Annotated in this window: 47 protein-coding genes and 1 tRNA gene (1 of these 48 cut by a window edge); 24 read left to right on the top strand and 24 right to left on the bottom strand. The window is 71.5% G+C overall.

Annotated features, from left to right (window positions below; genetic code table 11):
- Positions 1–12: 12 nt before the first annotated feature.
- Both WAT24_RS08915 and WAT24_RS08910 read left to right on the top strand, forming a co-directional pair.
- The gene (locus WAT24_RS08915) at positions 13–1,008 is read left to right on the top strand and encodes an aldose 1-epimerase (protein WP_336807495.1); all 996 of its coding nucleotides are present in this window, start codon (positions 13–15) and stop codon (positions 1,006–1,008) included.
- Positions 1,005–1,955: a pyridoxal-phosphate dependent enzyme gene (locus WAT24_RS08910; RefSeq protein WP_336807494.1), complete on the top strand. Its 951-nt coding sequence runs from the start codon at positions 1,005–1,007 to the stop codon at positions 1,953–1,955. Before WAT24_RS08915 ends, WAT24_RS08910 begins: the two co-directional genes overlap by 4 nt.
- Positions 1,956–2,019: 64 nt before the next feature.
- On the opposite strand, the gene WAT24_RS08905 is transcribed toward WAT24_RS08910, so the two are convergent.
- Positions 2,020–2,907, bottom strand: a complete 888-nt coding sequence (locus tag WAT24_RS08905; RefSeq protein ID WP_336807493.1) for a DMT family transporter — start codon at positions 2,905–2,907, stop codon at positions 2,020–2,022.
- Between the two features lie 79 nt (positions 2,908–2,986).
- Between WAT24_RS08905 and WAT24_RS08900 the strand changes: the two genes are divergently transcribed.
- The 4 genes from WAT24_RS08900 to WAT24_RS08885 all read left to right on the top strand — a co-directional run bounded on the left by WAT24_RS08900 (position 2,987) and on the right by WAT24_RS08885 (position 6,494).
- The gene (locus WAT24_RS08900) at positions 2,987–3,541 is read left to right on the top strand and encodes a DNA-3-methyladenine glycosylase I (protein WP_345786362.1); all 555 of its coding nucleotides are present in this window, start codon (positions 2,987–2,989) and stop codon (positions 3,539–3,541) included.
- Between the two features lie 255 nt (positions 3,542–3,796).
- Positions 3,797–4,531 (top strand): hypothetical protein, encoded by a 735-nt coding sequence (locus WAT24_RS08895; protein WP_336807492.1) that lies wholly within the window; start codon positions 3,797–3,799, stop codon positions 4,529–4,531.
- A gap of 59 nt (positions 4,532–4,590) precedes the next feature.
- On the top strand, positions 4,591–5,409 hold the full coding sequence (locus WAT24_RS08890) for a transporter (protein ID WP_336807491.1): 819 nt from the start codon (positions 4,591–4,593) through the stop codon (positions 5,407–5,409).
- 182 nt (positions 5,410–5,591) lie between these two features.
- Positions 5,592–6,494 carry a DUF72 domain-containing protein gene (locus WAT24_RS08885; RefSeq protein ID WP_336807490.1) on the top strand — a complete coding sequence of 301 codons (903 nt, stop codon included), beginning with the start codon at positions 5,592–5,594 and terminating at the stop codon, positions 6,492–6,494.
- Between the two features lie 12 nt (positions 6,495–6,506).
- Here the strand turns inward: WAT24_RS08885 and treF are convergent, their stop codons facing one another.
- The 7 genes from treF to bioB form a co-directional block, all read right to left on the bottom strand.
- Positions 6,507–8,099 (bottom strand): alpha,alpha-trehalase TreF, encoded by a 1,593-nt coding sequence (treF, locus tag WAT24_RS08880; protein ID WP_336807489.1) that lies wholly within the window; start codon positions 8,097–8,099, stop codon positions 6,507–6,509.
- Positions 8,096–8,866, bottom strand: a complete 771-nt coding sequence (locus WAT24_RS08875; protein WP_336807488.1) for an SDR family NAD(P)-dependent oxidoreductase — start codon at positions 8,864–8,866, stop codon at positions 8,096–8,098. Before WAT24_RS08875 ends, treF begins: the two co-directional genes overlap by 4 nt.
- 80 nt (positions 8,867–8,946) lie before the next feature.
- Positions 8,947–9,825: a malonyl-ACP O-methyltransferase BioC gene (gene bioC, locus WAT24_RS08870; protein ID WP_336807487.1), complete on the bottom strand. Its 879-nt coding sequence runs from the start codon at positions 9,823–9,825 to the stop codon at positions 8,947–8,949.
- Positions 9,822–10,601, bottom strand: coding sequence for a pimeloyl-ACP methyl ester esterase BioH (gene bioH / locus WAT24_RS08865; RefSeq protein WP_336807486.1), 780 nt, complete (start codon positions 10,599–10,601; stop codon positions 9,822–9,824). The genes bioC and bioH overlap by 4 nt, the downstream gene beginning before the upstream one ends.
- Positions 10,598–11,350: a sulfurtransferase gene (locus WAT24_RS08860; RefSeq protein ID WP_336807485.1), complete on the bottom strand. Its 753-nt coding sequence runs from the start codon at positions 11,348–11,350 to the stop codon at positions 10,598–10,600. The genes bioH and WAT24_RS08860 overlap by 4 nt, the downstream gene beginning before the upstream one ends.
- Positions 11,351–11,378: 28 nt before the next feature.
- Positions 11,379–12,644: an 8-amino-7-oxononanoate synthase gene (gene bioF / locus WAT24_RS08855; RefSeq protein WP_336807484.1), complete on the bottom strand. Its 1,266-nt coding sequence runs from the start codon at positions 12,642–12,644 to the stop codon at positions 11,379–11,381.
- A 41-nt stretch (positions 12,645–12,685) separates the two neighbouring features.
- The gene (bioB, locus tag WAT24_RS08850; protein ID WP_336807483.1) at positions 12,686–13,687 is read right to left on the bottom strand and encodes a biotin synthase BioB; all 1,002 of its coding nucleotides are present in this window, start codon (positions 13,685–13,687) and stop codon (positions 12,686–12,688) included.
- 138 nt (positions 13,688–13,825) lie between these two features.
- On the opposite strand from bioB, the gene WAT24_RS08845 reads away from it, so the two are divergent.
- Positions 13,826–14,032 (top strand): hypothetical protein, encoded by a 207-nt coding sequence (locus WAT24_RS08845; protein WP_336807482.1) that lies wholly within the window; start codon positions 13,826–13,828, stop codon positions 14,030–14,032.
- A gap of 10 nt (positions 14,033–14,042) precedes the next feature.
- Positions 14,043–14,771, top strand: a complete 729-nt coding sequence (locus WAT24_RS08840) for a ComF family protein (protein WP_336807481.1) — start codon at positions 14,043–14,045, stop codon at positions 14,769–14,771.
- Between the two features lie 91 nt (positions 14,772–14,862).
- On the opposite strand, the gene ubiA is transcribed toward WAT24_RS08840, so the two are convergent.
- Complete coding sequence (gene ubiA, locus WAT24_RS08835; RefSeq protein ID WP_336807519.1) at positions 14,863–15,792, bottom strand: 4-hydroxybenzoate octaprenyltransferase; 930 nt, start codon at positions 15,790–15,792, stop codon at positions 14,863–14,865.
- A 158-nt stretch (positions 15,793–15,950) separates the two neighbouring features.
- Positions 15,951–16,124 carry a hypothetical protein gene (locus tag WAT24_RS08830; RefSeq protein WP_336807480.1) on the bottom strand — a complete coding sequence of 58 codons (174 nt, stop codon included), beginning with the start codon at positions 16,122–16,124 and terminating at the stop codon, positions 15,951–15,953.
- A 223-nt stretch (positions 16,125–16,347) separates the two neighbouring features.
- Here WAT24_RS08830 and WAT24_RS08825 point away from each other — a divergent pair, with 223 nt between their 5' ends.
- Complete coding sequence (locus WAT24_RS08825) at positions 16,348–17,406, top strand: GGDEF domain-containing protein (RefSeq protein WP_336807479.1); 1,059 nt, start codon at positions 16,348–16,350, stop codon at positions 17,404–17,406.
- 24 nt (positions 17,407–17,430) lie between these two features.
- On the opposite strand, the gene thrC is transcribed toward WAT24_RS08825, so the two are convergent.
- From thrC to WAT24_RS08790, 7 genes are all read right to left on the bottom strand, one after another.
- Positions 17,431–18,735: a threonine synthase gene (thrC, locus tag WAT24_RS08820; protein ID WP_336807478.1), complete on the bottom strand. Its 1,305-nt coding sequence runs from the start codon at positions 18,733–18,735 to the stop codon at positions 17,431–17,433.
- Positions 18,732–19,661: a homoserine kinase gene (locus WAT24_RS08815; RefSeq protein WP_336807477.1), complete on the bottom strand. Its 930-nt coding sequence runs from the start codon at positions 19,659–19,661 to the stop codon at positions 18,732–18,734. The genes thrC and WAT24_RS08815 overlap by 4 nt, the downstream gene beginning before the upstream one ends.
- A gap of 75 nt (positions 19,662–19,736) precedes the next feature.
- Entirely contained in the window at positions 19,737–21,764 is a 2,028-nt protein-coding gene (locus tag WAT24_RS08810) for a bifunctional 2',3'-cyclic-nucleotide 2'-phosphodiesterase/3'-nucleotidase (RefSeq protein WP_336807476.1), read from the bottom strand.
- Between the two features lie 148 nt (positions 21,765–21,912).
- Positions 21,913–23,070, bottom strand: a complete 1,158-nt coding sequence (gene nagA, locus WAT24_RS08805) for an N-acetylglucosamine-6-phosphate deacetylase (RefSeq protein WP_336807475.1) — start codon at positions 23,068–23,070, stop codon at positions 21,913–21,915.
- Complete coding sequence (locus WAT24_RS08800; protein ID WP_336807474.1) at positions 23,070–24,104, bottom strand: SIS domain-containing protein; 1,035 nt, start codon at positions 24,102–24,104, stop codon at positions 23,070–23,072. Before WAT24_RS08800 ends, nagA begins: the two co-directional genes overlap by 1 nt.
- Positions 24,105–24,449: 345 nt before the next feature.
- Positions 24,450–25,481 (bottom strand): LacI family DNA-binding transcriptional regulator, encoded by a 1,032-nt coding sequence (locus tag WAT24_RS08795; RefSeq protein ID WP_336807473.1) that lies wholly within the window; start codon positions 25,479–25,481, stop codon positions 24,450–24,452.
- A 65-nt stretch (positions 25,482–25,546) separates the two neighbouring features.
- Entirely contained in the window at positions 25,547–26,848 is a 1,302-nt protein-coding gene (locus tag WAT24_RS08790; protein ID WP_336807472.1) for a sugar MFS transporter, read from the bottom strand.
- Between the two features lie 400 nt (positions 26,849–27,248).
- Here WAT24_RS08790 and WAT24_RS08785 point away from each other — a divergent pair, with 400 nt between their 5' ends.
- From WAT24_RS08785 to WAT24_RS08730, 12 genes are all read left to right on the top strand, one after another.
- Positions 27,249–28,280, top strand: a complete 1,032-nt coding sequence (locus WAT24_RS08785; RefSeq protein ID WP_336807471.1) for a glucokinase — start codon at positions 27,249–27,251, stop codon at positions 28,278–28,280.
- Between the two features lie 92 nt (positions 28,281–28,372).
- Positions 28,373–31,087, top strand: a complete 2,715-nt coding sequence (locus WAT24_RS08780) for a TonB-dependent receptor (protein WP_336807470.1) — start codon at positions 28,373–28,375, stop codon at positions 31,085–31,087.
- Between the two features lie 219 nt (positions 31,088–31,306).
- The gene (locus WAT24_RS08775) at positions 31,307–33,583 is read left to right on the top strand and encodes a beta-N-acetylhexosaminidase (protein ID WP_336807469.1); all 2,277 of its coding nucleotides are present in this window, start codon (positions 31,307–31,309) and stop codon (positions 33,581–33,583) included.
- Between the two features lie 26 nt (positions 33,584–33,609).
- Positions 33,610–34,731: an acyltransferase family protein gene (locus WAT24_RS08770; protein WP_336807518.1), complete on the top strand. Its 1,122-nt coding sequence runs from the start codon at positions 33,610–33,612 to the stop codon at positions 34,729–34,731.
- 55 nt (positions 34,732–34,786) lie between these two features.
- The gene (locus WAT24_RS08765; RefSeq protein WP_336807468.1) at positions 34,787–35,827 is read left to right on the top strand and encodes a glycerophosphodiester phosphodiesterase; all 1,041 of its coding nucleotides are present in this window, start codon (positions 34,787–34,789) and stop codon (positions 35,825–35,827) included.
- A gap of 234 nt (positions 35,828–36,061) precedes the next feature.
- The gene (locus tag WAT24_RS08760; RefSeq protein WP_336807467.1) at positions 36,062–39,121 is read left to right on the top strand and encodes a TonB-dependent receptor; all 3,060 of its coding nucleotides are present in this window, start codon (positions 36,062–36,064) and stop codon (positions 39,119–39,121) included.
- A 146-nt stretch (positions 39,122–39,267) separates the two neighbouring features.
- Entirely contained in the window at positions 39,268–40,512 is a 1,245-nt protein-coding gene (locus WAT24_RS08755) for a sterol desaturase family protein (protein ID WP_336807466.1), read from the top strand.
- 109 nt (positions 40,513–40,621) lie between these two features.
- Positions 40,622–42,112, top strand: coding sequence for an amino acid permease (locus WAT24_RS08750; protein WP_336807465.1), 1,491 nt, complete (start codon positions 40,622–40,624; stop codon positions 42,110–42,112).
- A gap of 167 nt (positions 42,113–42,279) precedes the next feature.
- Positions 42,280–44,184 (top strand): M61 family metallopeptidase, encoded by a 1,905-nt coding sequence (locus WAT24_RS08745; protein ID WP_336807464.1) that lies wholly within the window; start codon positions 42,280–42,282, stop codon positions 44,182–44,184.
- Positions 44,185–44,317: 133 nt separating this feature from the next.
- Positions 44,318–46,216, top strand: coding sequence for a M61 family metallopeptidase (locus WAT24_RS08740; protein WP_336807463.1), 1,899 nt, complete (start codon positions 44,318–44,320; stop codon positions 46,214–46,216).
- Positions 46,217–46,456: 240 nt separating this feature from the next.
- A tRNA-Arg gene (locus WAT24_RS08735) sits at positions 46,457–46,533 on the top strand.
- Positions 46,534–46,635: 102 nt separating this feature from the next.
- The gene (locus tag WAT24_RS08730) at positions 46,636–47,382 is read left to right on the top strand and encodes a UDP-2,3-diacylglucosamine diphosphatase (RefSeq protein ID WP_336807462.1); all 747 of its coding nucleotides are present in this window, start codon (positions 46,636–46,638) and stop codon (positions 47,380–47,382) included.
- Here the strand turns inward: WAT24_RS08730 and WAT24_RS08725 are convergent.
- From WAT24_RS08725 to ompR, 3 genes are all read right to left on the bottom strand, one after another.
- A complete protein-coding gene (locus WAT24_RS08725; protein ID WP_336807461.1) occupies positions 47,345–49,519 on the bottom strand; it encodes an ATP-binding protein in 2,175 nt (724 codons plus the stop codon). The genes WAT24_RS08730 and WAT24_RS08725 overlap by 38 nt on opposite strands.
- Positions 49,520–49,596: 77 nt before the next feature.
- The gene (locus tag WAT24_RS08720; protein ID WP_336807460.1) at positions 49,597–50,883 is read right to left on the bottom strand and encodes an ATP-binding protein; all 1,287 of its coding nucleotides are present in this window, start codon (positions 50,881–50,883) and stop codon (positions 49,597–49,599) included.
- Positions 50,880–51,596 carry an osmolarity response regulator transcription factor OmpR gene (gene ompR / locus WAT24_RS08715; protein WP_336807459.1) on the bottom strand — a complete coding sequence of 239 codons (717 nt, stop codon included), beginning with the start codon at positions 51,594–51,596 and terminating at the stop codon, positions 50,880–50,882. The genes WAT24_RS08720 and ompR overlap by 4 nt, the downstream gene beginning before the upstream one ends.
- Before the next feature lie 187 nt (positions 51,597–51,783).
- Here ompR and WAT24_RS08710 point away from each other — a divergent pair, with 187 nt between their 5' ends.
- Positions 51,784–52,464 (top strand): hypothetical protein, encoded by a 681-nt coding sequence (locus WAT24_RS08710; protein ID WP_336807458.1) that lies wholly within the window; start codon positions 51,784–51,786, stop codon positions 52,462–52,464.
- A 3-nt stretch (positions 52,465–52,467) separates the two neighbouring features.
- Positions 52,468–53,430 carry an alpha/beta hydrolase family protein gene (locus WAT24_RS08705; protein ID WP_336807457.1) on the top strand — a complete coding sequence of 321 codons (963 nt, stop codon included), beginning with the start codon at positions 52,468–52,470 and terminating at the stop codon, positions 53,428–53,430.
- A 3-nt stretch (positions 53,431–53,433) separates the two neighbouring features.
- Here WAT24_RS08705 and WAT24_RS08700 read toward each other — a convergent pair whose 3' ends face one another.
- Complete coding sequence (locus WAT24_RS08700; protein WP_336807456.1) at positions 53,434–53,982, bottom strand: DUF488 domain-containing protein; 549 nt, start codon at positions 53,980–53,982, stop codon at positions 53,434–53,436.
- 147 nt (positions 53,983–54,129) lie between these two features.
- On the opposite strand from WAT24_RS08700, the gene WAT24_RS08695 reads away from it, so the two are divergent.
- Complete coding sequence (locus tag WAT24_RS08695; protein WP_336807455.1) at positions 54,130–54,576, top strand: PA2169 family four-helix-bundle protein; 447 nt, start codon at positions 54,130–54,132, stop codon at positions 54,574–54,576.
- 45 nt (positions 54,577–54,621) lie between these two features.
- Here the strand turns inward: WAT24_RS08695 and WAT24_RS08690 are convergent, their stop codons facing one another.
- The 3 genes from WAT24_RS08690 to WAT24_RS08680 all read right to left on the bottom strand — a co-directional run.
- Positions 54,622–55,212, bottom strand: coding sequence for a hypothetical protein (locus tag WAT24_RS08690; protein ID WP_336807454.1), 591 nt, complete (start codon positions 55,210–55,212; stop codon positions 54,622–54,624).
- A 105-nt stretch (positions 55,213–55,317) separates the two neighbouring features.
- Positions 55,318–56,142 (bottom strand): NADPH-dependent 7-cyano-7-deazaguanine reductase QueF, encoded by an 825-nt coding sequence (gene queF / locus WAT24_RS08685; RefSeq protein WP_336807453.1) that lies wholly within the window; start codon positions 56,140–56,142, stop codon positions 55,318–55,320.
- A 134-nt stretch (positions 56,143–56,276) separates the two neighbouring features.
- Positions 56,277–57,096: the 3' portion of an aldo/keto reductase gene (locus tag WAT24_RS08680; RefSeq protein ID WP_336807452.1), read on the bottom strand. 173 nt of this gene lie beyond the right edge of the window; 820 of the gene's 993 nt are visible here — the last part of the coding sequence; the start codon falls outside the window, past its right edge — the gene reads right to left on this strand; its stop codon occupies positions 56,277–56,279.

Raw genomic sequence — 57,096 nt, 5'->3', positions numbered from 1 at the left:
CCCGGACCAAAGATGGGTGCTTTCGACGTCGCCATCGAGTGGCTGGACAGGCAGCCGATCGCGGTATTGAACGATGCCGAGCGTGGTCGCCGCGTGCGCATCGCGCGACGTGGCGCCTGTGTGCTCGGCCTGGAGGTGCGGCTGGGCGGACGCTGGATCGACCTGGCCGACGGCCATCGCGATGCCGCCGAGCTGGCGGCCCGGCCGGGCTCGCGTTTCGCGCTGCTGGCGCCGTTCGCCAATCGCATCGCCGAGGCGCGCTACCGGTTCGACGGCGTCGACCACGACCTCGCGCCCGGCGCCACCGGCAGCGCGCGCGCGTGCCGGCACGGTTTCGTGCGCGACGTGGACTTCGCCGTGGCCGAGCTTGCCGCCGACGCGGTCGCGGCGCGGGTGCTGCTGGCCACCGCGATCGCCCCGCGGCCGGGCTATCCGTTCGCGCTGGACCTGGCCGTGCGCTACACCCTCGCGGCCGACGGGCTCACCGTCGAGATCCACCTGCGCAACCTGGGCACCAGCGCGGCCCCGGCGTTCGCCGGCTGGCATCCGTACTTCCGCGTCGGCAGCGGCCCGCTCGCGGCGTGGGAGCTCGCCGTTCCGGCCGACTGCGTGATCGCCACCGACGAGGCCTTCATCCCGCTGCCCGGCGAGACGGCCTACCGGCCGCTGGCGCAGGCGCCGGAACTGGATTTCCGCCGGCCGCGCGCGATCGGCGCCCTGGGCCTCAACCACACCTATGCCGGCCTGCACGCCGATCCTGACGGGCGCGCGCGCAGCCGGTTGCGCGATCCGGCCAGCGGCGTGGGGCTCGCGGTGTGGCAGGAGGGCGGCGTCATGCTCGCCTATACGGGCGACACGCTCGACCGCGGCGCGCGCACCTCGCTGGCGCTGGAGCCGATGGCGAGCCTGCCCGACGCCTTCAACCGGCCTGACTGCGCGCAGGCCATCCGACTCGCACCCGGCGCCGCCCGCACGTTCCGCTGCGGCGTGGAGATCACCCTGCCATGACCGTGAGCCTGCCCAGCTTCGCCCAGATCCAGGACGCCGCCGCCCGCCTCGCACCGCACGCGCGCGTCACCCCGGTGCTGCGCAGCGACGCGCTCGATGCGCTGGCCGGTGCCGAGCTGCACTTCAAGTGCGAGAACCTGCAGCGCGGCGGCGCGTTCAAGTTCCGCGGCGCCTGCAATGCGGTGTGGGCGCTGGACGAGGCGAGCGCCGCGCGCGGCGTGGCCACGCATTCCTCGGGCAACCACGGTACCGCGCTGGCGTTGGCGGCGGCCACGCGCGGCATCCGTGCGCACGTGGTGGTGCCCGAGGGCGCGGTGCGCGCCAAGCTGGAGGCGATCGAGCGCGCCGGCGCCGTGCTGCATCGCTGCGCGCCGACCCAGGCCGCGCGCGAGGCCGCCACCGCGCAGCTGGTGCAGGCCACCGGCGCGATGCTGGTGCACCCCTACGCCGACACGCAGGTGATGGCCGGCCAGGGCACGCTCGCGCTGGAACTGCTGGCGCAGGCGCCGGCGCTCGACGCGCTGGTCACCCCGGTCGGCGGCGGCGGCCTGGCCGCCGGCGTCGCCACCGCCGCGCACGCGCTGCGGCCGGAACTCGCGCTGTTCGCCGCCGAGCCGGCCGGCGCGGACGATGCCGCCCGCTCGCTCGCGCGCGGCGAGCGCGTCACCGACGTGGTGCCGCAGACCGTGTGCGACGGACTGCGCGCGCTGGTCGGCGAGCCCAACCTGCAGGCCTTGCGCGAGCACCGCGTGGAGATCGTCACCGTCAGCGACGAAGAGGCGGTCGAGGCGATGCGCCTGCTGTGGCGCGAACTCAAGCAGGTGGTGGAAGTGTCCAGCGCCACCGCGCTCGCCGCCGTGCTGAAGGCGAAGGACCGCTTCGCCGGCCGCCGCGTCGGCGTGGTGCTCACCGGCGGCAACGTGGATCTCGACGCGCTGCCCTGGTAGGAACCAGCGTGCTCGCGATGGTTCCCGATGTACCGCAGCCGCGAGGCATCGCGGGCACTCGCTCCTACGGCGAACGCCTGCGTGAGCCGTTGCCGACGACGGCCGCCAGCCCGGCGAGTACCAGCGCGATGCCCAGCCATTCCATCGCGTCCGGCCGCTCGCCGAGGATCAGCCAGGCGAGCAGCACGCTGACTACCGGCACGCCCAGGCTGGACAGGCTGGCGACCGTGGTGGGCAGGCGCTTGAGCACCACCAGCCACAGGCCCCAGGCCACGCTGGAGGCCATCACCGCGCTGTAGGCGAGCGCGCCCAGGAACGGCGCGTTCCACTCAATCGGCCGCTGCGGCACCAGCAGGGCGACCGCGCCCAGCGCCAGTGCGCCGAACAGCATCTGCCAGCTGGTCAGCGCCAGCGGCGAGACCGCATGGCGCTGGAACAGGCGCTTGCTGAGCACCGTGCCGCCGGCCCAGCCGACGCCGCCGGCCAGGGCTAGCGCCGTGCTGAACGGGCTGCCCAGGCCGTGCCAGGGTTCCAGGATGCACAGCAGCCCGAGCGCGGCCAGCGCCAGTCCCAGCCAGTGCCGCCGCGTCGGCCGTTCGGCCAGCAACGGCCAGGCCAGCAGCACGGCCCAGAACGGCATGCTGTAGGCGAGCAGCGCCACGTGCCCGGCGCCACCGCCGACCAGCGCCCACTGCTCCAGTCCCTGGAACGCCGCCGTCTGGCACAGGCCGATCAGCAGCGTGGCCCCCAGCGGCGGCGGCCGCAGCGACTGGCGGCTGGCCAGCAGCGCAAGGAACAGCACGCCTGCGCCGAGCAGGTAGCGCAGCGCGGCGAAATCGAACGGCGCGGCCCAGCGCAGCGCCTGCTTCATCACCACCCAGCTGTAGGCCCAGATCAGGACGGTGGCGGCCAGCGCGGCCAGCGCGCCGCGCCGGGAAGACGTGTTCGACATACGGGACAGCCGGGGGCAGGGCGTGCCAGTGTACGCCCGGTGCTGCGCTACAGTGGCGCCTGCCATCAGGGAGATCCACATGCAGCGCTGCGGCTGGGCGACCGACGATCTGCTTTGCGCCTACCACGACACCGAGTGGGGCGTGCCGCTGCACGAGGACCGCGCACTGTTCGAGTTCCTCTGCCTGGAGGGCGCACAGGCGGGGTTGTCCTGGCGCACGGTGCTGGCCAAGCGCGAGCGCTATCGTGAGGTCTTCCACGGCTTCGACATCGCGCGCGTGGCGCGCATGAACGACCGCGAGCTGGAGGCGTCGCTGGCCGACCCGGGCATCATCCGCAACCGGCTCAAGGTGAGCGCGGCGCGCGACAACGCACGTGCCGCGCTGGCGGCGATCGACGCGCACGGCAGCCTGGACGCCTTCCTGTGGTCCTTCGTCGACGGCGAGCCCGTGCGCAACCGCTGGCGGACGCCCGCCGAGGTGCCGGCCACCACCGCGCTGTCGGACCGCATGAGCAAGGAGCTGCGCAAGCGGGGCTTCCGGTTCGTCGGCAGCACCATCTGCTACGCCTTCATGCAGGCGACCGGCATGGTCAACGACCACCTGGTCGGCTGCTTCCGCCACCGGCAGGTCTGACGGCCGGAACACCCTGGTGTGATGCCCTGCGCGGTGTCGTTGCGACGTGCCCGCCGTTTCGTGCGTGATGCCGGTCATGCGCCGTGAGGGGCGCGTGAAACAGCGCTGAACAGGCCGACCTGGCGGCGCTTGCGCGCTCCCCACTCAAGCGCGAAGCATGCACCTCCAGCGCGCTCCGCGGCCGACCCGCGACCGCGGAGCGACGAGTCGTCGAGCGGCCGCACAACGGCCACTCGTAATCTGCCGGAGAGTGCCATGAACACGCGTGTCCTCACGCTTCCCATCCTGACCGCCGCCCTGCTCGCGGCCCTCGCCATGACGCCAGCGTCGGCGCAGACCGCGCCCGACGACACCCCGACCGCCACCGACAACCACGCCGCGCAGCAGCTGGCCGGGCAGTTCGACACGTTCGCCGGTTCCGACGCCAACGCGCAGGCGCTGGTCGACGGGCTGCGCAAGGGCAGCGAGGTCACGCTGGAGGCAACCACCACCCAGGCCGACGGCACCACGACCACCACCCAGACCACCTTCCAGCCGGCCGCCGGCGCGCTCGGCTACGGCAACGTCAGGATCGCGCTGTCGCTCGCCCAGGCCAGCCTGGCGAGCGCGGGCATCATCGAGCCGACCGCCGAGGAGATCGCCGCCTCGCTCAACGGCGGCGCCCTCACGCGGGAGGACGGCACCACCATCGACCTCAAGGGCGTGCTGGCCGAACGCGCCGCCGGCGAAGGCTGGGGCCAGATCGCCAACGAGATGGGCTTCAAGCTGGGCGACGTGATGCGCTCGCCCAACGCCGCCGCGCACGCCGGCGACCATTCGGCGGCCAGGGTGGAGAAGGTGTCCTTTGCCGGCGGCCGGGCCGCCGATCATCCGGGCGCGACCGAGCATGTCGCCCGCGTCGACCGGCCCGAGCGCCCCGAGCACCCGACCCGACCCGAGCGTCCCGAGCGTCCGGAACGCCCCGACCGCGCCGGCCGCCCGGGCGGCTGATCCTGACGCAGCGCCAGCACCCCGCGCCGCCTCCCCACGCCACACAGGAACGACATTGCATGCGTAGTACCTCTCGTGCGCTGGCCCTGGGCCTGCTGCTGCTCGGCGCCAGCGCCGTCGATGCCGGCGACGGCCGCTTCAGCGTCGGCACCGGTGCCAACTACAGCACCGGCAAGTACGGCACCGACACCTCCACCGACATCTGGTCGGTGCCGGTCACGGCCAGCTGGCAGAACGACCGCTGGACGCTCAAGCTGACCGTGCCCTACATCGGCATCAGCGGTTCCGGCGACGTGATCCCGGGCGCCGGCAGCGTGAACAACGGCAACCCCCGCGGCCGTGGCCGCGGTCGCGGCGGCAACGGCGCAGGCGGCTCCACCGCAGGCACCGGCTCGGCATCCGGCCTCGGCGACATCGTCGCCTCGGCGGGCTACGAGCTGTTCTCCAGCGCCGACCACAGCGCCGGCCTGGACCTGACCGGCAAGGTGAAGTTCGGCACCGCCGACGCGAACAAGGGCCTGGGCACGGGCAAGAACGACTACGGCCTGGCGCTGGACACCTACAAGGTCAGCGGCGACTGGACCGTGTTCGGCGGCGTGGGCTGGATGAAGTACGGCAGTTCGCAGTACATCCGCCTGCAGAACGGCTTCAACGCGAACGTGGGCGCCGGTCTGCGCCTGGGCGACACCGACGACGTCGGTGCCTATTACTACTACCGCGAGAAGATCGCCGAGGGCGGCGCCGCACAGAGCGAACTGACCGCCTACTGGAACCACAAGATCGGGGCCGACTGGCGGTTGCAGAGCTACGTGATGGGCGGCCTGGCCGACGGCAGCCCGGACTGGGGCGTGGGCGCCACCGTCAAGTACCTGTTCTAGGCCCGTCCGCCCCGGCCCCGTCGCGGAAGGCAAACGCCCTCGCGTGCCGGGCGCCGGGAGGGCGAGTGGGAGCCTCGCACCCGCTTCCCCGCGGGGCATCGCCGGCCCGCGGCCACGTGCATCACCATGCGCTCACCATGCGTGCGCTTGCATGACCGCCTTCCCGGCGTACGGAGGGCACGGTGGCCAAGCTGCGCATCGGCATTTCCGGCTGGCGCTACGCGCCCTGGCGCGGCGTGTTCTATCCGGAGGATCTGCCGCAGCGCGCCGAACTGGCCTATGCCTCGCGCCAGGTCGGCAGCGTCGAGCTCAACGGCTCGTTCTACAGCCTGCAGCGGCCCACGAGCTACGCGCACTGGCGGGCGGAAACGCCCCGCGGCTTCGTCTTCGCGGTGAAGGGTCCGCGCTTCATCACCCACATCAAGCGGCTGCGCGACATCGAGGGGCCGCTGGCGAACTTCTTCGCCTCGGGCGTGTTCGAGCTGGGCGCCAAGCTCGGGCCGCTCCTGTGGCAATGCCCGCCCAGCCAGCGTTTCGACGAAGCGCTGTTCGACCGCTTTCTCGCCGCGCTGCCGCGCGATACCGAACAGGCGGCGGCGCTCGCCCGCCGCCACGACGACCACCTCAAGGCGCCGGCGAGCGTCACGCCCGACCGCAAGCGCCGGCTGCGCCACGCGCTGGAGATCCGCCATCCCAGCTTCGCCTGCGAGGCGTTCGTCGCGCTGCTGCGCCGGCACCGCGTGGCGCTGGTGGTCGCCGATACCGCCGGGCGCTGGCCGTACCTGGAGGACGTCACCGCCGATTTCATGTACCTGCGCCTGCACGGCGACGAGAAGCTCTACACCAGCGGCTACAGCGACGAGGCGCTCGAGCGCTGGGCCGCGCGCATCCGCGTCTGGTCGCAGGGCGGCGAGCCGGCGGATGCGGTGCGCGCCAGCACCCGGCCACCGCCGAAGCGCGCCGGCCGCGACGTCTACTGCTATTTCGACAACGACGCCAAGGTGCACGCGCCGTTCGACGCGCAGTCGCTGATGCGCAAGCTGGGCCTGGCCACGCCCCCGGCTTCGGGCGCCGCGCCGCAATGACGGGCCCGCTGATCAGTGTCGGCTCGCCGCCCTCGCCTCGTTCGCCTCGTTGTGCGGGTGCTCGTGCAGCAGCCGGCGGGTGACGCCGTTGGTCCAGCCGAAGCCGTCCTGCAGCGGGTATTCGCCGCCGCCACCGCCTTCGGCGTTGTCGCCGTCGTGCGTGATCACGTACTTCTCGACCAGCTTGCTTTCCCGCTTGTACAGGCTGCCCACCGTCTTGAGCCAGCGGCAGGCGATCTCGTCGGCAAGCGCGATGCCGTAGTTGCGCATGCCGCAGATCGCCATCCATTGCAGCGGCGCCCAGCCGTTGGGCTTGTCCCACTGCTGGCCGCTCTCCAGCTCGCTGGTGCCCAGACCACCGTCGCGCAACAGCCGGTCCTGCAGCGCCCGCGCGGTGCGCTGCGCCTGCTCGGCGCTGGCCAGGCCGACGAACAACGGTGTGGCCGCCGCGCTGGTGAGCGCTTCGCGCGGCCCACCGCGCTCCCAGTCGTAGTCGAGATAGGCGCCGGCCCGCTCGTTCCACAGCAGCCGCTCGATCGCCGCCTTGCGCATCCGCGCGCGCTGCTCGAACTTCTCGGCCTGCTTGCGCTGGTCGGCGGCGCGGTTGAGCACGCAGATCTGGCGCTCCAGCTTGTACAGGAAGCAGTTGAGGTCCACCGGCAGGATGGAGGTGGTGCGGATGGTCGACAGGTCGGCGCCGTCGCACCAGCGCGAGCTGAAGTCCCAGCCGGAAGCGGCGCCCGCGCGCAGCTCGCGAAAGACCTGGTGCGCCGGCCGCCGCGACCGGCGCGCGGTGAGCACGTCCTCGCGGTAGGCCTCCTCGCGCGGGGAGTCGCGGTCGTCCCAGTAGCGGTTGAGGATGGCGCCGTCCTCCAGGCAGACGCAGTGCCGGCGCGTGTCGCCGGGACGCAGTTCCTCGGCGCCGGACATCCAGTAGTTGTACTCCTTGCGCAGGTGCGGCAGGTACTCGATGGCCTTGCACACGCCCCGCGCCTCGAACAGCTCCACCATGAACGCGAACACCGGCGGCTGCGAGCGGCTCAGGTAGTAGGTGCGGTTGCCGTTGGGCACGTGCCCGTAGGTGTCGATCAGGTAGGCGAAGTTGTCCGCCATCGAGGCGAGCAGGTCGTGCCGGCCGCTCTCGTCCAGACCGAGCATGGTGAAGTAGGAGTCCCAGTAGTACAGCTCGGCGAAGCGCCCGCCCGGAACCACGTAGTCGTTGGGCAGCGGCAGGATGGAGGAGTTGGGCGGATGCTCGTGCGGGTGCCGGGTCAGTACGTCCCAGAGGCTGTCGATGTGGTCCCGTAGCGATTGCCCCGGTGGTGAGACGTAGTGGCTCTTGTGTACCTGCGGCTGCTCGAAGTGCGCGTGGACGAAACGTGCGAGGTCGAAATCCTCGGCATCGCATCGGGCGCGGTAGGCCTCCAGGATCTGCTCCGGGTCCTTGCGCGGCACGCAGTCGACGAACGTCTTGCCGTCGTCGAACACCCGGCTCATCTGCACGTCGATGAACAGCTCCTGGTAGCGGTCGGCCGGCGTGAGGGTGTCCGCCTTGGCCACCCGCGCCGCCTTCGCCTCGTTTGCGCGCTTGGTGGCGTCGCTCATTGCTCGGCGTAGTTCCACAGCAAGCCGCCGTCGACGTAGAGCGTACTGCCGGTGACGTAGGACGCCTCGTCGCTGGCCAGGTAGGCCACCGCGGCAGCCACGTCCTCGGGCGTCCCCAGCCGGCGCAGCGGGATGTTCTTGCACAACGCCTTCATCAGGGCCGGGTCGCTCATCAGATGCGCGTTGATCGGGGTCCGGATCGCCCCCGGCGCGACGTTGTTCACCGTGATCCCCAGCGGCGCCAGTTCCACCGACAGGTCGCGCATCAGCATCTTCAGTCCGCCCTTGCTGGCGCAGTAGCTGGCGAAATGCGGGAACGGCAGCTCCTCGTGCACCGAGCTGATGTTGACGACGCGGCCGCCGCCGCCGCGTTCGCGCACGTGGCGGGCGAACGCCTGGGTGAGGAAGTAGGGCCCCTTGAGGTTGACGTGCATCACCAGGTCGTAGTCGGCCTCGCTCGCGTCGATGAAGTCCGCCCGCCGCTCCACGCCCGCGTTGTTGACCAGGATGTCGACCCGGCCCATGCGCTCGATCGCCTCGGCGATCACGCGGCGGTCGTCCTCCACCTTGCCGACGTCGCCGGCGATCAGCACGGCGCGGCCTGCGCCGGCGTCCTCCACCTCACGCAGCGTGCCCTGGGCGCGGTCATCGGCCAGGCGATCCTCCACCACCACCGACGCGCCCTCCTGCGCGAGCCGCAGTGCGATCGCGCGCCCGATGCCCTGCGCGGCGCCGGTGACCAGGGCGACCTTGTCCTCGAGCCTCATCGCGTCTCCTCGGGAAGTGGATGAGGTCGCCCACTATAGGCAGGCGCCGGTGAAGATTGCGCCAGTGGCGCGCGGGCGACTCAGCGGCGGCGCGAGCCGCGCAGGCTGTCGAGGGAGAAGGTGGCGATCTCGCCCTCCGCGGTACGGCGGGCCTGGCCGGGCGGCGGGCCCCAGGCGTGCGCGGTGACCACTTCCCAGGTGGCCGGGATGCGGCCGTCGACGCGCATCGCCTCGTAGGCGGCGAGCATGGCGCGGTAGTGCGCCTTGCCGGTGAGGTGGCGTTCGCGGGCCTGGTCGGCATGCGTGGCGCCCAGGCCCTTGAGCTCCTTCAGCAGCGCGCGCGGCGAGCTGTAGGTGAGCGTGTAGCGCGCCACGTCCAGCACCGGGTCGCGCAGGCCCGCGTTGAGCATGGCGTCGCCGACGTCGTGCATGTCGAGGAAACGGCTGACGTGCGAGCGCTGGTCCACCGCGGCCCAGGCGGCGCGCAGTTCCTTCAGCGTGTCCGGGCCGAAGCTGGAGAACGCCAGCAGGCCACCGGGCCGGAGCACGCGCACGCACTCGCCGAACAGCGCCGGCAGGTCGTCGATCCACTGGAAGCACAGGTTCGAGTGCAGCACGTCGACGCTGTGGTCGGGGAAGGGCAGGCGAGTCGCCTCGGCGCACACGCGCTGGAACGGGCGCAGCAGGCTCTGGTGCCGGCGCGCGGCCTCGAGCATCGGCTGCGCCAGGTCGAGCGCGATCACCTGGGCCTTCGGCCAGCGCTTCTTGAGCAGCGCGCTGCCGCGGCCGGTGCCGGCGCCGACGTCCAGCACGCGCTCCGGAACCTGCAGATAGAAGTCCAGGCGGCCGAGCAGGTCGGCCTGCACCTCGCGCTGCAGGGCGTCGTGCTGCTCGTAGCTGGCCGCGGCACGGCTGAAGTTGCGGCGCACCTGCGCGCGGTCGAGGTGGAAGGCGCTCATGCCGGGTCTTCCATGGATACCGACAGCGGTGCCAGCGCCGCGGCAACGGCATCGGCATGGCCGATGAAGGGGGCGTGGCCGGCGTGCGGGATCTCCACGAAGCGGCCACCGCACTGCGCCGCCGACCAGGCCATCGCCGCCGGGGGCACCAGCCGGTCGCGACGCCCGGCGATCCACACGCTGGGCACCGCCAGCTGCGCCAGGCGCGCGCGCAGGTCGCTGCGTTCGAGCAGGACGATGCCTTCCTGCAGCACGCGCAGCTCCGGTTCGCCACGCGCGAAGACGTCCGCGCGCAGGCGGCGCAGCCCGGCCTTGGGGTCGTCGCTGCCCATCGCCTCCAGCGCGAGGAAGCGCTCCAGCGTGGCGCGGTAGTCGGTTTCCAGGTCGAGCGCGAGCTGGTGCACCAGCGTGCCGTCGCTGCCGTGGGGCCAATCCGCGCCGCGCACGAATTTCGGCGTGGCGCAGAGCATGGCCAGGCCCTGCACCTGCCCGGGCAGATCCAGCGCCGCGGCGAGCGCGACCAGGCCGCCCAGCGACCAGCCCAGCCAGGGCGCCGGCGGCGTCGCACGGGCGATCGCGTCGGCGACGACGTGCGGCTCCAGCGGCAGCCCGCAATGGCGCGAATGGCCGTGGCCGGGCAGGTCGGCCACGTACAGCGTGCAGCGCTCGGCCAGCGCCTGCACCAGCGGCGCGAACACGCCGCCGTGCATGGCCCAGCCGTGGATCAGCACCAGCGGCTGCGGGCCGTGGCCGAGCTGGTCGATGTGCAGGGTCATGCCAGGTCTTCCGCCCCCTCGCCCCGCAGCACGGGTCGCAGGCTCTTGTCGACCGCGCCGCGGCCGTCGAACACGAAGCAGTCGCCTTCCCAGTGGCTGCCGTCGGTGTCTTGCAGGTACGTCAGGATGCCGCCTTCCAGCTGCAGCACCTCGCCCACGCCGAGCGCCGCGAGGTGCAACGCCGCCTTCTCGCAGCGGATGCCGCCGGTGCAGTAGGAGACGATGGTCTTGCCCACGTAGCGTTCGCGGTCGGCGAGCACGGCGTCCGGCAGCGCGGTGAAGTGCGGCAGGCGGTAGTCGACGGCGCCGGCGAAGCGGCCCGCGTCGGTTTCGTAGGCATTGCGCGTGTCCAGCAGCACGAGCTCGCGACCGGCATCGTCGTGGCCCTGGTCGAGCCAGCGCTTGAGCGTGGCGGCCTCCACTGCGGGCGCCCGGCAACGATGGGGCGCGACGGGCGCGCGCAAGGTGATGATCTCGCGCTTGAGGCGCACGCGCAGGCGGCCGAACGGCACCTGCCCGGAAATCGACTCCTTCACCGGCAGATCGGCGAAGCGCGCGTCGGCGCGCAGCCACTCCAGGAAGGCGTCGATGTCTTCGCGCGCGCCGGCCAGGAACAGGTTGATGCCCTCGGGGGCGAGCAGCACGGTGCCCTTGAGCGCCAGGCGCTCCGCGCGGGTGCGCACGGCCTCGCTCAGTACGGGCAGGTCCGAGAGCGGGACGAAGCGGTAGGCGGCGACGTTGACGATCATGCGGGGAGTGCGCGGGGCGAACCGCGGATTATACCGGCGCGCCCGCGGCGGCCGGGGCACGCGGCAGCCGCGCCAGTGCGTCGAGCAGGCGATCGACATGCGCTTCCTCGTGCGCGGCGCTCAGCGTGATGCGCAGGCGCGCCCCGCCCGCCGGCACCGTGGGCGGGCGGATCGCACCGACCAGCAGCCCGCGTTCCTCCAATGCGCGGGCGGCGGCCAGCGCCGCGTCGGCCTCGCCCAGCAGCAGCGGCTGGATCGGCGTGTCCGAAGCCAGCAGCGGCAGCCCCAGCTCGGCCGCGCCCCGGCGAAGGCGCGCGATCAGCGCGTCCAGCTTGTCGCGGCGCCAGGCTTCCGCGCGCGCTACCCGCACCGCCGCGAGCGCGGCGGCGGCGAGCGCCGGCGGCAACGCGGTGGTGTAGACGAAGCCGCGGGCGAACTGGGTGAGCCCCTCGATCAAGCCGGCCGGCCCCGCGACGAACGCGCCGTGGCAGCCCAGCGCCTTGCCCAGTGTGGCCATCAGCACCGGCACCTCGCCCACGCCCAGTCCCGCCTCGGCCACGCTGCCGGCGCCGTCCGGGCCGAGCACGCCCAGGCCGTGCGCGTCGTCGACCATCAGCATGGCGCCTTCGCGGCGGCACAGGGCGGCCAGCGCGCGCAGCGGCGCGCGGTCGCCGTCCATGCTGAACACACCGTCGGTGGCCAGCAGCGCACCGGCGCCGGGCTCGCCGGCCAGTTGGCGCGCGGCGGCCGCCGCGTCGGCATGCGGATAGCGCCTGAGTGTGACGCCGGCCAGCTGCGCACCGTCGAGCAGGCTGGCGTGGTTGAGCTTGTCCTGCACGCACAGGTCGCCACGGGCGAGCAAGGCCTGCATCACCCCGAGGTTGGCCTGGTAGCCGCTGGAGAACAGCAGCGCGCGCTCGCGCCCGGTCCACTCGGCCAGCGCTTCCTCCAGCGCGGCGTGCTCGCGCCGGTGGCCGCAGACCAGGTGCGCGGCGGTGCTGCCCACGCCCTCGTCGTCGGCCACCCGCTTGAAGGCGGCGATCAGCTGCGGATGCCCGGCCAGCCCGAGGTAGTCGTTGGAGCAGAAGCCCAGCAGCCGGCGGCCGCCCACCTCCTGCCAGGGCCCTTCGGCACGCTCGACGGTGCGGGCGCGACGCAGCAGGCCGGCGCGGGCGCGCTCGGCCGTGCGGATGGCCAGTCGCCGCAGCAGGTCCGCGCGCGCGGTGTCCGCCGCCCCGGCACGGTCGGCGGAGTGGGCTGGCGCGCAGGGGCCTGGTGGGTGCTCCGGTGGCATGGTCGTCCCGCAGTTTTTTCCTGCCTTCGGCCTGCCGCAGCTCAGGCGGGTTCGCAGAGGCCCGCGTGTACGGTGCCGGCGTGCTCGATCACCTCCATCGGGTGCAGGTCGAGCCGCTCGAACAGCCGGCGGTCGGCGGCCACGTCGGGGTTGCCGGTGGTGAGCAGCTTCTCGCCGTAGAAGATCGAGTTGGCGCCGGCGAAGAAGCAGAGCGCCTGCACCGCGTCGTCCATCTGCTGGCGGCCGGCGGACAGGCGCACCATCGAGGCGGGCATCAGGATGCGCGCCACCGCGATGGTGCGCACGAACTCGAACGGGTCGAGCGCCTCGGTGCCGTGCAGCGGCGTACCCTCGACCTGCACCAGCTGGTTGATCGGCACCGACTGCGGGTGCTCGGGCAGGTTGGCCAGCGCCTGCAGCAGGCCGGCGCGCTGCTCGCGCGTCTCGCCCATGCCGACGATGCCGCCGCAGCAGGTCTTCAGGCCGGCGGCGCGCACGTGCCCGAGGGTGTCCAGGCGGTCCTGGTACTCGCGGGTGTGGATGATCCGGCCGTAGAATTCCGGGGCGCTGTCGAGGTTGTGGTTGTAGTAGTCCAGCCCGGCCTGCTTGAGCGTGTCGGCCTGCTCGCCACTCAGCATGCCGAGCGTGGCGCAGGTCTCCAGGCCCAGCGCCTTCACCGCGGCGACGATCTGCGCGACCTTGGCCACGTCGCGGTCCTTCGGGCTGCGCCAGGCCGCGCCCATGCAGAAGCGGCTGGCGCCGGCGTCCTTCGCGGCCTGCGCGCGCGCCACCACCGCCTCCACGCTCATCAGCTTCTCGGCCTTCACCCCGGTCTGGTAGCGCTGCGCCTGCGGGCAGTAGGCGCAGTCCTCCGGGCAGCCGCCGGTCTTGATCGAGAGCAGGGTGGAGACCTGCACCGCGTTGGGATCGTGGTGCGCGCGGTGCACCGTGTGCGCGCGGTGCAGCAGCTCGTTGAACGGCAGGGCGAACAGGGCGGCGACTTCCGCGCGCGTCCAGTCGTGGCGGATCGGGGAAGCGGTCATCGTGGCGGCTCCGCGTGGGGACGCGGCAGTGTGGGAGCCGGCCGGGACCGTGTCAACCAAAAAGCGATACGCCGGGTTGACGGCGCCGGGCGCGCGCCGCTCCGCTACCATCGGGCCGTTCCCTCCCAGGAGATCGGCATGAGCACAGGTCAGGGCAGCACCGGCAACGTGATCGCGGCGGTGTGCAGTTTCTTCATCCCGGGCCTGGGGCAGCTGGTGCAGGGCCGGCTGCTGAAGGCGATCGTCATGTTCGTGCTGGCCGCCGTGCTGTGGATCGTCTGGATGGGGTGGATCATCCACCTGTGGTCGATCCTCGACGCGGCGCTGTACAAGCCGCAGGGCTGAGGCCCCGCCGATGCGCAGGGACGCGCTGATCCGCAGCTGGCACCGCCTGCACGCCTGGCTGCTGCCCTGGCGCTGCCTGCTCTGCGGCGATGCCGGCCGGGAGCGCCTGGACCTGTGCGCCGCCTGCGCCGGCGAGCTGCCGCGCAACACCACCTGCTGTGCGCGTTGCGCGCTGCCGCTGCCGGCCCCGGCCGCGTTGTGCGGCGCCTGCCAGCGCAGGCCGCCGCCGTGGGACGCGGCGTGGGCGCCGTTCCGCTACGGCTGGCCGCTGGACCGGCTGGAAGCGCGCTACAAGTTCGGCCGCGATCTCGCCGCCGGGCGCACGCTGGCCGAGCTGTGGCGAAGCCTGCCGCCGCCTTCCCCGCGTCCGGCGCTGATCCTGCCGGTGCCGTTGCACCGGGCGCGGCTGCGCCAGCGCGGCTACAACCAGGCGCTGGAACTGGCCCGGCCGCTGGGCCGGACGCTGGGCGTGCCGGTGCGCCACGACCTGCTGCTGCGCCGGCGCGCCACCGCGGCGCAGACCGAGCTGGACGCGGCCGCACGCCGACGCAACGTGCGCGGCGCGTTCGCCCTGCGCGAGGACATGGCATTGCCGTCCCACGTGGCGCTGCTGGACGACGTGATGACCACCGGCGCCACGCTGGCCGAATGTGCGCGGGTGCTCCGGCGCGCGGGCGTGGCCCGGGTGGAGGTCTGGGCGCTGGCACGCGCGCCGCAGCGGCGCCCCGACCGCAGCTAGGAGCGAGCTTGCTCGCGATGCTCTGGCTTTTGCGGCACCCGCGGGAACAGACATCGCGAGCAAGCGTGTTCGTGCGCCCAGGCGCTGGCGCTCAGCGCACCGCGAGCGCCAGCACGATGCCGGCCCACAGCGCGAGCCCGACCCAGTTGTTGTGGCGGAACGCGGCCAGGCAGGCTGCGCGGGCGCGGCCGCGGATCAGCCACAGCTGGTAGCCGAACAGCGCCGCCGCGCCGAGCAGGCCCAGCCAGTACGGCCAGCCCAGCTGCGCGCGCTGGCCGACGAACAGCATGGCCAGCAGGAACGTCCCGATCAGCATGCCCAGGATCGGCACGTCGGCGTCGCCGAACAGGATCGCCGTGGACTTGGCGCCGGCCCTGAAGTCGTCGTCGCGGTCGACCATCGCGTACTCGGTGTCGTAGATCACCGACCACAGGATGTTGCCCAGGAACAGCAGCCACCCGAGCGGCGGCACCGTGTTCGACACCGCCGCGAACGCCATCGGGATCGACCAGCCGAAGGCCGCGCCCAGCACCACCTGCGGCAGGTAGGTCCAGCGCTTGGTGAACGGATAGATCGCCGCCAGCGCCGCGCCGGCGAAGGACAGCTTGATGGTCAGCGCATTGGTGAACAGCACCAGCACGAAGGCGAACACCAGCAGCACGCCGAACACGACCAGCGCCTCGCGCGGGCTGACCCGGCCGCTGGCGATCGGCCGCCCGGCGGTGCGCGCCACCTGCGGGTCGAGCTCGCGGTCGGCATAATCGTTGATCGCGCAACCGGCCGCGCGCATCGCGAACACGCCCAGGGTGAAGATCACCAGCGGGCCCCAGGGCGGGAAATCGCCGGCGGCCAGCCACAGCGCCCACCAGGTCGGCCACAGCAGCAGCAGTGCGCCGATCGGCCGGTCCATGCGGGTGAGCACCAGGTAGTCGGCGGCCTTGCCGCGCCAATGCGGCGGCAGCCGGCGCAGCAGCAGGTCGAGCACGCGGGTGGCGCGGGTCGAGCTGTCGGCGGGGCGGATCGGGCGGGAAGGCGGGCGCGGCCGCGCCGTGGACGGCGGCGTGCGGCGCTGGCGCTTGCGGGATGGAGGGGCCATGCCGCGAGTTTAGCCCGAGCACGGCCGCAGGCACCCGTCCGGGCGGGGCCCGGGGGCGCCGCTGGCGGTCCGTGCGGGCGGGGCTAAAGCGGCGGCGGCCGCAGCGGGTCGTCGTCCCGCAGCGGGCTGTCGCCCAGCGGGTCGGGATCGGCATCGCGGGCCGGCTGGGCATGACCGGGATCGCGGATCTCCTGCTCCGGCCGTTGCTTGCCCGGTTGCGCGATCGGCGGTTCGGGATGCTGCGGGTTGTTCGGCATGGCGGATGCTCCTTCTCGAGGCCCGGACCAGCCTCGCGCAACCGCCGTCAAACGCACGCGAGCGGCGGGTGAGCGCGCGAAAAGGTGCGTTGCGGCACAGTTCCAGGCCGCGGCGCACCGCAGGCGCTCAAGCGCCGTACAGGCGCGGCCGATAGATCGGGCGACGGACTCCGACGCATGGGCGGCCGGACATCGGGCGGAGGCCCTTCGACGGGAGGACGACATGTCCGTGGCCTACGACATCGTTGCGCAAGGGAAGCCGGCGGCATCCGCGCGGACGGAGGCGACCCCGGCGGCACGCCCGCTGGTCCTGCCGGCGCGGTTGCTCGATACGGTGGCGGCCTTCACCCACCACCGCGACATCGATGCGCTGGACCAGGGCCTGGCCCTGTCGCTGGCCGAACTGGCGCCGGCACGCGCGGTGGTACTGTGCAAGCGCGCGATCGACGGCCTGCGGCGCGAAAGCATCGTGCGTTGCGTGGTCGATGCGCAGGGCGCGCACGTGGTCGACGCCGAGGCGGTGGCAGGCGATCCGGCCCTGGCGCGCTGCATGGAGGAACAGCAGCCGCACGCCGACGTCGACGCCCGCGGCCTGCACCGGCTGTTCGTGCCGATCCTGCACGAGGGCCGCGCCCTGGGCGCGCTGCAGCTGGAGGGCGATGCGCCGCTGGAGGGCGCGCTCGCGCTGGCCGAGGGCTTCGCGCGGATCTATGCCAACTACATCACCCTGCTGCAGGAGAGCGAGCGCGACAAGCTCACCGGCCTGTACAACCGGCGCACCTTCGAGCGCCACCTGCAGCGGCTGCTGCGCCAGCCGCCCACGGCGGGGGTGGCGTCGGTATGGCTGGCGATCTTCGACATCGACCACTTCAAGCGGGTCAACGACACCTACGGCCACGTCTACGGCGACGAGGTGATCCTGCTGCTGGCCCAGCAGATGCGCGCCAGCTTCCGCCACGACGACGTGCTGTTCCGCTTCGGCGGCGAGGAGTTCGTGGTGCTGCTGGCCGGACACGACGAGGCCGGCGCGCGTGGCGCGCTCGAGCGCTTCCGCGAACGCGTCGCGCAGCACCCGTTCCCGCAGGTGGGGCACGTCACCGTCAGCATCGGCTACGCCCGCGCCTCGCTGACCGACTACCCGGAAATGGTGATCGACCGCGCCGACAAGGCGCTCTACTTCGCCAAGCAGCACGGCCGCAACCGCACCCACGGCTACGAGGACCTGCTCGCCCGCGGCGCGCTCGGTCCGGTGGCGGTGACCGGCAGCATCGATCTGTTCTGACCCGGTGCCGGTAGGGCGCCCGCGCTACGGCGTGGCCAGCAGCCAGTCGCGCAGCGCGCCCGGATCGGCGGCCAGCGGCTCGGCCCGCGCCGGGCGTGCCAGCATGGCGGCGAGCGTGGGCGGGACGGCGAGCGGGTGGCCCAGCAGCGGTTCCAGCACCTGCTCGAACTTGGCCGGGTGCGCGGTGGCCACCGCCGCCCAGCGCCGGTCGGTACGCACCGGCTCGCGGTCGAGCAGGTGCAGGGCGGCGGCGGTGTGCGGACACGGCACCAGGCCCTGCGCCTGCGCGTACCGGCGCACCGTGGCGCGGATCGCCTCGTCGTCCACGCTGGCGGCGGTGAGCGCGCGGCGCAGCGCGTCGTCGTCGGGGTAGGTCCAGCGTAGCCGCTCGAAGTTGCTGGGCGCGCCCACGTCCATCGCGTTGGCGAGCGTCGGCACCGCGGCGCGCGGGCGGTAGTCGCCGCCGGCGAAGAACTCCGGCAGCGTGGCGTTGGCGTTGCAGGCGAGCACGATACGGCCGATCGGCAGGCCCATGGCGCGCACCCACACCGCGGCCAGTGCGTTGCCGAGGTTGCCGGTCGGCACGACCAGGTCGAGCGCCAGGCCGTGCGTGCGCCGAACCCGCAGCGCCGCGTGCGCGTAGTAGGCCAGCTGCGGCAGCAGGCGGCCGAGGCTGATCGAGTTGGCCGAGGACAGCGGTACGCGTGCCTGCAGGTCCGGATCGCTCAACGCGACCTTCACCATGCGCTGGCAGTCGTCGAACGTGCCGGCCACGCGCAGCGCCCGCACGTTGCCGCCGAAGCTGCCGAGCTGGTGCGCCTGGCGTGGTGACACGCGCCCGTCCGGGTAGAGGATCGCCACGCGCAGCCCCGGCTGGCCGTGGAAGGCCGCGCCCACCGCCGCGCCGGTGTCGCCGGAGGTGGCGACCAGGACGGTCAGCGGTGGCGCATCGTCCGCGCGCAACCGGCGCAGGCAGGCGGCGAGGAAGCGCGCGCCGAAGTCCTTGAACGCGGCGGTAGGCCCGTGGAACAGCTCCAGCAGCGAGGCATCCGGCCGCGTCAGCGGGCGCAGCGGCGCATCGAAGGCGAAGGCCTCGGCGCAGATCGCCGGCAGCGCGTCGGCCAGCGCGTCGCCGGCGAAGAAGGGGGCGAGCAAGGTGACGGCGGTAGCGGCGAGGCTGCCGTCGGGGTCGAACGTGCCGGCCTCCAGGCGAGGCAGGCGTTCGGGCACGTACAGGCCGCCGTCTGGTGCCAGGCCCGCGGCGACCGCCTCGGCCAGGCGCGCCGCCGGCGCGCGGCCGCGCGTGCTGAGGTAGCACGGCGCGCTCATGCGAGCACCTGCGCCGCCGGGCCGTCGATCGGACCGACCAGCACGTCGCTGTCCAGCCCGGCCTCGGCGAACGCGCCGCGCATCGCCACGGCGGCCGCGTGCGCCTGACCGGCGTGCTCGAACCAGCCGAACACGCTGGGGCCGGCGCCGGAGATGCTGGCGCCGAGCGCGCCGTGGTCCAGCGCGGCCTGCTGCACGCGGGCGAAATTCGGCACCAGCGGCGCGCGGCGCGGCTCGACCAGCACGTCCTTCAGCCCGGCACGCACCAGCGCCACGTCGCCGCGCCAGCAGCCGGCGATGACCTGGGCCAGGTTGGCGCTCTGCGCCACGAACTCGCCGAGCCGGTAGTCACCGGCCAGCGCCGCGCGGGCGCGGCGCGTCTCCAGCACGCAGTGCGGGTGCACCAGCGCGCAGTGCCAGTGCGCCGGCACCGGGATGCGCACCAGCCGCTCCGCGGTCGCCAGCACCAGCCCGCCCAGCAGCTGCGGGCCCACGTTGTCGCCGTGGCGGCCGCCGCTGGCCACCGCCTCGCCGTCCATCGCGAAGCGGTACAGCGCCTCGCGCGGCAGCGGCGCATCCAGCAGCGCGTTGGCGGCGACCAGGGCGGCCACGCAGGAGGCGGCCGAGCCCGCCATGCCCGAGCCCAGCGCGATGCCCTTGTGCAGCGCCAGCTCGAAGCCGTACGGCAATGCCAGCGCCTCGCGCAGGGCGAGCAGCGACGCGCCGGCGGTGTTGCGCGCGGGCTCCAGCGGCAGCTCGCGCACCACGCCCTCGATGGCGGCGATGCGCACCTGCGGCGCCGCGATCCGCGTCACGCGGACGCGGTCGCCCGCACCGGCCAGGGTGTGTCCCAGGATGTCGAAGCCCACGCCCACGTTGCCCACGCAGGCGGGGGCGAAGGCGGTGGCGACGTCACGGGCGGGCATGGCGTTTCCTGCGGGAAGGCGATCCGCCGATTGTCGCAGCAAGCGCCGGGCGGGCGGCAGCCGCCCGGCTGCGGATCAGCGATGCCGGCGCCGGTGCGGGCGGGCCGGTGCGGGCTTGGCGGTCGCCAGGTCGATCGCATAGGTGGCGGTCCCGTCGCCGTGGTCCCGCAGCTGGCGGATGCCGGTCAGGCCGTCGGCCTGGGCGATCGCCTGCTTGCCGCTGGCGGCGACGAAGGTCACCGGCCCGCGCGTGCGCAGCGGCGCGAAGTGCCAGGAGCGCGCCGGCAGCTGGGCGCGCTCCAGCCGGCCGGTGCGCCGGAGCCAGGCGGCGACGATCTCGCGCACGCCGTCGGGCGCGGCCAGCACGATGTTGCTGCCATCCAGGCCGGGGAAGTTGCCGCCGCCGCTGGCGCGGTAGTTGTTGGTGGCCACGACGAACGGCTGCTGCGGCGCCACCGGCTTGCCGCGGTAGGCGAGCGAGACGATGCGCTGGCCGACCGGCCGGGACACATCGATCACGTAGCTCAGGTCGCCCTGCAGCTGGTCGAAATTGAAGCCCGGCAGGCGCGTGTCGATCAGCGGCTGCTCGCCGGCCTTGGCCGGGTCGATGCGGTTGAAGCGCGCGGCGGCGGTCTCCAGCCAGGCCTTCACGCCGGCGCCGTCGGTCTTCACCGCGGCGAGCGTGTTGGGATAGAAGTACAGATCGGCCGCGCTGCGCAGCGTCAACGGCCCCGGCGGCACGTCGGTGTAGTCCTGCGGACCGCCGAAGCCGGTGCGGAAGGCGGCCGCCGCCGACAGCACCGGCACGCCCGCCAGTTCCGGATGCAGCCTGGGCAGTTCGCGCTCCACGTAGTCGCGCTGCGCGGCGTTGACCACCGCCAGGGCGGTCATGTCGCCCTCGTCGGCGAAGTAGGTGGACAGGCGCAGCGCGCTTTCGCCTATGGGCGTTTCCACGTAGGCCAGCGCGGCGCGGTGTGCGTCGGCGACCAGCGGCGCGATCGCCGGGTCGGCGGGAACGCACTGGCCCTTCTGCGGGCAGATCTTGCGTACCTCCGCGTGGGTGTCCTCGCGGTCGAGCGTCCAGCGGCCGTTCTCGCGTGTGAGCGCGAGCTTGATCACGCCCAGGTCCATGCCGGCGAACCCGCCCATCACGGCCGGCTTGCCGCGCACGAAGCCGCGCACCGCGTCCACCTCCTTCATACCCTGGTAGCGGGGCCCGGGGAACTCGGCGTGCGAGTGCCCGAGCAGCAGCACGTCGATGCCGGGCACGCCGGCCAGGTACCAGCCGCCGTTCTCCATGTCGGCGGTGTACGGCGCGGTGTTGAGGCCGCCATGCAGGATCGCCACCACCAGGTCCGGGTGCTGCGCCTGGATCTGCGGCAGGTAGCGCTGCGCCGCCTCGACGACGCCGCTGACGGTGACCTTGCCGGCCAGGTTGCGCTGGTCCCACTGCAGGATGGGCGGCGGGGTGAAGCCGATGATCGCCACCTTGAACGGCACCTGCAGCCGGCTGCCGTCGGAGGTGTAGGCCTCGATGGTCTTGTGCACCAACGTCCAGGGCTTGTAGAGCGGCTCGCCGCTGTGCGCATCGAACACGTTGGCGAGCACCAGCGGGAAGTGCGGCCCGGCGCAGCGCTTGCGCTGGCCGTCGACGGTCAGCGGCCGGCCGGTGACCTGCGACAGAAACGGCAGGCCGTAGTTGAACTCGTGGTTGCCGGCGGTGCCGCCGTCGTAGCCGAGCGCGTCCATGGCCTTGTAGATGGCCAGCTCCTGGTCGCAGCGGACCGGCGCGACCAGCGCCTGGTAGTCGGCCAGCACGGTGCCCTGGATGGTGTCGCCGTCGTCGAACAGGAAGCTGTTGGGGAACTCCTCGCGCGCGCGGCGGATCAGCGTGGCGGTGCGCTCGTAGCCCACGGTGGGGTCGGCCTTGGCCTTGAAGTAGTCCCAGCTCAGCACGTTGGCGTGCACGTCCGTGGTCTCCAGGATGGCGACGTCCGTGCGGCTGCCGTCGGGCAGCTCCATCGGTCGGGACACCTTGGCGTGGGAGGCGCAACCGGCGAGCAGCGCGGCGGCGAGAAACAGCAGCGAGGGGCGCAGCGACATCGGTAAGGTCCGGGCAACGGGCAAGCAGGGGCGCAACGTAGCAGATCGGTGTGGCCAACGGCGGGCACTGCGCTGTCCTGTCCCGGGCCGGCGCGCCCGGGCGCCGGCCACGCCCCGCCGCGCGTCCGGGGCGCGCGACCCCCGGAGGCTACATCGCCGGGTAGCGCACGCCGCCGATCCAGGTCTCGCGCACGTGCAGGGTGTCGTCCAGCACGGCGAAGTCAGCGCGCTGGCCGGGGGCGATGCAGCCGTGGGTCTGCTCCAGCCCCAGCCATTCGGCCGGGTAGGCGCTGGCCATGCGCGCGGCTTCCTCCAGCGGCAGGCCGAGCAGGTTGACCGCGTTGCGCACGGCGCCGGCCATGTCCAGCGCGCTGCCGGCGAGTACGCCGGCGTCGTTCATGCAGATGCCGTCGCGGACGACGATGGTCTGACCGTTGAGCACGTAGTCGGGACGCTCGCTGCCGACCGGCGGCATGGCGTCGGTGATCAGCACGCACTTGCCCGGGGGCTTGGCGGTGATGGCGACACGTAACGCCGCGGGATGCACGTGGTGGCCGTCGACGATCAGGCCGCACCAGCTGCCCGGGTCGTCCAGCGCGGCGCCCACCACGCCGGGCTCGCGGCTGCCCAGCGGCGTCATCGCGTTGTAGAGATGGGTGAAGCCGCTCGCGCCGGCCTCGAGCGCGGCGCGAGCGGTGGCGTAGTCGGCGCCGGTGTGGCCGAGGCTCACGCGCACGCCGGCGGCGGCCAGACGCGCGATGGTGCCGGGGTCCACCTGTTCCGGCGCCAGCGTGAGCATGACCACGCCGCGATGTTGCGCGGTGAGCACGCGCAGGTCGTCGGCATCGGGCGCGCGGAACAGCGACGCATCATGGATGCCCTTGCGCGCGGGGGCGAGGAACGGCCCCTCGACGTGGATGCCGAGGATGCCCGGCACGCCCTGCGCGATCGCCGCGTCCACCGCCTCCAGCGCGGCGCGCATCGTGGCGGCGGTGTCCGTGATCAGCGTGGGCAGCAGCCCGGTGGTGCCGAAGCGCCGGTGCGCGGCGGCGATGCCGCGCAGCGTGTCCACCGTCGGCGCGTCGTTGAACAGCAGCCCGCCGCCGCCGTTCACCTGCACGTCGATGAAGCCCGGCAGCAGCAGGGCGCCGGCCAGGTCGTGGCGCGCCGCGCCGGTCAGGCGCGGGTCGGCCGCATCGGCCAGGGCGAGCACGTGGCCGTCGCGCACCAGCACGACGACGTCCTCGCGCAGCCCCTCGGGGGTCAGCACGCGACCGTGGGCGAGGGCGAGCAGGGGCGTGGACATCACAACGTCTCCGTGACCTTGCGCAGATGCGGCGGAAGGTCCGGATCGTAGCCGCGCGCCAGTGAAAGCGCGCTGGCCGCACGGTAGAAACGCTGCACCGCGAGCAGGGGCGTGGTGATGGCCGGCACGCCGGCCGGCAAGGGCAACGCATCCGGACCGCTCGCGCCGGGCGCGGCCACCCACACGCGTGCACCACGCGCGCGAAATTCGTCGGCGAGCTGCAGCGTGTTTTCCAGCGTACCGTCGTCCTGGCCGAACACCAGCACCGGGAAGCCGGCGCCCACCAGCGCCATCGGGCCGTGGCGGACCTCCGCGGCGCTGAACGCTTCGGCGTGCAGGCCGCAGGTTTCCTTGAACTTCAGCGCCGCCTCGAGTGCCGCGCCGAACCCATAGCCACGACCGACCACGAACAGGTTGTGCACCTCGCGCAGGCCCGCGCCGAGCGCGGACCAGTCCGCGTCCCAGCCCTGGCGCAGGTCGTCGGGCAGGCGCGCCAGCGCCGCGTGCAGCGCCGGGTCGCCGCTCCAGCAGGCGGTGAGCTGCAGCACCGCCGCGAGCGTGGCCAGGTAGCTCTTGGTGGCGGCCACGCTGCGCTCGGGCCCGGCGCGCAGCGGAATCACCGTGTCGGCCACGCGCGCGAGCGGGGAATCCTCCACGTTGACCAGGGCCAGCACCTGCGCGCCGCCGGCGCGCGCGGCTTCGGCGCTGCGCAGCAGGTCCGGGCTCTTGCCGGACTGCGAGACGGCGAGGAACAGCGCGTCCTCGAGTTGCAGCGGCGCCTCGTACACCGAGCTCACCGAGGGCGAGGCCGAGGCAGTGACGATGCCCACGCGCGTCTCGAACACGTACTTGGCGTAGGCCGCGGCGTGGTCGGAACTGCCGCGCGCGCAGGTGACGATGCAGCGCGGCGGCCGCGCGCGCAGCCTTGCGCCGAGCCCGGCCAGCAGGCCGGCGTTGACGGCAAGCTGCTGCGCGATCACGTCGGCGGCCGAGTGCGCCTCCTGGTACATCAGGGTGTCATGGGGTGATTTCATGGGAGTCCGAAGAGGCGGAGCGGCGATCGTGCGGTCCCTTTCCCCCCGGGAGAGGGTGCCTGGCAGGGCGGGAGAGGGTTCGGGCGAAGCGGAACCTGCGGCGGCACCGAAGCCTCACCCCGACCCCTCTCCCGGCGGGAGAGGAGCTCAAACGTGCGAGACGGCGGCAGCGCGCTTCGCGGCGCTCAGGGGGAACGGTCCTCCGGCCATGGGGCGTGGTGAAGCGCTTTCTCGCCACTCTCCGTCCGCACGACCGGAGACCGCACCTCTCGCCACCGTTCGCCCCGAATGCAGGCCCGCAGGGCCGAGGTCGAACGACAGGGAACCGGAGCGCGGCGCGTAGCCTCAGGCCTTGCGCGGCGGTGCCGTCGACCCGCGCACCACCAGCTCCGGCACGAAACCCTCGTTGGCCGTGTCCGGCGCCGAGGCGCCCTGCTGCAGCTCGGCCATCAGCCGCAATGCGGCGTGCCGGCCGATCTCGGCAGTGGACTGCCGCGCCGTGGTCAGCGCCGGCCAGGCCTGCTTGGAGAACGGATTGTCCTCGAAGCCGGCGATGGAAAGGTCCCACGGCACGTCCAGCCCGGCCGAGCGCGCCGCGGCGAGCACGCCGGCGGCGATCTCGTCGTTGCTGCCGAAGATCGCGGTGGGCGGCTCCTTCAGCGCCAGCAGCTTGCGCGCGCCGCGGAAGCCGTCGTCGAAGGCGTAGCGGCCGGGCAGGATCAGCTTCTTGTTGAGCGCGATGCCGTAATCCTTCAGCGCGTCGGCGTAGCCCTGGTAACGCTCGGGGCTGGAGCGGTGGTGCGGTTCGCCCCACAGGAAGCCGATGCGCGTGTGGCCGAGCTGGATCAGGTGCTCGGTGATCGCGTAGGCCGCGTCGCGGTCGTCCACCCACACGCAGGGCGAGCCGTCGGCCGGGTCCGTGCGCGCGGCGATGATCCGCACGAACGGGATCGCGTGCGCCTTCAGCGTGGCGATCAGCTGCGGCTGCTCGGACATCGGCGGCGCCAGCACCAGCCCGGCCAGGCGCGAGCGGCGCACCAGCGCACACAGTTCCTCGGCGAGCCCGGGCGAGGACGAATCGCAGGGATGGATCTGCAGGCCGAAGCCGCGCTCGCGGCAGGCCGACAGCACGCCGTTCTGCATGCTGATCACGTAGTGCGCGTTCGGGTTGTCGTAGACCAGCCCGATCGCATAGGAGTGCGCCGCGCGCAGGCTGCGCGCGGAGAGGTTGGGGCGGTAGCCCAGCGCCTCGATCGCCCGCTCCACCTTCTCGCGCGTGTCCTCGCGCACCGACGCTTCGCGGTTGATCACCCGCGAGACCGTCTTCAGCGACACGCCGGCGCGCTTGGCGACGTCCTTGATGGTGGCGTGACGCAACGACGGATTCTCCGCGGGACTGGCGCGCCATCCTAGCCCACCGCCGCGCCGGCGTGGCGGCGCCTTCACCGTGGGTGCGCGCCATCGCCGTCACGCAGGCCCACGCGGTAGCCGCGCAGGCCGTAGAACAGGATGTAGAGGTAGCAGGGAACCATCAGCCCGGCGAACACCAGCTGGAAGTCGAGGACCGCCTTCAGGTGCGCATACAGCTGCGGCACCACCGCGCCGCCGGCGATGCCCATGATCAGCAGGGCGGAACCGGCCTCGGTGTGGCGACCCAGCCGGTGGATCGCCAGCGGGAAGATCGCCGGCCACATCATCGCATTGGCGAAACCGAGCGCCGCCACGAAGCCGACCGAGACGTAGCCGCGGGTGAGATAGGCACACACGCTGAACAGTATGCCCAGCACCGCCGAGACCGCGAGGTAGCGCTGCTGCGAGATGGCGCGCGGGATCAGCACCAGGCCGGCCACGTAACCCAGCAGCATGCCGCCCAGGGTGAACGCGGTGAAGAACTTGGTCTGGTCCAGCGGCAGGTGGAATCCCGCGCCGTAGGTGCCGATCGCATCGCCCGCCATCACCTCCACGCCCACGTACACGAACAGGCACAGCACGCCCAGCCACAGGTGCGGAAAGCCGAGAATGCTGGTGTCGCCATCGTGCGCCTGCTCCCTGTTGGCCCTGGCCGGGCGGATCTCCGGCAACGGGGAACGCAGGATCCAGACGGCCAGCAGGGCCAGCAGCACCGCCATGCCCAGGTAGGGCGCATGGATCTTGGCGGCGAACGCGTCGAGCAGCGCTTCGCGCGCCTGCGGCGTCGGCGCCGCGTGGACCCGCGCGTCGATGTCGCCGATGCCGGCGAGCACCAGCGAGCCGATCACCACCGGCGCCAGGATACCGGCGACCTTGTTGCAGATGCCCATCACCGCGATGCGCTGCGCCGCGCTCTCGATCGGTCCCAGGATGCTGATGTAGGGGTTGGAGGCCGTCTGCAGCAGCGACAGGCCCGCGCCGATCACGAACAGCCCCACCAGCGCGCCGGCGAACATGCGCATGGTGGCGAACTGGCCAAAGGCCATCGCGCCGATCGCCATCACGAACAGCCCCACCGCCATGCCCTTCTTCATGCCGGTGCGCCGCAGCACCATCGAGGCCGGCAGCGAGAACACGAAGTAGGAGATGTAGAACGCGAACGGCACCAGGAAGGCGTAGACGTCCCCGACCTGGAACGCCAGCTTGACGAAGGTGATCAGCGGCCCGTTGAGCCATGTGACGAAGCCGAAGATGAAGAACAGCAGCCCGAGCACCAGCATCGGCCCCACGGCCGAAGGCTGCGGTCGATCGGTCGCGAGCGTGGTGGACGACATGGACGGCTCCTGTCAGGCAAACGCATGGCGATGCGAGCGCCGCGACGGGCACTCCCCCGGCCGGCTTTATGGCCTTGCGCGCCAACGTTGTCAATTTGTGTCCCTCGCGACCGGCGTCGTCCAGGTGCTCGGCTACCGAAAGAGACACTCGACCGCCAGCTCGTCTGGTGCGGTGCGACATGTCTTGCCCGTGCGGTTCGGAGCGGGCAAAGCCAGCACCGCATGGGGTTCGCGGCTCCTTTACCTCGTGCCGTGGCGTTCAAGTGTCGGCGCCATGTTGCGCTGCCAAAACCGGACCTCCCGAAATGCTGCCGAAACGCGTTGACAACGTTGTCATCGCTGTCCAGACTCCGCCTCCGCCGACGTCCAGGGACGCCGGGCGAACGCGGAGGGAGGAGTCGTGGCCGAGGTCGCCAACCCCAGGAGTGCGTCGCAGCGCCTGCCGCAGGAGGCCTTGCTGCTGGCCGCCGACGTCGGTGGCACGCATGCGCGCGTCGGCCTGGTCAGCCGGCGCCCGGACGGCGCCCGTCCGGTCACCGTGCTGCGCTACCAGCGCTACGTCTGCGCCGAGTGGCCCAGCCTCGCGGCGGTGCTGCAGCACTTCGTGGCGTACCTGGACGTGTCCGCCCCGATCGAGCAGTGCGTGGTGGCCAGCGCCGGCTATGTACTGGACGACGCCATCGTCAACGACAACCTGGCCTGGCCGGTGTCGATCGGCGAACTGCGCGACAGCCTGCCGGTCGAGCGCCTGGCGGTGATCAACGACTTCGAAGCAGTGGCCTATGCCACGCAGTTCCTCACCGCGGCCGACACCGTGCCGGTGGTCGAGCCCGGCACGCCGCGTGCGCGGGGCCCGGTGCTGGTGATGGGGCCGGGCACCGGGTTGGGCTCGGCGGTGCTGTTGCCGCATACGCCGCAGGCGCGCGTGCTGGCCACCGAGGCCGGGCAGATCGCACTGGCGCCCGGCGACGAACGTGAAATCGAGATCCTGCGCCTGCTCGCCCGCGAGCGCGCGCACGTGGCCTTCGAGCACGCGCTGTCCGGTCCGGGGCTGCGCAACCTCTATCGCGCGATCGGCACGCTGTGCGGCGTGCGCGCCGCGGTGCCGGCGCCCGATGCGATCACCCGTGCCGCGCTGGAAGGCAGCGACGCGGTCGCGGTGGAAACCCTCGAGGTGTTCTGCGGCCTGCTCGGCAGCTTCGCCGGCGACCTCGCGCTGCTCTACGGCGCGCGTGCCGTGTTCCTCGCCGGCGGCATCCTGCCGCAGGTCCGCCCGCTGCTGCTGGCCGGCCGCTTCCGCGAGCGCTTCTTCAACAAGGGCGTGATGCGCCCGTACCTGCAACAGGTTCCCGTACGACTGATGGAGCACGGCCAGCACGGCGTGATCGGCGCGGCCGGCCTGGCCATCGCCGGTCATGTCGAGCCGGGGTGAGCTCAGGCAAGCCGCATCGAACCGGGCGCGAGCCCAGACAACCAACCGGCATCCGCCTCGCCGCGCTGCCGATCCGCTTGGAGGGGAGCACCATGTCACACCGCAAGACGCTGTTAGCCGCCAGCATCATCGCCGGCCTGTGCCTGGCCGGCACGCTGCATGCCCAGGACAACGCGCAGGCCGGCGATGCCGCCACGCAGCCCCGCTCCGACCGCGCCAAGGTCAAGCAGCTGGGCACCATCACCGTGACCGGCATCCGCAACGCGGAGACCGAGTCGCTGGAAACCAAGAAGGACTTCGACTCGCACGTGGAGGTGGTCACCGCCGAGGACATCGGCAAGCTGCCGGCCAAGAACGTGGCCGACACGCTGCAGCGCCTGCCCGGCGTGAACATCAGCTCCTCCAGCGCCAGCGAAGGCGGCTTCGACGAGAGCGATCGCGTGAGCCTGCGCGGCACTGCGCCGAGCCTGACCCAGACCCTGGTCAACGGCCACTCCATCGGCACCGGCGACTGGTTCGTGCTCAGCCAGGTGCAGACCGTGGGCCGCAGCGTCAGCTACAGCCTGCTGCCCTCGGAGATCGTCAACCAGGTGGTGGTCTACAAGAGCTCGGAGGCGCACCTGGTCGAGGGCGGCAGCGCCGGCTCGGTCGACATCGTCACGCGCAAGCCGCTGGAGTTCGCCAAGCCGGTCACCGGCGAGGTGTCGCTCGGCGGCGTCTACGCCGACCTGCCGGGCAAGACCAAGCCGCAGTTCAGCGGCCTGTTCAACTGGAAGAACGACGCGGGCACCGCCGGCGTGATGGTGCAGGGCTTCTACGAGAAGCGCAGCCTGCAGCGCAACGGCCAGGAAGTGGTGGGCGGCTACCTGCCGACCACGGTCGACGGCAACACCGTGTACTACCCGAACGAGATCGGCGCCGTGCTGTTCACCCAGGAGCGCGAGCGCAAGGGCGGCGTGATCGACCTGCAGATCAAGCCGGCCGACAACCTCACCCTCGACATCAACGGCTTCTACTCCAAGCTCAAGGCCGACAACTACAACCGCAACTACATGATGTGGGCCAGCAGCGCGCTGGCCAACGGCGGCGTGCTGACCGCCAACACGATCCGCAACAACGTCGTGACCAGCGGCTCGATCAGCGGCGGTACCGGCGCCTACGGCGTGTACGACCAGATCTCGCGTCCGGGCGCGGCGTCCGAGTCGAAGTACCTCACCCTGGATGCCGACTGGCGCGCCACCGACCACCTGACCTTCACCGGGCAGGTCGGCACCACCCGCGGCAGCGGCTCTTCGCCGACCCAGGACGTGATGGAACTCGGTACGGCCGTCGGCGCCGGGGCCAGCTGGGACATGCGCGGCCTCGGCAAGCCGATCAACTGGACGCTGGGCGGCGACAACAGCTCGACTTCCGGGATCCGCCCGGACATGGGCTGGATCTTCGGTGGCCAGGGCATCAAGGTGAAGGACAAGGAGGACTGGGCGCAGGCCGATGGCGAACTCGCCTTCGACGACAGCGCCTTCAGCTCGCTGCAGTTCGGCGTGCGCTACGCCAAGCACACCCGCCAGAACCCCAGCGAGATCGCGCAGGGGCCCAACTTCGCCACCGACTGGACCGACCCGGCCGGCTACCCGACCGCCGTGGAGCACTACCCGGGCGACTTCGGCAGCTCGGTCGGCGGCAGCTTCCCCGGGCCGATCTGGTACTGGACGCCGGCGCAACTGGCCGCCATCGATGCGGCCTACGCCAACCGCGACCCGGTCTCGCGCTTCTACTTCAACGACGTCTACAAGGTGGAGGAGAAGGACTCGGCCGCCTACCTGCAGCTGAACTTCCAGGCGGGGATCGCCAGCGGCAACTTCGGTGTGCGCTACGTCAAGACCAAGGAGAACATCGGCTACACCAGCACCGCGCCGGATGCCGAAGCCACTACGGTCACCGGTCCCATCACCGGATCGGCCTTCGGCGACTACTACTGGAACACCTACAAGCACAGCTACGACAAGTTCCTGCCCAGCGCCAACCTCAAGCTCGCGCTGTCCGACGACCTGCTGCTGCGCTTCGCCGCCTCGCAGACGATGACCCGTCCGGACTACTCCGCGCTGGCCGGCTACGTCTCGGCCGACGACCTCACCCACACCGGCAGCGGCGGCAATCCGAAGCTCAGGCCGCTGGTGTCGAGCAACTTCGACGCCGCGGTGGAGTGGTACTTCGCGCCGCGTGGCCTGCTGTCGGCGGGCGTCTACGCGATGAACCTGCACGACTACGTCAACTTCGGCAACGAAGTGCGCCGGTTCAAGGACATGCAGGCCTCGGCGGCCGCCGGCACCGACGTCTTCAACGACTACCTGATCAGCGTGCCGCGCAACGTCAACGGCCAGGTGCGCGGGGTGGAGCTCAACTACATCCAGCCGATCGGCGACAACTTCGGCGTGCAGGCCAACTACACCTATGCCGACGGCCACGCCACCGGCGGCGTGCCGCTGCAGGGCACCTCCAAGCACACCTACAACGTGTCCGGCTACTTCGAGAACCAGCGCTTCAACGCGCGCGTGAGCTACACCTACCGCTCGGAGTTCTATGCCGGCGTGAGCCGCACCGACACCTACTTCCAGCAGGGCATCGGCAACCTGGCGGCGTCCTTCGGCGTGCAGCTCACCGACTGGATGTCGCTGTCGCTGGACGCGATGAACCTCAACAACCCCAAGCTCAAGTACTACACGCAGAACGCCGCCTACGGGAAGCAGCCGTACGCGTTCTACGTCAACGGCCGGCAGTACTACCTCAACCTGCGCTTCAAGTTCTGAGGACGCGCCTGCCCGGCAGGTGTCCCGCGATCCTCCCCGCACGGTCCCGGCAGGTCTTCGCCGGGACCGCTTTTTGCGCCCTGCCGCAACCCATGGGGTGGGCCTGCCTGGCGGGAGCGAGCTTGCCCGCGATGCTTTTCGCTGCGCAGCACACAAAAAGCGGAACATCGCGAGCAAGCTCGCTTCTACGTACCCCGGCAAGACCACGGAGACCCGCGCATGCAACGCCTGCTTTCCTGTCTGACCCTCGCCTTTGCCGCGCTGGCTGCGCGCGCCGCGTCGCCGGAGCCGGCGCTGATCCCGCGGCCGGCGCAACTCGCCCTGGGCGCCGGCCATTTCACCCTCGCTGCCGCCACCCGCGTCCTGGTGGCGCCGGGCGATGCCGGTGCGCACCGGGCCGGCACCTTCCTGCTGGAGCAGCTGGCCCGCATCGACGGGCCGCACCTGGCGCTGCGCGAGGGCGCGCCTGCCGACGGCGCCATCGTCCTGCGCCACGACGCCCGGGCCGGTGCGGTCGCCGGCAGCTACACGCTGGACGTGGATGCGCACGGCATCCGCGTCGTCGCCCAAGACGACGCCGGTCTGCTGCACGGCGCGGCCACGCTCGTGCAACTGCTGGACGAGGCTCGCGACGGGGCCGTGCCGGCGCTGCACATCGCGGATGCGCCGCGCTTCGCCTGGCGCGGCCTGATGCTGGACTCGGTCCGGCACATGCAGAGCCCGGCGCAGATCCGCGGGCTGATCGACCAGATGGCGCTGCACAAGCTCAACGTGCTGCACTGGCACCTCACCGACGACCAGGGCTGGCGGATCGAGATCGAGCGCTACCCCGAGCTCACCCGGATCGGCGCCTGGCGCACCCCGCCGGCGGCGGGGGAGGACGGCGAACCGGCCCGCTACGGTGGCTTCTATTCGCAGCAGACCATCCGCGCCCTGGTCGCCTACGCGGCCGCGCGCGGCATCACCATCGTGCCGGAGATCGACCTGCCCGGGCATGCCACCGCCGCGGTGGCTGCGTATCCTCAGTTCGGCGTGACCGGCAAGCGCATCCCCGTCTCGCCCGATTGGGGCGTGCACACCACGCTGTTCAACGTGAACGACCCCACCATCGCCTTTCTCGAGCACGTGCTGGACGAGGTGATGGCGCTGTTCCCGTCGCGCACGATCCACCTGGGCGGCGACGAGGCGGTGAAGGACCAGTGGCAGGCTTCGCCCGCGGTGCAGGCGCGCATGAAGGCGTTGGGCCTTGCCAGCGAGGACCAGCTGCAGGGCTGGCTGATGGGCCGGCTCGGCGCCTACCTCGAGGCGCACGGCCGGCGCATGATCGGCTGGGACGAGATCCTCGCCGCCGGCGTGCCGGCCGAGGCCGCGGTGATGTCCTGGCGTGGTACGCAGGGCGCCGTCGATGCGGCCCGGCAGGGCCACGACGTGGTGCTCTCGCCCTCGCCCGACCTGTACTTCGACCAGTTGCAGAGCGACCACCCGGAGGAGCCGACCGGTCGCATCCCGGTCAAGGGCCTGGCCGACATCTACGCCTTCGAGCCGGTGCCGGCCGGGCTCGACGCGACGCAGGTCCGGCACGTGCTCGGCGCGCAGGCCAACGTGTGGACCGAGCACATGCCCGACATGCAGCACGTCGAGTACGCGGTGTTCCCGCGGTTGGACGCGCTGGCCGAGGTGCTGTGGACACCGCCGGGGCGGCGCGACTGGCGCGATTTCCTCGGTCGCCTGCCGGCGCAGCTTGCGCGCTACCGGCGCGCGCGCATCGCCTACGCCGACAGCGCGTTCGCGCCGGTCATCACGCTCGACGAGGCGGCCGCGCGCGCCAGCGGGCGCAGCACGCTCACGCTCTCGACCCAGGCCGGCCTCGGCACCTTGCGCTACAGCCTCGACGGCAGTGCGCCCAACCCGGGCTCGCCGGTCTACAGCGGTCCGGTACCGGTGACCCTGCCGGTCACCGTGCGCGCTACCACGTTCGCGCCGGACGGCCGCATCCTGGCCATGCGGACACGCAGTTTCGACGCAGCCAGCCTGCTGCGGCGCGACGGCAACACGCTGGTGAACTGCCCGGGCAGCCCGTTCCGGCTGCGCGTGCAGCCGTTGCCCGACGCGACCTCGTGGCGGCCGGTGTACACCGTCAACCTGTTCAACGCCTGCCAGCTGTGGCCGGTGGCGCCGCTGGATGGCACCACCGCACTGCACGTGGACCTGGCGCGCCTGCCGAACAACTACCAGTTGGCGCACGAGGCCGGCCTGGTGGTGCAGCGGAAGGCGGCCACCGCGCACGGCGAGCTGGTGATCCGCCGCGACGGCTGCGACGGCCCGGTGCTGGCCAGCGTGCCGCTGCCCGATCCGGATCGGACGCCGCGCCGCTTCGCGCTGCAGGCGCGCTTCCCGCGCCAGCAGGGCACGCACGACCTGTGCCTGGCCTTCACCGCGCCGACCGACGGTCCGCTCTACGCCTTCGGCCGACTCACGCTGCAGCTTTCCCCGTAGGAGCGAGCTTGCTCGCGATGCCTTTTTTGCACCCTGCTCCGGGAGGAACGCCAGCCAGCCCGCGCTCATCGGGCGAGGGCTGGCCGCGGCGCCGGCTCGCCTCGGTAGATGCGCTGCGCGGCTGCACGGTCGCCGCCATGCTGCTGGTCAACGACCCGGGCGACTGGGGCCATGTCTATGGGCTGCTGGAGCATGCGGCCTGGGACGGCTGCACGCCGACCGACCTGGTGTTCCCGTTCTTCCTGTTCCTGGTCGGCGTGTCGGTGGCGCTGGCGCTGGAGCCGAAGCAGGAGGCCGGCGTGCCGCGTGCGGTGCTGCTGCGCGGCGCGGGCTGGCGCGCGCTGCGCATCGTCGGCCTGGGGCTCGCGATCAACCTGCTGGCCTGGTGGCTGCTGCCGCACGCGCACCTGCGCCTGCCCGGCGTGCTGCAGCGGATCGGCCTGTGCTACGCCGGGGTGGCGGTCTTCGCGCTGTACGCGCGCCAGCGCACGCAGTGGCTCGCGATCGCGCTGCTGTTGGGCGGCTACGCGCTGCTGCTGCACGCAGGCGGCACGCTGGCGCCGTGGGACAACCTGGTCAGCCGCATCGACAGCGCGGTGTTCGGGCCCACCGTCTACCAGGTCGATCCGGCCAGCGGCCGCGGGCACGATCCGGAAGGCCTGGCCGGTACGCTGCCGTCGCTCGCCACCACGCTGCTGGGGCTGGTCGCGGGCCGCTGGCTGCGCGCTGGGCGTACCGCGGCGCTCGCCGTGGCCGGGCTGCTGGCGCTCGCGGCCGGCCTGGCCTGGTCGGCATGGCAGCCGTTCAACAAGAACCTGTGGACTCCGTCCTTTGCCCTGTGGACCGCCGGTTGGGCGTTCCTGGCGCTGCTCGCCTTGCACTGGCTGATCGACCGCCATGGCGGGCCGGCGCCGGGCCGCCGCTTCGGCATGAACGCGATCGCCATCTATGCCGGCTCCGAACTGATGCAGATCCTGCTGCCGGCCGCGGGCTGGCAGCAGCCGCTCTACGAACGCCTGTTCGCCGGCTGGATCACGCCGCGGGCGGGACCTTACGTCGCCTCGCTGACCTGGGCGCTGGCGTTCGTGGCGTTGTGGTGGGCGATCGCCTGGGCGATGGACCGGCGACGCCTCTATCTCAAGCTGTAGCTCGCGGCCCCGCGTGCCGCTGTAAGGTGGCTGCAGTGCCCCGGGATCGCCTGTCGTGAGCGAACGCCCCCTCGTCCTTAGTCCGCTGGTCATCGCGCACCGCGGCGCCTGCGCCCACCTGCCCGAGCACACGCTGGCGGCTTACGCACGTGCGATCGACGACGGCGCGGACCTGATCGAGCCGGACCTGGTGATGAGCCGCGACGGTGTGCTGGTCGCCCGCCACGAGAACGAGATCGGCGCCACCACCGACGTCGCCGACCATCCCGAGTTTGCCGCCCGGCGCACGCTCAAGCGGATCGATGGCGTGCCGGTCGAGGGCTGGTTCACCGAGGACTTCACGCTCGCCGAGCTGAAGACCCTGCGCATGCGGGAGCGGCTGCCGCAGTTGCGCGGCATCGCCCACGACGGCCGCTATCCGATCGCCACGCTGGAGGAGATCCTCGGCCTGCTGGCCGCCGCCGTGGCGGCCGGCCGCCGGGTCGGCCTGATCCCCGAGATCAAGCACGGCACCTACTTCCGCAGCCTCGGGCTGGCGATGGAGCAGCCCCTGCTCGACCTGCTGGCGGCGCACCCCTGCACGCGCACCTTGCCGGTCGTGATCCAGTCCTTCGAGGTGGCCAACCTGCGCTGGCTGCGCGAACGCCTGGACGGGCGGCCCAACGTGCGCCTGCTGCAACTGCTCGACGCGCCGCAGGCGCAACCGTTCGACGTGCAGGCGGCCGGCGGCGCGCTGCGATACGCCGACCTGGCAAGCCCGCGTGGCCTGCGCGAGGTGGCGCACTACGCCGACGCGGTCGGCCCCTGGTCGCGGGCGATCCTGCCGCTGGACGCACGCGGCGCCCTGGCTGTGCCCACTCCGCTGGTGGCCGACGCCCATGCGGCAGGCCTCGAGGTGCACGCCTGGACCTTCCGCCCCGAGAACGCCTTCCTGCCGCCGGCGCTGTGGAAGGGCGACGCGCCGGCCACGGTCAACGCCGACGGCTCGATCGCCGAGATGGCCGCGCACCTGGCCGCAGGGGTCGACGCGCTCTTCACGGATGATCCGGCGCTGGGGCGACGAGCGGTCGCCAGGGCGCAGGGTTGGCTGCCGTGACCATCGATATGTTGAATTTTTGCTGGGCAAATCTTAAGGTTCGGTCAAACGAGCCCCGCTTCCCCACAGCCTGACTCGTCACCCGTCGATCCCCCAACGCGGCTGGTGGCTTCTTGCAGGCACTCCTGGAACGCCTGGAATCCGGATGCGGATGGATGCTTGTGCTCGTTGCCGCAGGGGCGTGCGTGATTGCCCCAGTCCTTTATCCGATAACAGGTTTTCGGGGAGTTCTGCATGAATTTGCAAGTTACCAATCGTCCGGTCATCCGCCGGACGGCCCTGGCCATCGCCCTGAGCATGGGCTTTGCCGGCGCCGCTTTCGCCCAGTCGACCACGGGCAGCATCTTCGGTGATGCGCCGGCGGCCCAGGGCGAGACCGTCCTGATCCAGAACGCGTCCGGCTTCTCCCGCGAAGTGCCGGTGGACGCCAGCGGCCGCTTCGTGGCCAACCAGCTGCCGCTGGGCGACTACACGGTCACCCTGCGCCAGAACGGCCAGACGGTCGACACCCGCAACAACGTCACCCTGCGCGTGGGCGCCGGTACCCAGGTTTCCTTCGCGGCGGCCGGCGCGGCCGATGCCCAGAACCTGTCGGCGATCACCGTCAGCGCCAACGCGCTACCGTCGATCGACGTGACCGGCGTGGACTCCCGTACGGTGATCACCGCCGAGCAGCTGGCCAAGCTGCCGCTGGCCCGTAGCGCCGAAGCGATCGCGCTGCTGGCACCGGGCGTGGTGGAAGGTAGTGCGCTGTTCACCGGCACCGCCGGTGGTTCGGTGGTTTCGTTCGGCGGCTCCTCGGTGACCGAGAACGCCTACTACATCAACGGCTTCAACACGACCGATCCGCTCAGCGGTCTGGGTGGCCTGACCCTGCCGTACGGCGCGATCGACCAGCAGGAGATCCTCAGCGGTGGCTACGGTGCCGCCTACGGTCGTTCCGACGGCGGTGTGATCAGCCAGGTGGGCAAGCGCGGCACCAACGAATGGCACTTCGGCGGCCAGATCCAGTGGACGCCCAAGTCGCTCAAGTCCGATCCGAAGAACTACTACTACGTCAGCGGCACGGCGGCCGGCAAGATGCGCCAGTACCGCAACGAGAACAAGGCGTGGGATACCACCGTGGCCGGCTACGTTGGCGGTCCGCTGATCAAGGACAAGCTGTTCTTCTTCGCGGCGGCCGAAGCCGAGCGCAAGGAAGGTACCAGCGTGGGTTCGAACGCGTCTGCGTACAACACCCAGTACCGTTATGACGATCCGAAGTGGTACGCCAAGCTCGACTGGAACATCAACGAGAACAACATTCTCGAGCTGACCGGTGCATCGAGCAAGGAGTCCTACCAGGGCTCGATCTACGACTTCGACTACGACACGCTGCGCACTGGCGCGTTCAACAGCTACGACACTTCACACAAGTACGGTTCGGACCTGTACTCGGCGAAGTTCACCAGCTACATCACCGATGACCTGACCGTCAGCGTGCTGTACGGCCAGATGAAGGGCACCCTGTACGAAACCGTGCCGGGCTACGACCCGACCTATGCCTACGTCATTGGCGGCGACAAGCAGAACCCGGCGCTTAACGGCGGCAGCCCGATCTTCGGTCCGCAGACCGCCCTGTATGTCACCGATCCGGCGCACCGCACGAAGAACACCAACCTGCGCCTCGACGTGACCTACCGTCTGGGTGACCACACGATCACGGCCGGTATCGACAACCAGAAGATCTCCGACGAGAACGATCAGAACCTGATGTCGGGCCCGGGCTATGCCTGGGATTACGATGTGGGCGATCCGAGCAAGTGGATCCTGGGCGGTCCCGATGCGAACGGTGCCAGCTGGCAGTCGCAGCCGTGGGTCCAGAACCCGGGTTCGGTGGCCAACGGCCAGAGTGGCTACTTCGTGTCGAAGTACATCTACACCAACGGCGCCTCGGTCACCACCGAACAGCGTGCGCAGTACATCGAGGATGCCTGGCAGATCAACGACCGCTGGCTGGTCAAGATCGGCCTGCGCAATGACCAGTTCACCAACAACAACGGCGATGGCGTGCCGTACCTGCGCCTGACCTCGCCGCAGTGGGCGCCGCGCATCGGCTTCGCGTGGGACGTGAATGGCGATTCCACCTTCAAGGTGTACGGCAACGCCGGCCGCTACTATCTCGCCATGCCGGCGAGTGTGGCGCTGCGTTCGGCCGGTTCTTCGACCTACACGAACGAGTACTACACCTACACCGGCATCGACGCCAACGGCGTTCCCACGGGGCTGACCCCGATTCCGAGCAGCACCGGCGGTCCGATCTCCGGCAACCGCGAGTACGGCCAGCCGCGTGACCCGCTGACGGCTGCGGCGCGCAACCTGAAGTCGGAATACCAGGACGAGTACATCCTGGGCTTCGACAAGCAGTTCAATCAGTCGTGGACCTATGGTGCGAAGGCGACCTTCCGCAACCTGCGCAACGGCATCGACGACGTCGGTGACTCCTATGCGATCCAGGCGAAGATGGAAGCGATGGGCATCGATCCGGCCGACATCGGCGAGATCCAGGGCAGCTACCTGTTCAACCCGGGTCGCACCAACGTCTTCATGATCCCGAAGGCGGATGGCACCGGTTACTACGAAGTCCCGATGACCATGAAGGACTTCGGCTTCAACACCACGATGAAGCGCAAGTACTACGGTCTGAACCTGTATCTGGAGCATCCGTTCGACGGCAAGTGGTACGGCAAGATCGACTACCTGTGGTCGCACAGCTTCGGCAACAGCGAGGGCCAGGTGCGTTCTGACATCGGTCAGAACGACGTCTCGGCCACGGTGGACTGGGACTACGCCGCCGTCATGGACTACGCCAACGGCAGCCTGTCCAACGACCGCCGTCACCAGATCAAGGCCTACGGCTCCTACCAGCTCACGCCGGAGTTGCTGCTGTCGGGCAACCTGGTGGTCATGTCCGGCATGCCGAAGACCTGCCTCGGCTACTACGGCGCGGACGAGGGCAACCCGGGTCTGGGCTACGGTCCGTACTACCACTTCTGCAACGGCCAGCCGTCTGCGCCGGGCAAGGAGCACCAGCCGTGGACCTACCGTCTGGACCTGAGCGCCGAGTACCGTCCTGAGTGGGCGGGCAAGAAGCTGGCGTTCAACGTGATGGTCTACAACGTGCTCAACAAGCAGACCACGACGCAGACCTATCCGATCAGCGGTTACACGTTCAACGTCAACCCGAGCTACAACCGTCCATACAGCTCGATGACTCCGCGCTACGTCCGCTTCGGCGTGTCGTACGACTTCTAAGACGAGTCGAAAAGCCGGGCTGTCCGCAGCCCGTCGTACCGAGGGCCGCAGGTTTTCCTGCGGCCCTTTTTCTTGCCCGGGCTGCGCGCCTCGCACGGCGCGCAGTACGATGCCCGCGCAACGGCCTCTGTCGCTGGACGCGCACCATGCACCTGCAGGAACGGATCATCACCCTGGCCACGCCGGTGTTCTTCGCGCTGATCGGCGTGGAGCTGCTGGTGGCGCGCCTGCGCGGCCGGGCCGCCTACCGCCTGAACGATGCGATCAGCAGCATCGGGCTGGGCGTCATCTCGCAGGTGGTGGGCGTGTTCGGCAAGCTGCTGTCGATCGGAATCTACGGCTGGGTGGCCGCGCACTGGGCGCCGGTCGCGCTGCCGGCCGACAGTGTCGTCGTCTGGCTGGCCGCGCTGGTCGCCTACGATTTCCTCTACTACTGGCTGCACCGTGCCGGACACGAGGTGAACCTGCTCTGGGCCGCGCACGTGGTGCATCACCAGAGCGAGCACTACAACCTCTCCACCGCGTTGCGCCAGACCGGCAGCGGCCTGCTGCTGGGCTGGCTGTTCTACCTGCCGATGGCGCTCGCCGGCATTCCGGTCGAGGTGTTCGCGGTGGTCGCGCTGGTCGACCTGCTCTACCAGTTCTGGGTGCACACCGAGCAGGTCGGGCGGCTCGGCTGGTTCGACCGCGTGTTCTGCTCGCCGTCCAACCACCGCGCCCATCACGCGGTGAACGAGCGCTACCTCGACCGCAACTACGGCGGCATCCTGATCGTGTGGGACCGCCTGTTCGGCACCTTCGTCGAGGAGGACGACGCGGACCCGCCCGTGTACGGCACCCGCGCGCCGCTGCGCAGCTGGAATCCGCTGTGGGCGAACGCGGAAGTGTACTGGGCGACGGCAAAGGACATGTGGCGCGCGCGGCGCTGGCGCGACAAGGCGCTGGTGTGGCTCAAGCCGCCCGGCTGGCGCCCGGCGGATGTGGCGGCGCGCTTTCCCAGGCCGACCTTCGACCTGCATCGCGAGCGCTTCGACCCGCCGCTGTCGCGCCCGCTCGCGGCCTACTGCCTGGCCCAGTTCGCGCTGCTGCTCGGCATGGCCACGCATTTCCTCGGCATCAGCGCCACCGCGTCCCTGCCGGTGCTGCTCGGCTATGCCGCCTACCTGGTCGGCAGCCTGACGCTCCTCGGCCTGCTCATGGAAGGAAGGCCCGTGCGCTGGATCGAGGCGTCGCGACTGCTGGCCTCCGTCGTGCTGGCCGGGTCGGGCCGCTGGTTCGCGGATGCCCATCCGGATGGGCGCGTGGCAGCGGCCCTGGTGTTGCTGTTCGCGGCCAGTGCGGCGGCCTTGCCCTGGCTGCGCGAAGGCCCGTCGCGGGCAGGCGCCCGGTAGCGGCGATCCCCTCGCAGCATCGGAGACGGTGGCGGTGACCTCCGGCGGTGCCGAGACCGCCCGGGGGCACGTTATGATCCGGGCTCGCTTTCACGGGGGGAAACACGCGATGGGCTTTCTTGCCAGGCTGGTGCGCCACAAGTCGGTCGAGCAACTGCAGGCCGAGGCGGGCGGCGCCAGGGATTTCCGTCGCGTGCTGGGGTTGTGGCAGCTCACCGCGATCGGCATCGGCGCGATCATCGGCGTGGGCGTGTTCGTGCTGGCCGGGCAGCAGGCGGCGGTGAACGCCGGCCCGGCGGTGATCCTCTCCTTCATCGTGGCCGGCCTGGGCAGCGCCTGCGCCGCGCTGGCCTACGCCGAGTTCTCCGGCATGATCCCGGTCACCGGCAGCGCCTACACCTACGGTTACGCGGTACTGGGCGAGCTGTTCGCCTGGATCATCGGCTGGGACCTGCTGATCGAGTACGCGCTGATCGTGGGCGTGGTGGCGATCGGCTGGTCCGGCTACGTGCAGGCTCTGCTCGAGCAGCTCTTCCACGTGCAGCTGCCGCTGTGGGCGCAGGGCGCCTACGACCCGGCCAATCCCGGCAGCGGCAAGGTGTTCAACCTGATCGCCGCGGTCATCTCCCTGCTGATCGCGCTGATGCTGACGGTAAAGACCGAATGGGGCGCGCGCTTCAATACCGCCATCGTGGTGGTCAAGGTGGTGGGCGTGGCGCTGGTGATCGGCGTGGGCGCGTTCTACGTGAACACCGCCAACTGGCATCCGTTCGTGCCGGCGGTGACCTACGACGCCGCCGGCAGCCACTTCGGCTGGAGCGGCGTGCTGACCGCCTCCAGCATCGTGTTCTTCGCCGTGTTCGGCTACGACACGCTGACCACCGCGGCGGAAGAGGCCCGGCACCCGCAACGCGACCTGCCGCGCGCCGTGCTGCTCTCGCTGGCGGTGTCGATGGCGCTGTACCTGGCCGTCTCGCTGGTGCTCACCGGCATGGTGCCGTACACGCAGCTCAACTCGCCGGCGCCAGTCGACGCCGCCTTCAAGGCGTTGGGGCTGGACTGGGTGCGCGCGATCATCTCGATCGCAGCCATCGCCGGCATCACCAGCGTGCTGTTCGCGTTCATGCTCGGCGCGGCGCGCATCTGGTTCGCGCTCGCGCGCGACGGACTGCTGCCGAAGTGGTTCTCGCACGTGCATCCGAAGTACGGCACGCCGGCACGGCCGACCATGATCCTGGGCGTGTTCACGGCGCTGGTCGCCGGTTTCCTGCCGATCGGCGAGGTGGCCGAGCTGGTCAACATCGGCACCCTGGCCGCGTTCATCATCATCTGCGGCTCGGTGCTGGTGCTGCGCGTGCGCAAGCCGCAGCTCCAGCGCAGCTTCCGCACGCCCGCGCTGTGGCTGGTGGCGCCGGCCGGCATGCTGTTCTCGCTGTTCCTGATCATCGGCTGGCCCTGGGTGCAGGACGGCCGCTTCATCCTGCTCGGCGGCCTGCCGGCGATCACCATCGAGCGCTTCGTGGTGTGGATGATCCTGGGCCTGGTCATCTACTTCGGCTACGGCATCCGGCACAGCCGGCTGGCGCGCGAGCGCGGCTAGCGCCGGATCACACGAACGCCGGCGCATGGTCGCCGGCGTGACCTCTGGCAGGGGGAGGGGCGTGACCTTCGTCCTACCATCGGTTGCCTGTCATGTCGGCTAACGGGTTGCCGAGCGGCGTCGGCCTGGCAGGTAAGGGCGCGTGTGCGCCGTGGTCCGCCAGGGGAATGTCCGTGAAAGAGCTTCGTTCGAAACTGCTGGTGGTCGCGCTGGGCGCGGCCGTGTCGATGGCTGTCCACGCCGAGAAGCCGGCGCCGGTGGATCAGCCCTATCCGGGCATGCTGACCGTCAAGGTGGACCTGACCGACGCGCCGAAGAAGATCTTCCGCGTGCACGAGGCCATCCCGGCCAGGCCGGGCCGCTTCACGCTGTACTACCCGCAGTGGATCCCGGGCGAACATTCGCCGTCGGGCCCGATCCAGAACCTGGCCGGCCTGGTGATCACCGCCAACGGCAAGCGCGTGGCGTGGCGGCGCGACCTGCGTGACATGTACACGTTGCACCTGGAGGTGCCCGAGGGTGCGAACCAGCTGCAGCTCGAGTTCCAGTTCCTCTCGCCCGGCGAGGGCGGCCTGTTCGGCGCCAGTGCCTCGTCCACGCCGAACCTGGTCGATGTGGAATTCAACCAGGTGGCGTTCTACCCGGCCGGCTACTACGCGCGGCAGATCCGCATCCAGCCGACCGTGATCCTGCCCAAGGGCTGGCAGTTCGCCACCGCGCTGGAGGTGGCCTCGCGCGACGGCACGACCACCACCTTCAAGCCGGTGGGCTTCAGCGACTTCGTCGACTCGCCGCTGATCGCCGGCGAGCATTTCAACCGCGTCGATCTCAACCCCAACGGCGGCGTGCCGGTGCACCTCAACGTGGTGGCCGACGAGGCCACCCAAGTCAAGCTCACCGACAAGCAGCTCGCGCAGCATCGCGCACTGATCGAGCAGACCGAGAAGCTGTTCGGCGCGCACCACTACGACCATTACGACTTCCTGCTGACGCTGTCGGACCACACCGGCCACTTCGGCCTGGAGCATCACCAGTCCAGCGACGACCGCCTGCCGGCCGACATGCTGACCGACGAGAAGTCCTACACGCTGATGGCCAGCCTGATGCCGCACGAGTACGTGCACTCCTGGTGCGGCAAGTTCCGCCGCCCGGCCAAGCTGTGGGCGCCGGACTTCAACACCGTGGAAGAGGACGACCTGCTGTGGGTCTACGAGGGCCTGACCGACTACTGGTCCGGCGTGCTCACCGCGCGCGCAGGCCTGTGGACGGCCGCGCAGTACCGCGATTCGATGGCCAGCATCGCCGCGGCGATGGCCACCCGCACCGGCCGCGCCTGGCGCTCGTTGCAGGACACCGCCGACGCCGCGCCGCTCACCTACTACGGCGGCGGCGGCTGGGGCAACTACCGCCGCGGCACCGACTTCTACCCCGAGGGCCAGCTGCTGTGGCTGGACGTGGACACGCAGATCCGCGAGCTGTCCCGCGGCAAGCGTTCGCTGGACGATTTCGCCCGCGCCTTCTTCGGCATGGACAACGGTAGCCACGTCACCAAGACCTACACGTTCGACGACGTGGTGGACGCGCTCAACCAGGTGCAGCCCTACGACTGGAAGAGCTTCCTGCGCGCGCGGCTGGACTACACCGGCGACCAACTGCCCGAGCACGGCATCGAGCGCGGCGGCTGGAAGCTGGTCTACACCGACACCCCCAACGCCGAGGACAAGGCCGCCGAGTCGCTGCGCCACAACGTGAACCTGGCCTACTCGCTGGGCCTGTCCGCGTCCAAGAGTGGCGACATCTACGACGTGCAGTGGGACGGCCCCGCGTTCAAGGCCGGCCTGGTGCCCGGCCTGACCATCGTCGCGGTCAACGGCAAGGACTTCTCGCCCGAGGCGCTGAAGGACGCGGTCACCGCCGCCCGGACCAGCCAGGCGCCGGTCGAGCTGCTGGTCAAGAACGTGGACGTCTACAGCACGGTCAGGATCGACTACCACGGCGGCCTGAAGTACCCGCACCTGGTGCGTGCCGGCGGCAAGGACCTGCTGACCGCGATCGCCGCGCCGCGCAAGTAATGCATCCATCCCTCGCCGTTCCCACCGGGCGCAGGTCCGCAGGGCCGGAGTCGAAGGACCATCCCTCGACTTCGCTGCGCTGCGCCCGGGACCAACGGCGAGGCTCGAGCACCACCACCGGAGAGTCCCTTCCGTGAAAACCAAGCCCCTCGCTTCCGCCCTGCTGGCCGCCGGCTTCGCGCTGGTCGCCGTGCCCGCCTTCGCCGACGTGCCGCCGATCGGTGATGCGCCCTTCAATGGCACGTTGAAGATCACCGTGGACGCCACCGACGTGGCCCATCGCGTGTTCCGCGTCAACGAGACCATTCCCGCACAGCCGGGCCCGCTGACCCTGCTGTACCCGCAGTGGATTCCGGGCAACCACTCGCCGACCGGGCCGATCGACAAGTTCGCCGGCCTGGTGATCAAGGCCAACGGCAAGGTGCTGCCGTGGACGCGCGACCCGCTCAACGTGTATGCCTTCCACGTCGACGTGCCCGAGGGCGTCACCGAGGTGCAGGCCTATTTCGAGTTCCTCTCGCCGCAGGACACCAAGCAGGGCCGCGTGGTGATGACGCCGGAGATGCTCAACCTGCAGTGGAACACCGTGACGCTGTACCCGGCCGGCTACAACATCCGCAAGATCCCGGCCCAGGCCAGCGTGACCTACCCGGCAGGCTGGCAGGCCGGCACCGCGCTCGAGGTCGCCTCCACCGACGGCGACACGGTCAACTACAAGCCGCTGACCTACAACGCGCTGGTCGACTCGCCGATCTATGCCGGCAAGTACTTCAAGCGCGTGGACCTGGACCCGGGCGCCAGGACGCCGGTGCACATGGACATCGTCGCCGACGATCCGAAGTACCTGGAGATCAAGCCCGAGCAGCTCAAGCCCCACCGCGAGCTGATCCAGCAGATGTACAAGCTGTACGGCGCCCACCACTACGACCACTACGACTTCCTGGTCTCGCTCAGCGACAAGATGAGCGGCAACGGCCTGGAGCACCACCGCTCCAGCGAGGACGGCGTGAGCGCCGACTACTTCACCGAGTGGGACAAGAACGTCTACGCGCGCGACCTGTTCTCGCACGAGTTCAACCACTCCTGGGACGGCAAGTACCGCCGCGGCGCGGATCTGACCACGCCCAACTTCAACGTGCCGATGAGCGACACGCTGCTGTGGGTGTACGAGGGCCAGACCCAGTTCTGGGGCCAGATCATGGCCGCCCGCTCGGGCCTGTGGAACACCGAGCAGACGCTGGACATGCTCGCCTTCGTCGCCGCCACCTACGACAAGGGCCGCCCCGGCCTGGCCAGCTGGCGCAACGTGCAGGACACCACCAACGACCCGCCGATCGCCCAGCGCCGCCCGCTGCCGTATCGCAACTACCAGGCCAGCGAGGACTACTACTCGGCCGGCGAGCTGATCTGGCTGGACGTCGACGGCAAGCTGCGCGAGCTGACCCGCAACAAGAAGAACATCGATGCCTTCGCGCGCGCGTTCTTCGGCATGAACAACGGCGACTGGTCGGTCAACACGTATACCTTCGAGGACGTGGTCAAGACCCTCGACGACATCGCGCCGTACGACTGGAAGAGCTACCTGCGCACGCGCCTGGACGGCCACGGCCCGCTGATCGGCGGCATCGAGTCGCACGGCTGGAAGCTGGTCTACACCGACAAGCCGTCGGCCGCGGTGAAGGCGATCGAGTCGCGCCGCCACTTCACCGACCTGACCTACTCGCTGGGCGTCTCGCTGGGCAAGGACGGCTCCATCGCCGACGTGCTGTGGGACGGCCCCGCGTTCAAGGCCGGCCTCTCGCCCGCCATGACCATCGTGGCGGTCAACGGCAAGGAGTTCTCCGGCGACGCCATCAAGGACGCGATCACCGCCGCGGCGAAGGACAAGAGCCAGCCCATCGAGCTGCTGGTGAAGAACTTCGACGAGTACAAGACCATCCGCGTGGGCTACCACGACGGCCTGAAGTACCCGCACCTGGTCCGCGACAAGAGCAAGCCCGACACGCTCGCCGAGCTGATCAAGCCGCTCTGAGGTCCGGTGCCTCTCCCGGCGCGGGAGAGGGTCGCAGGGTTGGGGGGCGGGCGTGCCCGGCCCCCGCCGCACCGATGCGGACCTCCCTTCGGGAGCGGCGGCAGCGTACGCACCGTCCGCCTCATGCTTGCCGTCCCGCGGCACGTCCGTGGGACGGCAAGGCCGCCCCTCAACCGCCGCGCCCAACTCCGCTATACTGCCCGTCCGCTGCGGCACGCATCCGCCGCGGCCTCGCAACACGCGCCCGTAGCTCAGCCGGATAGAGTAGTGGCTTCCGAAGCCATTGGTCGGGGGTTCGAATCCCTCCGGGCGCGCCATTTTCCCTCACTCGCACCGGTCCTTCGCGTGAAGCCAGCTGACGGTACGTGGCGGCATCTCGGGCTCCGCCCGCAAAGGGCGCGTGGTTTCACGCAGCCGGCATGACGATCGACGTCGACCATGCCTGGCTGATGTCCGACCTGCACCTGGACGCCGGCCGTCCGGAGCTCACCGGCATCCTGTTCCGCTTCCTGCGGGGTGCGGCGCGTCGGGCGCAGGCGCTGTTCCTGCTCGGCGACGTCTTCGAGGCCTGGATTGGCGACGACGACGACGCGCCACTGCCCGCTGCAGTGGCGGCCGAACTGAGGGCGGTGGCCGAGGCGGGAACGACGGTCTACTTCCTGCACGGCAACCGTGACTTCCTGCTCGGCGCGGCGTACGCACGGCGCGCGGGACTGACGCTGTTGCCCGACCCCACGCATCTGCGATTGGGCGGCGTACCGACGGTGCTCTGCCACGGCGACGCCTTGTGCCTGGACGACCGGGCGTACCAGCGCTGGCGCGCCCAGGCGCGCGATCCGGCCTGGCAGGCGCAGCTGCTGGCCCGGCCGCTGGCCGAGCGGCGGGCCCTGGCGCGACAGCTGCGCGCGGAAAGCCGCGAGGCACAGCGTCGGCTGCGCGAGCGGGGCCTGCCGTGGGCCGATGCCGATCCCGCGGCGGTGCTCGCGCTGTTGCAACGGCAGGGCGCCGCGCGGCTGATTCACGGCCACACCCATCGCCCGGCGGAGCACGAGGTGCGGTTGCCCGGCGGGCGCCGGGCGGAGCGATGGGTGCTGGCGGACTGGGGCGAGGCCGGCGAGGCGCTGGAGATCACACCGGACGGAGCCGGGCGGCGGCATCGGCTTTGACCGCTCCCGTTTCCGCGAGCCGCTCGCGCAGCATCCGCGCGGTCGCCTGCAGCTCGGCCTGCAGTTCGGCCAGTACCGGGCCGGCATCCTGGTCGGCGCGGATCGTCTCGCGCAGGCGCGTGCACAGCGTTACCGCGTCGCTGCGCCCCATCACCAGGAACGCGTTCTGCAGGCGATGCAGGCTGCTGCAGGCGGCCGGCTGGTCGAGCGCGCGCAGGGCGGCGAGCAGCTGCTCGTTGTCCTGCTGCAGCTCGGCCTGCCAGCTCTGCAGGTAGGTGCGTCGCTGCTCGGGCGTGGCGATGCGGCAGATCAGCGCCAGCGAGCTTTCCGCCGGGCGTGGCGCCGGTTCGGGCGGCGGTGGGGCGGCCACCGGGTTCGGTGCGCCGACCTGGCGCAGCAGCGCCAGCAGGCGCTCGATCGAGATCGGCTTGGTCAGGTAGGCGATGGCGCCGTGGGCGAGCGCCTGCTCGATCGCCTCCGGGTCCGAGTCGGCGCTCAGCATCACGATCGGCACCGTGGGCCGCGGGTTGCGCTGCTGGTAGCGGGCCAGCACGTCCAGGCCGGAGAGGTCGGGCATGTGCATGTCCAGAAAGACGATGTCCGGACGGTGGATGCCCTCCATCGCCTGCAGCCCCTCCTCCCCGTTGCTGGCGAACAGCACGCGGTGGCCCGCGCGGCGCAGCAGGTGGCCCAGGGTGTCGCGGCTGGAGCGGTTGTCGTCCACCACCAGGCAGGTGATCGCCGGCACGCGCGCGCGGTGGGTGTCCAGCGCGCTCACCGTGTCCAGCGGCTCGGCTACCGCCTGCTCGGGGGTGGCACGTTCCAGCGGCAGCGCCGCGGTGAACACGCTGCCGCCGCCCGGGTTGTCGCCCACCGCCACGCGGCCGCCGAGCTGCTGGCAGATGCTGCGCACGATGTGCAGGCCCAGGCCGGTGCCGTCGTGGCGGCGCACCAGGCCGTCGCTGGTCTGGTAGAACGGCTCGAAGATGCGCGCCTTCATCTCGTCGGGGATGCCGCTGCCGGTATCGGTCACCGTGCACAGCAGGCGAGGCTGCATCAGGCCGTTGTCGGCCAGCCGCAGCTCGATCACCACCTCGCCGCCGGTGGGCGTGAACTTCACCGCGTTGGTGCCCAGGTTGATCAGCACCTGGGCGATGCGCCCGGGGTCGCCCAGCATCGCGTCGTCCAGGCCGCGCCCCTGGATCGTGCGCAGCCGTACGCCGCGCTGGTGCGCCAGCGGACCGACCACGTCGCGGGCCTGCCCGAGCACGTTGGCGACCAGGAACGGTTCGCGGCTGAAGTGCAGCCGGCCGGCGTCGATCGCGGCCACGTCGAGCACGTCGTTGACCCGCTGCAGCAGGGCGTTGGCGTTGGCGCGCAGCGCATGCATCAGCTGGCGGTCGGTGGCGCTCAGCGCCGCGGTGTCGATCAGCGAGGCGGCATGCACCACGGTGTTGAGCGGCGTGCGCAGCTCGTGGCTCATGGTCGCGATGAAGCGGCTCTGCGCGTCGCGCGAGTGCAGGGCCGACTGCGACACGGCCGAGATCGTGCCGAGCAGGCGGTAGACGGTCAGCGGCAGGCCGACCAAGAGCACCAGCGCGAACGGCACGAACGCGGGCCGGTCGATCCAGTAGTGCGGCGGCGCGGCCAGCCCCAGCACCAGCACCGAGCAGGCCATGTAGCTGAAGAACATGCGCCGGCCGAAGCGCGTACCGACCATGATGGTCGCCAGCGGCAGGAGCGTGACCAGCGAGATGCACAGGTTCCATGCCAGGTGCAACAGGATGCCGATGCCCAGCAGGTTCACCGTGGCGCCGATGCCGTCGGCCAGCTCGGTGATGCGTACCAGGCGCAGCCGCACCGCGCCCATCCAGGCCAGGCTGAGCGCGAAATACAGTTCGGCCCAAGGGCGCAGCCGCGCCGCTTCCTGGCCGAGCACCGCCTTCGAATGCGACGGTCCGGCCAGATGCTGCCAGTAGACCGACCAGGCGATCGCCAGCGCCAGCAGCAGGGTCCGGCGCACCGACACGTGGTACTCGCCGTAACTGGCGACCAGCCGCGCCAGCCGCTCGTCGCGCAGGCGCTGGGCGATGACGCGAAGCGAGCTCGGCGGCGTCTCCGCGATGCCAGGATTCATTGGATTGTTCCCCCTGCTGGGCGGCCGGCGGACCGGCGGCACCGGCCCATTGTAAGCACAGGCGCCGGGGATGGGCATCATCGGCCCACGGGGAGCCGCAATCGGGCCAGGAAGCCGCCGCCCGGCCGGTTGGCCAGGTCCAGCCGGCCGCCGTGCAGGCGGGCGGCCCGCGCGGCGATGGACAGGCCCAGTCCGCTACCGCCGCCGCCGCGCGCCGGGTCGCCGCGCAGGAACGGCTGGCCGAGCCGGTCGAGCAGCCCGGCCGGCACGCCGGGGCCGTGGTCGGCCACGCCGAGCACGACCGAGGCGCCCTCGCGCGCGAGGGTCAGTGCGTAGGGCGCGCGGCCGTAGCGCTCGGCGTTGTCCATCAGGTTGCCCAGCGCGCGCCGCAGCAGGGTGGGGCGTACCGCCAGCACGAGCCCTGCCGGGGCGTCGAACTGCCAATCGTCGGGCGCGGCGCGCAGGGCGAGCAGCTGCCCGACGAGCGTGCCCAGGTCGACCGGCTGCGGTGCCTCGTCGCGGCCTTCGCGCACGAACGCCAGGCATTGTTCGAGTGCGCGGTCCAGTTCCTCCAGGTCGACCACCATCGCCTCGCGGCGCGCCGGATCCGCGGCGTCGCCCAGCTCGAGCGCCAGCCGCAGCCGGGCCAGCGGCGTGCGCAGGTCGTGCGAGATGCCGGCAAGCATCAGCTCGCGCTCGCGGGCCGCGGCACGCAGGCGCTCGCCGGCCTCGCCGATCGCCTGGGCGAGCCGGCGCACCTCGCGCGGACTGCCCTCCAGCACGGTGGCGGGGGCTCCGTCCAGCAACGCCGGTGCCTGCTGCGCCAGCCGTTCGAGCGGGCGGGTGAGCAGGCGCGCGGACAGACCCGCCGCGAGCAGGGCGATCAGTCCGGCGAACAGGCTGAGCAGCAGGGTGGAGTCGAGCAGCCGCTGGCGGTAGCTGGGCAGCTCCAGCACCACCCAGCGGGCCGGATCGTGCGCGCTGCGCAGCCACAGTTGCGACGACACGGGCGTCTGCGTGGCGGCCACCCGCGCCGGATCGCCGAGCAGGCCGGCGGCGCTTTGCGCGATGGCGTGCAGCGCTGGTGTGACACGGCGCGCGGTCGACGTCTGCGGCGGCGTGTCGCGGACCTGCACGCCGAGTCCGCGCAGCGCGGCCAGTGCCTGCCGCGCCGCCGGCGCCTGCGGCTGCGCCGCGAGCGCGTCGACGGCCGTGGCGGTGGCGAGCGCGAGCCGGCCGTAGCTCTCGCCCACCACCTGGCGGCCGAAGCGCCGCTGCAGGCCACCGGCCAGGACCAGCGCCAGCAGCAGCGCCGCCGCCAGCAGCGCCAGGACCAGCGCGAAGGTGGACGGCGTCCGCCTCATGCGCGGCCGCCGTCGGGTACGAACACGTAGCCCTCGCCCCAGACCGTCTGCAGCCAGCGCGGTTGGCGCGGGTCCTGCTCGAGCAGGCGGCGCAGCCGCGAGACCATCACGTCGATGCTGCGGTCGAAGGCGTCGTGTTCGCGCCCGCGCGCCAGCGCGATCAGCCGCTCGCGGCTCAGCGTCTGGAACGGATGGGCGACCAGTGCGGCCAGTACGGCGAACTCGCCGCTGGTGAGCTTGAGCGGCGTATCGCCGTCGAGCAGCTGGCGTGTGGCCGGATCGAACACGAAGCGGCCGAAGCGCACCGGCGCCTGTTCGGCCTGCGGCGCGCCCACCGGGCCCCGCGGCCGCCGGCGCAGCACGGCACGGATGCGCGCGACCAGCTCGCGCGGGTTGCAGGGCTTGGGCAGGTAGTCGTCGGCGCCGAGCTCCAGGCCGACGATGCGGTCGACGTCGTCGCCCTTGGCCGTGAGCATGATTACCGGGATGTCCACGCCCTCGGCACGCAGGCTGCGGCACAGCGCCAGGCCGTCGGCATCGGGCAGCATCAGGTCGAGCACGATCAGGTCCACGTGGTGGGCGGCCAGTGCGCGGCGCATGCCGGCGGCATGGGCCACGCCCGTGGCGCGCAGGCCCTGCTGCGCGAGGTAGCGCTCCAGCAGGTCGCGCAGGCGCAGGTCGTCGTCGACGACCAGGATGTGGGCCGGGTCCATGGGCGCGGACTATCGGGTGGCGCCGCGCGGGCGGCAAGCGGGCGGGCGGTGGATGTGTAAGCGGATGTTTCCGGAACGGACAAGGGCAATACCCGCTCACACCGGCACGCGCCGGTGAAACACCTCTCCCGCGCGGAACGGAGACCATCGCTCCACGTCCGCTCAGGACGCTTCAGAGGAGCCCGCCATGCGCCTGTCGATCGTGCCGTTGCTCGGCCTTGCCTGCCTGCTCGCCTCCCCGCCGTCCCCGGCCGGGGTGCGCCACGGCGCTTCCGTCCACCGTACCCATGCCGGCGGCATCGCGCGCACCCACGGTACGCTCGCCACCGGGCCGGACGGACGCCGTGCCTGGCATGCCGGCGGTACGACCGTCGGCGGCGACGGCAGCGTCAGTCACGTGCGTGCCGGGGGGGTGTCCGGTCCCGACGGCCGTGCCGTGGGCGGCCGCCGCACCACGGTGGGCAACGACGGTACGATCGCCCGCCGGAGCGGCTACGTGGTGCAGGGGGCGAACGGCGGGACGATGCAGGGCGGACGTCGCGTGCAGCGCGGTCCGGACGGCACGCTCCAGGCCGGCTACGCGGCCAGCGGGCAGCGCGCCGACGGCGGCAGCTACAGCCGCAGCGGCAGCCGCACGCGTACCGCCGACGGTGAACGCATGGCCAGCCGCCAGACCCTCGCCAGTGGCGCGCGCGGCAGCTACCAGGGCAGCACGACCCGTGCCGGCGGCACCCTCAGCCACGACAGCTCGATCAGCGGCGCCACCGGCAACAGCTACCAGGGCCAGACCAGCTATACCCGCGGCGAGGGCCTCAGCCATACCGGCACCTGCACCGACGCGCAGGGCCATACCTTCGACTGCAGGTGACCCATGGAACCGATGCGAACCACACCGACGACCGCCTTCCTGCGCGCCGGCCTGATGGCCGCCCTGCTTGCCGCCCTGTGCACGCCGGCCATGGCCGGCAGCCTGCGCGACCGCCTGCTGCAACGCGCCCAATCCGACATGCTGGCCGGGGACACCGCGCCGGCGACCATCCCGCCCGGCGTGCGCGTGCTGCGCGACGTGCCCTATGGCGACGACCCGGCGCAACGGATGGACGTCTATCTGCCCGTGCAGGGTGCTGCGCACGCGCCGGTGATCTTCATGGTGCACGGCGGGGCCTGGGCGTACGGCGACAAGGCCATGCGCAGCGTGGTGCAGAACAAGGTCGCGCGCTGGGTGCCGCGCGGCTTCGTGCTGGTCTCGACCAACTACCGCATGCTGCCGGGCACGCGTCCGATCGAGCAGGCACGCGACGTGGCGCGCGCGCTGGCGGCGGCGCAGGGGCTCGCCGCCGGCTGGGGTGCCGACCGCGACCGCTTCATCCTGATGGGCCATTCGGCCGGCGCGCACCTGGTCGGGCTGATCTCGGCCGAGCCCGTGCTGGCCTTCGACCAGGGCGCGCTGCCGTGGCTGGGCACGGTGGCGCTGGACAGTGCCGCGCTCAACGTGGTGGCGATCATGCAGGGGCCGCACCTGCCGCTGTACGACGCCGCGTTCGGCGACGACCCGGCCTACTGGCGCGCGGCCTCGCCGCTGCAGCAGCTGGCGACCCGCGGCGCGCCGTTCCTGGCAGTGTGCTCGACCCGCCGCCGCGAGTCCTGCCCGCAAGCGCGCAACTTCGTCGCCGAGGCCGAGGGCCTGCACATGCGCGCGCAGGTGCTGGGCGAGGACCTCTCGCACCGGCAGATCAACGAGGAGCTGGGCACGCCCGGCGACTACACCACGCAGGTGGAGGCGTTCATGGCCTCGCTCGATCCCCAGGTGGCGCGCCGGCTCGGCGACCGCTGAGCCTCACCCGGGCGGATAGACCAGATGATCGCCCGCACGGCGTGCGGCGGGCGTCATCGCGGCCGGCTCGGCGCGTCCGTCGCTGCGGATGTGGCACACCGCGCGGCCGGCCGCGATCAGGTAGTCGGCCACGATGCGCCGATGGCAGCGCCACCACAGCGCCTCGGCGCACATCAGCGTGCAGCGCGTGCGTGCCGACAGCGCGAGCAGTTCGGCAAGCCCGGCGCGGAAATCCTCGCCCATGGCGTAGTCCGCGTAGCGGCGGAAGCTCGCGTTCTGCCAGAAGCCGTTGGGTGAGTCGCTGCCGGGCGCAAGGCTGCGCCCGCGCCTGCCCCCGAGCGCGGCCAGGTGCCGGTAGCCGATGCCCAGCGGAGCGAGCGCCGCTGCCAGCGTCGGGCCGTCGAACTGCGGATGGCGGCGCGAGCCCGGCAGCCGGCGCACGTCGACCACGCAGGCGATGGCGTGCGCGCGCAGCAGCGCCGCGAACGCCTCGAACGCATGGGTGGAATGGCCGATGGTGAACACCGGCGCCGGATCGTTCCGTGCAGCCATGCGCCGATCATGCACCCGCGCGCGTGCCGGCCACGCGACGAGCGGATCGTCCGCGCGCTTCACGGGGCCGTCGCCGCCGATGCCTAGCATGGTCGCGCCGGCGGTGGCCATCGCCCCTCGCCGGCGATCGTTCCTCCGGAGATTGCCATGCAGAACCACGACATCCGCGTACTCAACGACCTGATCGAAACCACCATCGACAGTGCGCACGGCTACGCCGAGGCCGCGAAGGACACCGCCAGCAACCGCTTCGGCCTCACCTTCCAGGAGCGTGCCAACGAGCGCCGCCAGGTGGCCGCGCGGCTGCAACGCCACGTACAGGCGCTCGGCGGGACGCCGGAAGACGACGGCAGCGTGCTGGCCTCCGCGCACCGCATGTTCACCAACCTGCGCCGCAAGCTCGGCGACGACGTGGCGGTGGTCGACGAGGTCGAGCGCGGCGAGGACCACATCAAGCACCGCTTCGAGGATGCACTGGAGGATGCCGACGTCACTCCACCCACGCGCGAACTGATCGCCGAGGCCTATCGCTCGGTGAAGTCCGGGCACGACCAGATGCGCGACCTCAAGCGTGCGGTGCACCGCACGCACTAGCCGCGCAGGCGGCGCCCACGCCGGGCGCCGCGGCTGGCGGACGCGTCAGGCCGCCTTGACCTCGAAGGTCTCGCTGCTGACCGGCTTGCCGTCGACGGCGATCTCCACCTTGTACTTGCCGGCCGGCCAGTTGTTCGGGTTGTGCAGCTTGAAGGTGGTGGTGGCCGGACCGTCGGTGGCGATGGTCTGGCTGATCGTGGTGACGTCCTGGCCCTTGCCTTCCAGGTAGCTGAAGCGTGCGCTCAGGGTCGCCCCCGGGGTGGCGCCGCTGGTGGCCACGCTGGCGTAGATGGTGTTCTGCGAGGGCGCGAAGGTGGTGGTCGGCCTGGCGATGCGGTAACCGGCGGTGACCGCATCGCCCAGCGTCACGGCATCGACCTTGAACACGTCCGCCGACTGCACCGCGGCGCTGGTGCCGGTGCTGGCGGAAGCGGCGGCGGCCGGCGTCGTGGCGGCCGGTGCCGGAGTGGTCGCGGCGGGCGCGGGGGCGCTCTGTGCCGCCGTCGGCGCGGCCGCGGTGCTGGCGGCGGGCGGGCTGGTGGCCGGTTCGTTCTCGTGCTTGCCGCAGGCAGCGAGCAGCAGCAGGCCGGACAGCGCCGCGCCGTGCAGGACGAGAGTGCGTGCGTGGATCTTCATGGTCGAATCCGTGAGCGAGCGTCGAAGGGCCGCCAGTGGGCCGGTGCTAAAGGCTAGCGCCGCCGATCTGAAGCGCCGATTACCGGCAGGCAGGCATGCGCCTGCCTACTGGCGGGCGCTGCGCGGGTTGCCCGGCACGGCCTGAGGGTCGGTGCTGCGGAACGGGTTGATGTCCAGCCCCCCGCGGCGGGTGTAGCGCGCGTACACGCTGAGCCGCTGCGGCGCGCAGCGCGCCATCAGGTCCACGAAGATGCGTTCCACGCACTGCTCGTGGAACTCGTTGTGGGTGCGGAAGGAGACCAGGTAGCGCAGCAGTCCGGCCCGGTCGATCGGTGCGCCGCGGTAGGCGATCTGCACGCTGCCCCAGTCCGGCTGCCCGGTGACCGGGCAGTTCGAACGCAGCAGGTGCGAGAGCAGGGTCTCCTCCACCGGCGCGGCGCCGTGGTCGGCGCTGAGATAGTGCGCCTTGGGCGGGCCGTAGTCGTCGATCGCCAGCGGCAGCTCGTCGAGCAGCTCGCCGGGCAGGTCGGCGATCGCGTACGCCGCCGCGGACGGCGGGGTCAGCGCCACCGCCACCGGCGCGCCGGCCGCGACGGCGAGGTCGCGCAGCAGCGTCCCGGTCAGCGCCGGCGTGTCGATCCGCTCCTGCGAGAAGCCGTTCAGGTACAGCTTGAAGGACTTCGATTCGATGATGTTCGGCGAGTCGGCCGGCACGCGGAATTCCGCCAGCGCCACCTGCGGCTTGCCGCGCGGATCGAGCCAGGAGAGCTCGTAGGCGTTCCACACGTCCACGCCGTGGAACGGCAGCGGCTCGATCACGCCGATCTCGGCACGCTTGACGGCGCGGGGAATCGGGAACAGCAGCGAGGGGTCGTAGCGGTCGGCGTAGGCGGTGGCCTTGCCGAGCGGGGAATGTTCGGGGGTGCTCATGCGGCAAGTGTAGTGGCCGCGCACCGCGGACCCCATGCCCGCCACGGCCTTGATGGTCCACCGAGGGCGGGCCCGCCGCGACGCTCTGCGGTAAACCGGGCCCATCGCGAGCAAGCCCGCTCCTGCGGCAGCGGCTATGCGTTGACCATCCGCATCGACTCGCCCGCGTAGCGGTCGCCAGCGGCGGCGTTCGGCGGGAACACCGCGTCGATCGCGGCGAGCTCGTCGGCGCTCAGCCGCACGTCCAGCGCGCCCAGGTTCTCGTCCAGGCGGGTGCGCTGGCGCGTGCCGGGAATCGCCAGCACATCCTTGCCCTGCGCCAGCACCCAGGCGAGCGCGAGCTGCGCCGGCGAGCAGCCCTTGTCGGCCGCGAGCTGCTTCACCTGCTCGACCAGCGCCAGGTTGCGCTGGAAGTTCTCGCCCTGGAAGCGCGGGTTGTGGCGGCGGAAATCGTCCGGCTCGAAGTCCTCCGGCGAGCGGATCGCGCCGGTGAGGAAGCCGCGGCCGAGCGGCGAGTAGGCGACCAGGCTCACGCCCAGCTTGCGGCAGGCCTCCAGCATGCCGTTTTCCTCCGGGTCGCGCGTCCACAACGAGAACTCGCTCTGCAGCGCGGCGATCGGGTGCACCGCGCAGGCGCGCGCCAGGGTCTGGCCCGAGGCCTCGGACAGGCCCAGGTAACGCACCTTGCCGGCCTTCACCAGCTCGGCCATGGCGCCGACCGTTTCCTCGATCGGCACGTTCGGGTCCACGCGGTGCTGGTAGTACAGGTCGATGGTCTCGATCCCCAGGCGCTCGAGGCTGCCCTCGCAGGCGGCGCGCACGTACTCGGGGCGGCCGTTGACGCCGCGCGCCTGCGGGTTGGCCGGATCGCGCACGATCCCGAACTTGGTGGCGATGAAGGCCTGCTCGCGGCGGCCCTTGATCGCGCGGCCGACCAGCGCCTCGTTGGTGTGC

Source organism: Fulvimonas yonginensis, assembly GCF_037137055.1.
Lineage (GTDB): Bacteria > Pseudomonadota > Gammaproteobacteria > Xanthomonadales > Rhodanobacteraceae > Frateuria_A > Frateuria_A yonginensis.
This window is presented reverse-complemented; position numbering and strand designations above follow the sequence as displayed.

Excerpts from the sequence above, each read along its gene's own strand:
- WAT24_RS08815 (WP_336807477.1), bottom strand. The coding sequence starts at position 19,661 with ATGCCCGCCCGTGACGTCGCCACCGCCTTCGCCCCCGCCTGCGTGGGC.
- WAT24_RS08890 (WP_336807491.1), top strand. The coding sequence starts at position 4,591 with ATGCGTAGTACCTCTCGTGCGCTGGCCCTGGGCCTGCTGCTGCTCGGC.
- nagA (WP_336807475.1), bottom strand. The coding sequence starts at position 23,070 with ATGTCCACGCCCCTGCTCGCCCTCGCCCACGGTCGCGTGCTGACCCCC.
- WAT24_RS08900 (WP_345786362.1), top strand. The coding sequence starts at position 2,987 with ATGCAGCGCTGCGGCTGGGCGACCGACGATCTGCTTTGCGCCTACCAC.
- WAT24_RS08875 (WP_336807488.1), bottom strand. The coding sequence starts at position 8,866 with ATGAGGCTCGAGGACAAGGTCGCCCTGGTCACCGGCGCCGCGCAGGGC.
- WAT24_RS08690 (WP_336807454.1), bottom strand. The coding sequence starts at position 55,212 with ATGAAGATCCACGCACGCACTCTCGTCCTGCACGGCGCGGCGCTGTCC.
- bioB (WP_336807483.1), bottom strand. The coding sequence starts at position 13,687 with ATGACCGCTTCCCCGATCCGCCACGACTGGACGCGCGCGGAAGTCGCC.
- WAT24_RS08725 (WP_336807461.1), bottom strand. The coding sequence starts at position 49,519 with ATGAATCCTGGCATCGCGGAGACGCCGCCGAGCTCGCTTCGCGTCATC.
- WAT24_RS08830 (WP_336807480.1), bottom strand. The coding sequence starts at position 16,124 with ATGCCGAACAACCCGCAGCATCCCGAACCGCCGATCGCGCAACCGGGC.
- ompR (WP_336807459.1), bottom strand. The coding sequence starts at position 51,596 with ATGGACCCGGCCCACATCCTGGTCGTCGACGACGACCTGCGCCTGCGC.
- thrC (WP_336807478.1), bottom strand. The coding sequence starts at position 18,735 with ATGAGCGCGCCGTGCTACCTCAGCACGCGCGGCCGCGCGCCGGCGGCG.
- WAT24_RS08700 (WP_336807456.1), bottom strand. The coding sequence starts at position 53,982 with ATGGCTGCACGGAACGATCCGGCGCCGGTGTTCACCATCGGCCATTCC.
- WAT24_RS08840 (WP_336807481.1), top strand. The coding sequence starts at position 14,043 with ATGCGCAGGGACGCGCTGATCCGCAGCTGGCACCGCCTGCACGCCTGG.
- queF (WP_336807453.1), bottom strand. The coding sequence starts at position 56,142 with ATGAGCACCCCCGAACATTCCCCGCTCGGCAAGGCCACCGCCTACGCC.
- WAT24_RS08760 (WP_336807467.1), top strand. The coding sequence starts at position 36,062 with ATGAATTTGCAAGTTACCAATCGTCCGGTCATCCGCCGGACGGCCCTG.
- WAT24_RS08905 (WP_336807493.1), bottom strand. The coding sequence starts at position 2,907 with ATGTCGAACACGTCTTCCCGGCGCGGCGCGCTGGCCGCGCTGGCCGCC.
- WAT24_RS08860 (WP_336807485.1), bottom strand. The coding sequence starts at position 11,350 with ATGATCGTCAACGTCGCCGCCTACCGCTTCGTCCCGCTCTCGGACCTG.
- bioF (WP_336807484.1), bottom strand. The coding sequence starts at position 12,644 with ATGCCACCGGAGCACCCACCAGGCCCCTGCGCGCCAGCCCACTCCGCC.
- treF (WP_336807489.1), bottom strand. The coding sequence starts at position 8,099 with ATGAGCGACGCCACCAAGCGCGCAAACGAGGCGAAGGCGGCGCGGGTG.
- WAT24_RS08710 (WP_336807458.1), top strand. The coding sequence starts at position 51,784 with ATGCGCCTGTCGATCGTGCCGTTGCTCGGCCTTGCCTGCCTGCTCGCC.
- WAT24_RS08695 (WP_336807455.1), top strand. The coding sequence starts at position 54,130 with ATGCAGAACCACGACATCCGCGTACTCAACGACCTGATCGAAACCACC.
- bioC (WP_336807487.1), bottom strand. The coding sequence starts at position 9,825 with ATGAGCGCCTTCCACCTCGACCGCGCGCAGGTGCGCCGCAACTTCAGC.
- WAT24_RS08705 (WP_336807457.1), top strand. The coding sequence starts at position 52,468 with ATGGAACCGATGCGAACCACACCGACGACCGCCTTCCTGCGCGCCGGC.
- WAT24_RS08825 (WP_336807479.1), top strand. The coding sequence starts at position 16,348 with ATGTCCGTGGCCTACGACATCGTTGCGCAAGGGAAGCCGGCGGCATCC.
- WAT24_RS08810 (WP_336807476.1), bottom strand. The coding sequence starts at position 21,764 with ATGTCGCTGCGCCCCTCGCTGCTGTTTCTCGCCGCCGCGCTGCTCGCC.
- WAT24_RS08845 (WP_336807482.1), top strand. The coding sequence starts at position 13,826 with ATGAGCACAGGTCAGGGCAGCACCGGCAACGTGATCGCGGCGGTGTGC.
- WAT24_RS08750 (WP_336807465.1), top strand. The coding sequence starts at position 40,622 with ATGGGCTTTCTTGCCAGGCTGGTGCGCCACAAGTCGGTCGAGCAACTG.
- WAT24_RS08915 (WP_336807495.1), top strand. The coding sequence starts at position 13 with ATGGGTGCTTTCGACGTCGCCATCGAGTGGCTGGACAGGCAGCCGATC.
- WAT24_RS08755 (WP_336807466.1), top strand. The coding sequence starts at position 39,268 with ATGCACCTGCAGGAACGGATCATCACCCTGGCCACGCCGGTGTTCTTC.
- WAT24_RS08910 (WP_336807494.1), top strand. The coding sequence starts at position 1,005 with ATGACCGTGAGCCTGCCCAGCTTCGCCCAGATCCAGGACGCCGCCGCC.
- WAT24_RS08780 (WP_336807470.1), top strand. The coding sequence starts at position 28,373 with ATGTCACACCGCAAGACGCTGTTAGCCGCCAGCATCATCGCCGGCCTG.
- WAT24_RS08895 (WP_336807492.1), top strand. The coding sequence starts at position 3,797 with ATGAACACGCGTGTCCTCACGCTTCCCATCCTGACCGCCGCCCTGCTC.
- bioH (WP_336807486.1), bottom strand. The coding sequence starts at position 10,601 with ATGACCCTGCACATCGACCAGCTCGGCCACGGCCCGCAGCCGCTGGTG.
- WAT24_RS08790 (WP_336807472.1), bottom strand. The coding sequence starts at position 26,848 with ATGTCGTCCACCACGCTCGCGACCGATCGACCGCAGCCTTCGGCCGTG.
- WAT24_RS08775 (WP_336807469.1), top strand. The coding sequence starts at position 31,307 with ATGCAACGCCTGCTTTCCTGTCTGACCCTCGCCTTTGCCGCGCTGGCT.
- WAT24_RS08720 (WP_336807460.1), bottom strand. The coding sequence starts at position 50,883 with ATGAGGCGGACGCCGTCCACCTTCGCGCTGGTCCTGGCGCTGCTGGCG.
- WAT24_RS08730 (WP_336807462.1), top strand. The coding sequence starts at position 46,636 with ATGACGATCGACGTCGACCATGCCTGGCTGATGTCCGACCTGCACCTG.
- WAT24_RS08800 (WP_336807474.1), bottom strand. The coding sequence starts at position 24,104 with ATGAAATCACCCCATGACACCCTGATGTACCAGGAGGCGCACTCGGCC.
- WAT24_RS08745 (WP_336807464.1), top strand. The coding sequence starts at position 42,280 with ATGTCCGTGAAAGAGCTTCGTTCGAAACTGCTGGTGGTCGCGCTGGGC.